Here is a 54375-nt window from a genome sequence, read left to right as displayed (position 1 = left end):
GGGCGCGCAACAACAGGCGCGCGGGTCGCGTTTGACGGCCGGGTTGGCTCAGTCCGGCTTCGGCCGCCCGGACACCTGCACCACGCACAGCGCGTCGCCGTCCAGGCGCAGTGCGGTGAGCGTGCCGCCCCACACCGCCCCGGTGTCGATGGCGTGGATGCCGTGGCCGATGAACAGTCCGAGCGAGGACCAGTGGCCGCAGGCGAGCTTCAGCCCGCGGTCGACCCGGCCCGGCACCTCGTACCACGGGTACAGGCCCGGCTGCTGGGTCCCCGGCGCGCCCTTTTCCTCGAACGCGATGCGCCCGCGCGGGCTGCAGTAGCGCATGCGGGTGAAGATGTTGATGATCGCGCGCAGGCGGTCGGTGCCGCGCAGGCCGGGCGACCACGCCGGGCGGTCGCCATACATGTTGCGCAGCAGGCCCTGGCGGTTGTTCCCCTGCAGCACGCGTTCGACCTCGCCGGACATCGCCAGCGCATCGTCCGCGGTCCACTTCGGCGCCAGGCCGGCATGCACCATCATCCAGCCCAGTTCGCGGTCGGCATGGACCAGCGGCTGGGTGCGCAGCCAGTCGAGCAGCTGGTCGCGATCGGGCGCGAACAGCACCCGCTGCAGGTCGGGATTGACCTTGCGCTGGTCGGCTTCGCGGCGCTCGGCGATCGCCAGCAGCGACAGGTCGTGGTTGCCGAGCACGGTCACCGCGCTGTCGCGCAGCGAGTGCACCAGGCGCAGGGTTTCCAGTGATTCGCCGCCGCGGTTCACCAGGTCGCCGCAGAACCACAGCCGGTCGCGCGCGGGATCGAACGCGATGCGCTCGAGCAGCCGCTCGGTAGGCCCCAGGCAGCCCTGGAGGTCGCCGATCGCCCAGACCGCCATGTCAGTGCAGGGTGCGCGGGACGGCGAGGGTGAAGGGCGGGATCGGCGCGTCGAAGCGGGTGCCGTCGTCACCCACCATGCCGTAGCTGCCTTCCATCGTTCCGACCGCGGTCTCGAGCACAGCGCCGGAGGTGTAGGTGTACTGGTCGCCCGGTTCGATGCGCGGCTGCTCGCCGACCACGCCGTCGCCGCGGATTTCCTCGACGTGGCCGTTGCCATCGGTGATCACCCAGTGGCGATCCAGGAGCTGCGCGGCGTGCCGGCCGAGGTTGCGGATGCGGATGGTGTAGGCGAAGACATAACGGTCGTCTTCCGGCGCCGACTCCTCGGCGAGGAAGCGCGTCGCGATCTGGATCTCCAGTGTGTAGTCGGCGGTGTCGTCCATGCCACGAGTGTAAGCGCTGCGCGTGAATGACGGGACTAGGCGCGCGGAAGCGAGTTCGCCAGGCGGATGAAATCCGCGACGTCCAGCTGCTCCGCGCGACGCGTCGGATCGATGCCCGCGGCGCTGATCGCGTCCGCATCGCACAGGGTCTGGAGCGCGTTGCGCAAGGTCTTGCGGCGCTGGCCGAAGGCCGCGCGCACGACGGACGCGAAGCGCGCCGGATCGTCGATGCCGACCTCGCCGGGATCGCGCGGCACCAGTCGGACCACCGCGGAGTCCACCCTCGGCGGAGGCCTGAATGCGTCGGGGCCGACGTCGAACAGGGCGGTGACCCGGCACCAGGCCTGCAGCATCACGCTGAGTCGGCCGTAGACCTTGCTGCCGGGGCCGGCGGCCATGCGGTCGACCACTTCCTTCTGCAGCATGAAGTGCATGTCGCGCACCGCCGCGGCGTGGTCGAGCGCGTGGAACAGGATCGGCGAAGACAGGTTGTAGGGCAGGTTGCCGACCAGGCGCAGCGGCGTGCCGGCGGCCAGCGCGGTGAAGTCGACGTCGAGCACGTTGGCGTGGACCAGGGTGAGCTCGCCGTGGGCGCGCGCGCGCACCGTGAGCGGTGCCAGCAGGTCGCGATCGAATTCGATCGCGGTCAGGCGCCCGTGGCGCTCGAGCAGCGGGAAGGTCATCGCGCCCTGGCCCGGGCCGATCTCCACGATGTGCTCGCCAGGCCTGGGATCCACCGCGAGGATGATCCGGTCGACCACCCCGCGATCGTGCAGGAAGTGCTGGCCGAGCGCCTTCTTGGCGGGTTCGCGGAAGCGGCCGTCGTGGCCGTCGTGCTGGTTCATGGCGTGGGGTTCCGTGCGGCGCGCGTGGCGGCCAGGCGGGTGCAGGTGTCGATGGCGGCGAACAGGCTCGAGGGATCGGCGCGGCCGCTGCCGGCCAGGTCGAAGGCGGTGCCATGGTCGACCGCGACCCGCGGCCAGGGCAGGCCGAGGCTGATGTTGACCGCCTGTTCGAAGCCCGCGTGCTTGAGCACCGGCAGGCCCTGGTCGTGGTACATCGCCAGGATCGCGTCGAAGCGCGCGAGCTTCGCCGGCAGGAAGGCGGTGTCGGCGGGCAGCGGGCCCTCGAGGCGCATGCCCTCCAGCCGCAGGCGTTCGAGTACCGGGATCACCACCTCGATCTCCTCGCGGCCCAGATGCCCATCCTCGCCGGCGTGCGGGTTCAGGCCGAGCACGGCGATGGCCGGGGCGTCGATGCCGAAATCCTCGCGCAGCGCCGCGTGCAGGATGCGCAGCGTGCGTTCGAGCAGGGCCGGCGTCAGCGCGTCGGGGACCGCGCGCAGCGGCAGGTGCACGGTCGCCAGCGCCACGCGCATGGCCGGATTGGCCAGCATCATCACGACGTCGCGTGCGACATGCGCGGCCAGCAGGCCGGTGGTCCCGGTGTAGGCGATGCCGCCGTCGTTGATCGCGCCCTTGTGCACCGGCCCGGTGACCATGCCCTGGCAGTCGCCGCGGCTGCATGCATCCGCGGCGGCCAGCAGGGCGGCCACGGTGGAGGCGGCGTTGGCAGGGGCGGGGCAGCCCGGATCGACGGCGACGGCCGCCGGCAGCGGGCACAGTCCGAAGCGGCCGCCGGGCGCCACCAGGAGGTCAGGGGCCGGCTGCTCCAGCGGCAGCCCGAGGCGGCGCGCGGCCGTCAGCAGCGCGCGCGGGTCGCCGAATACCTGGAGGTCCGCGGTCCACGACCGCTGCAGTGCGCGTACGCACAGCTCCGGACCCACGCCGGCCGGTTCACCCGGGACCAGCGCGAGCCGGGGTCGCTGCATCTCAGCTGCCGTCGGAGACGCCGGCGGCGCCCGAAGCGGGGCGGATGTCGATATAGGCCTCGCTGCGCATCTGGCGCAGGAAGCGGTTCCACTCGTCTTCCAGCTTGCGCTGGCCGATGGTCTCGCGCATCTGGTTGCGGCGGTTCTCGGCGCCGACGTCGGCCTGGCGCGTCCCCGTGCGACGCACTATGTGCCAGCCGGCCTCGGTGCGGAAGGGCTGCGAGACTTCGCCGTCCTGCAGCGCCGCGACCTGGGTGCCGAACTGCGCGCCGAAGTCGTCCTGCATGAACCAGCCGAGGTCGCCGCCCTGTCCGCGGGTCACCGCGTCGTCGGAGCCGGTGTTCGCCACGGCGGCGAAGTCCTCGCCGGCGGTGATGCGCGCGCGCAGCGCGTCGACCCTGGTCCTGGCCGCCGCGTCGTCGCCGCGGACGAGGATGTGCGCCGCCTGGTACTGCGTGACCGTCGCGCCGGACCCGGTGGCGCCGGCGTCGCGGGTCTCGCGCAGCTGCAGCAGCTGGAAGCCGCTGGGGCCGCGCACCGGACCGAACACCTGGCCCGACTGCATGCCGCCGACGACGTTCGCGAAGGCCGAGGGAATCTCGTCCGCGCTGCGCCAGCCGAGGTCGCCGCCTTCAAGCGCGTTGGGACCGTCGGAATAGCGCACGGCCGCGGCCTGGAAATCCATCTCGCCGCGGTCGAGCAGCGCCTTGACGCCGTCGATCTTCTCCTGCGCGGTGGCGATCTGCTCCGGCGTGGCGCCGTTGGGCAGGGCGACCAGGATGTTCGCCAGCTGGTACTGGGTGCCGCCGGCCTGGCTCGCCAGGGCCGAGTCGAGTTCGGCATCGGTCACCACGATCGAGGACTGCGCGAAGCGCTGGCGCAGGCGCTGGATCGCCAGCTCGTCGGACAGCGAGCCGCGGAATTCGGTGAAGGACATGCCGTCGGCGGCGAGCTGCTGGCGCAGCTGGTCGGGGGTCATGTTGTTCTGGCGCGCGATCGCGGCCAGCGCCGAGTCGATCTCGTCCTCGCCGACGCGCACGCCGGTGGACTTGGCGCGCGAGGTCTGGAGCTGCACCAGGATCAGGCGCTCGAGCACCTGGCGGCGGAGCACCGCCTCGGGCGGCAACTGGCCGGCGCGGTCGCCGTACTGGGCGGTGATGTTGCGCACCGCGCGGTCGAGTTCGCTCTGGAGGATGACGTCCTCGTCGACGATCGCGGCGATGCCGTCGATCGGCTGGACGTCCTGCGCGTAGGCATGCGGCAGGCACGCGGCGAGGACGAGGGCAACGGTCAGGAAACGGTTCTTCATGGGAGATTGTCGGCCGGTGGCGGGGCGCCGACGTCGCTGCGGACCTCGGGCGGAGGCACCAGGTACAGGTCCTCGCGGTGATAGCCGAGGATAGCACGGCGCAGTCGGTCGGTCGTTTTCGGGCCGGCGGAACCGAGGCCCTTGAACTCGATCTCGAGCTGGATGGCGTCGTTCATTTCGCCCTGGAAGTTGCGCACGTAGCGGCGCGCCACCAGGCGCGCGGCCATGCAGCAGCTGTCCCACTGCACGCCGGCGATGCCTTCCAGCAGCTGGTTGTCGAGCAGCGAGTAGTAGTAGCGCCCGACCAGGCTCCACGACGGGTTGAGCGGGTACAGGAAGGAGAAGTCGACCTGTTCCAGCAGGTCGGCGCCGCTGCCGGCGTCGCGGCGGTAGCGGTAGGCGAGGTTGACGATGCCGTCGTCGCCGAGCAGGTAGCGGGTGCGCAGGCTGGCGAGGTCTTCCTGCTGGCTGGCGGGATTCCAGTGGTAGGTGGCGCCGACGCTCCAGCGGTCGTTGACCTCGTAGTCGGCATCGGCGATCCAGGTGGACTTGCCCTCGGGGATCACCGGCGAGCCGGGCACCAGGCCCACGCGGGAGTCCTCGAAGTAGCGGATCTGGCCGATGCTGGCGGACAGCTTCTCGCGACCGGTCTCGGCGCTGACCAGGCGCGTGGTCAGCGCCAGCGTCAGCTGGTTCGCGTCGGCCTGGCGGTCGGCGCCGGTGAAGCGGTTGTCGCGGAACAGCTGGCCCCAGCTGTAGGACATCGCCTGGGTGTCGAACAGCGGCAGCCCGGACTGGTCGCGGTAGGGCGTGTTGACGTAGAACAGGCGCGGCTCGAGGGTCTGCACGTGTTCTTCGCCGCGGAACATCGTGGTGCGGTCGAAGTACACGCCGGCATCGACCGTGGCGATCGGCAGGCTGCGCGAGGGCGAGGTGTCGGGCGCGGCACCGGTATACGCGGTCAGCCCCTGCGCCAGCTCGTCCTCGAGCTGGTAGCCGGTGTAGCGCCAGGCCAGGGTGGGCGTGACGAACCAGGCCGCGCCTTCCAGCGGCATCGACACCCACGGCCGGACGTCCACGCGGCTGCCCCCGGGGCGGCTGCGGCTGTCGATGTGCTCGAAGCGCGTGGCGTCCACCGAGGCGCCGGCGACGAACCGGCCGAACCGGTCCTCCCAGTTCGCGTACAGCCGCGGCAGGCGGTTGTAGGGCAGGATCAGTTCCGGCTGGGTGTAGTCGCCGAGCTGCCAGTAGTCGGCCATCAGGCCGGCGTCCCAGGTGCGCCCGCGGCCGTACACGCCGATGTCGCTCTTGATCGAGAAGTCGGTGGCGCCGTTGAGGTTGCTGGTGGAGTCCTCGACGTAGCGCGGATCGCTGATCCAGGCCAGGAAGGTGCGCGCCTGCCAGTTGGCGTCGAGCCCCTCGACGGCCTGGAAGCGCAGCATGCCGCGGTTCTCCTTGCGGCGGTTCTCCGGCCGGATGCCGAGGTCGATCTCTTCCTGGCGCCCGTCTTCGGCGAGGCGGTCGGACGGCAGGTACTCGACTTCCAGGTTGCCGCCGCCATCCTTGGTGAGATAGCGGAACTCGGTGCCGAGCAGCAGCCCGCGCCGGGTCATCAGCCGGGGCTCGAGCGTCATGTCGTAGTTCGGCGCGAGGTTGAGGTAGATCGGCTGGCGCCAGTCGAAGCCGTTGCGGCTGGAGTACCCGATGGCGGGGTACAGCAGGCCGGTCTTGCGGCGGCTGTCGGTCGGGAAGGCGAAGATCGGCACGTATAGCACCGGCACCTTGCCCACCCGCAGCGTCGCGTTGCGGGCAACGCCCTGGCCCTTGTCGTTGTCGATCTCGATGCGCTCGGCGCGCAGCTCCCACCAGCGGTCGTCCGGCGGGCAGGTTGAATAGGTGGAGCCGTACAGCGCGCCCTGCGAGCCCTTCATCTCGATGCGCTCGGCGCCGCCGTTGCCGCGGCGCTCGGTGAGCTGGTAGGTGACGTTGTCGACGCGGTGGGTATCGGCCTCCTGGTCGCCTTCCAGGTGCTCGGCGACCAGGCGCATGCCCGAGTCCTGGTAGCGCACGCGGCCGCTGGCGACATAGGTGGAATCGCCGGCGCGGTATTCCAGGTTGTCGGCGCCGAGGAACTGGTCGCCGCGGCGCAGGGTGACGTTGCCGGAGTACTCGACGCTTTCGCCGTCGACGCCGGCAAGGGTGTCGCCGGCGATGTCGGTGGGCTGAGCGGCGCGGTCGGCCGGCGCTCCGGTGGCCGGCTGGGCGTCCGGGAACGCAGGCACCGACTCCACCAGCGGACACAGGCCCCAGTCGGGCTCGATGTCGTCGCGCGCCATCGCGCCGGGGTGGTGCATGGCCAGGACCGAGGCGATGCACAGCGGCAGCGGGAGCAGGCGGGAGGCTTGGCGCACGCAGGATTTCCGGGGGGAAGAAGCGGCGGCTAGCTTGCCGCATCCCCCGTGCAGCGGCAATGCATGGCCCGTGAACGCTGGCGCCTCACCCGGGCGCTCCGGCGGCGAGGGCGCGGACGTGGGCGATGCTGCATTCGGCCAGCGCACCGAGGTCGTAGCCGCCTTCAAGCACCGAGACGATCCGGCCGCCCGCATGGCGTTCGGCGATCGCGGCGAGCTCGGCGGTCAGCCAGGCGAAGTCGTCGGCTTCGAGCTCGATGTGCGCCACCGGATCGGCGCGATGGCCGTCGAAGCCGGCGGACAGCATCACCAGCTGCGGCTCGAATGCGTCGATCGCCGGCAGCAGGCGCTCGCGCCAGGCTTCGCGGAAGCGGTGGCTGCCGGTTCCGGCGCGCAGCGCGGCGTTGTGCACGTGCAGGCCGGCGCTGCGCTCGCGCGGGTCGCCGCTTTCGGGAAACAGCGGCATCTCGTGCGCGCTGGCGTAGAGCACCCGGTCCTCGGCCGCGAAGATCGCCTGGGTGCCGTTGCCGTGGTGCACGTCGAAGTCGACCACGGCCACCCGGGCCAGGCCATGGCGCTCCAGCGCGTGCGCGGCGCCCACGGCGATGTTGTTGAAGAGGCAGAACCCCATCGCATGGGCCGCGGTCGCATGGTGGCCCGGCGGGCGCACGGCACAGAAGGCCGCCTCGGCGACACCGCCCATGACCAGGTCGACTGCGGCGACCACGGCGCCGGCCGCGCGCAGGGCGGCCTCGGGCGAGCCCGGCGAGAGCACGGTGTCCGGATCGAGCCGGACCGTGGCGTCCGGCGCGGACTCGAGGATCGCGTGCAGCAGCAGGGGGTCGTGCACGCGCAGCAGCTGGCCGCGCGTGGCGCGCGGGGCTTCCAGCCATTCGATGTCGGGGAGGTGGTCGCGCAGCGCGGTCACCACTGCGCCCAGGCGGGCCGGGACCTCGACGTGTCCGGGGCCGGTGTCATGCCCGAAGCACGCTGCGTGGGTGAACACCGGCAGCGGCTTCGCGCCCACGCTCAGCCCCGGCGTCGCTCGTGCTGCCAGGTGACCTCGCCGTGGCCGCCCTCGCGTGCCAGCACGCGACCGAGCACGAAGAGCAGGTCGGACAGGCGGTTGAGGTAGCGCACCGCCTGCGGGCGGACGTCTTCGACCCGCGCCAGCGCCACCGTGCAGCGCTCGGCGCGACGGACGACGGTGCGCGCCACGTGGCAGCGCGCCGACGCTTCGCCGCCGCCGGGCAGGATGAACTCCTTCAGCGGCGGGAGGTCGGCGTTGAAGCGGTCGAGGTGCTGTTCCAGGCGGGCCACGTCGTCATCGTCGATCGCGGCATGGCCCGGGATGCAGAGCTCGCCGCCGAGGTCGAACAGCTGGTGCTGCACCGCGGTCAGCAGCTCCTGCACCGCGGCCGGGACCCCGGCGGCCAGCATCACGCCGATGCAGGCGTTCGCCTCGTCGACGGTGCCATAGGCCTCGACGCGCAGCGAATCCTTGCCGGTGCGGCTGCCGTCGCCCAGGCCGGTGCTGCCGTCATCGCCGGTGCGCGTGTAGATCTTCGAAAGGCGGTTGCCCATCGTGCTCAGCGACGCGTCTGCTGCCGGGTGGCCGCCGAATGGCGGGCCACGACCTCCGACACCGCCTGCGCCGCCGCGGCAACGGCCACGAACATGGCGGTGGAGCCGAGGTAGGGTCCGATCCAGTGGCCGTAGTTGGCGGCCCAGCCGGCCAGCGTCGGCTCGGCGACCGCCGCCGACAGCCAGTAGAAGCCGCCCTGCGCGAACAGGTGGCAGGTCGCGGTGGCCACGACCACCACCGCCGCCAGGCGCACCAGGGCGCCCCGGCTGGCGCCGCTGTAATGGCGGCGCAGCCAGTGGCCGCCGGCCCACATCGCCGCGTGCGCGGGCACCAGCATCCAGTAGCCCGGCGACACGCAGTAGTGGGCGAAGAAGTCCATGCCCTGGCCGCGGATCACCATCCAGTCGATCGCCACCGCCAGCGCCATCAGCGCCGGGAAGGCCCAGCGGGCCCAGTCGCGCAGGTAGAAGCCGCCGATCAGGAACACCGCCCACGACGCATCCGGCACCGGGGTGAAGTGGGTGAAGACATGGCTGCGCGTGGCGGCCATGAGGAGCGCGAGCAGCGACAGGACGATGGCGCGGTGCAGGGTGGTGTTCATGGGCGCTGGCGGCTCCGGGAATTGCAGGTCGGCGGCCATTCTAGCGAACCGCGGCGCCGGGCGGCCGTATCATGCGTGGATGACGGCGACTCACGACGTGGTGATCATCGGTGGCGGGCTGGTGGGTGCGAGCCTGGCCATCGCGCTGGAGGGCAGCGGCCTGGACGTCGCGATGGTCGAAGCCGCTCCGGCGGCGGCGATGCCGGCGGTCTTCGACGAGCGCAACCTCAGCTTCGCCGAGGCCACGGTCAACGCGCTGACCCGGCTCGGGGTGATGCAGCGCCTGCGCGCGCCCACCGGTGCGATCGCGCGCATCCACGTCAGCCGCCGCGGCGACTTCGGCCGGGTGCTGATGCAGGCCGCGGACCACGGCCGCACGGCGTTTGGCCAGGTGGTCGTGGCGCGCGACTTCGGCGAGGCGCTCGAGGCGCGGCTGGCCGAAGTGGCGGGACTGGTGCGGCACCGCGGGACCCGCTTCACCGGCTTCGCCGCCGATGCCGGGGGTTGCCGCGTACTCGAACTGGCCGGGGCCGGGCCTTCGCAGCTGCGCGCGCGCCTGGTGGTCGCCGCCGATGGCGCGGCCAGCGGGGTCCGCGATGCGCTGGGCATCGAGGCCAGCCGCCACGATTACCGCCAGGTGCTGCTGGTCGCGCGCCTGCGCGCCGCCCGAGCGCCGGACGGCACCGCCTATGAGCGCCTTGGCGACGACGGCCCCACCGCGCTGCTGCCGCGGGGCGACCGTGCCTGGGGCCTGGTCCACGGCGTGTCGGCCGAACATGCGCCGGGCGTCCAGGCGCTGGACGACGCCGGCTTCCTGGCCCGCGTGCAGGACGCCTTCGGCTGGCGCGTCGGCCGGCTGCTGTCGGTGGGTCCGCGCAGCGCCTACCCGGCCGTGGCGGTGCGGGCCGCGACCACGACCGCCTCGCGCGCCGTGCTGGTCGGCAACGCCGCACAGAGCATCCACCCGGTCGGCGCACAGGGCTTCAACCTCGGCCTGCGCGATGCGCTGGTGCTGGCGGAACTGCTGGTCGCCGCGGCGCGCCAGGGTGCGGATCCGGGCGCTGCCGACCTGCTGTCGGCCTATGCCGGGCGCCGCCGCGAGGACCGCGTCCGCACCCTCGACTTCTCCCACGGCCTGGCGCGGCTCAGCTCGAATCCGGAGCACGGCGCCTCGCTGCTGCGCAGCGCCGGGCTGGTGGCGCTGGCGGCGCTGCCCGGGCTGCAGGCCGGCGTGGCCGGTGGCGCGATGGGCTATCGCGGCGACGTGCCGGATGCCTGCCGGGCCGGAGCCGTTCGGTGAGCCGCGGCATGGTCGACGTGGCCGTCGTCGGCGGCGGGGTGGTCGGGGCCACGGCGGCGCTGGCCCTCGGCGGACTCGGCCTGTCGGTGGTGCTGGTCGAAGGCCGGGCACCGGCGCCCTGGTCCGAGGCACGCCCCGATCTGCGCGTCTTCGCCTTCGCCCACGACAATGCCGCCCTGTTCGAGGCGATCGGCGTCTGGGCCGGCATCGACGGCCGCGACGGCCGCGCCACGCGCCTGCAGCCGTATCGGCGCATGCGCGTCTGGGACGCGGCCGGTGGTGGCGAGCTGGCCTTCGACGCCGACCGCCTGGGCCGCCGGGAGCTGGGCTGGATCGTCGAGAACGGCCTGCTGGTCGACCGCCTGTGGGCGCGCCTTCCCGGCGCCGGCGTCGATGTGCGCTGCCCCGCGCGGGTCGAGGCGCTCGAACAGGACGCGCAGAGCGTGCGCCTGCGCCTGGACGACGGCAGCCGGGTGGCCGCGCGCATCGTGCTGGCCGCCGACGGGGCCGGATCGACCCTGCGCCAGCTGGCCGGAATCGACGTCACCGGCCATGGCTATGGCCAGTCCGGCGTGGTCGGCTTCGTGCGCACCGGGCACCCGCACGAGGCCACCGCCTGGCAGCGCTTCCTGCCCGGCGGTCCGCTCGCCTTCCTGCCCTTCGCCGACGGCAGCTGCTCGATCGTCTGGTCGATGCCCACGGCCCAGGCCGAAGCCGCGCTGGCGATGGATGACCCCGCCTTCGCCGCGATCCTTGAACGGGCCTTCGATCGCCGGCTTGGCCGGATCGAGCCCTGTTCGCCGCGGGCGGCGTTTCCCCTGCGGCTCCAGCTGGCCGAGCGCTATGCGCAGGGGCGCGTGCTGCTGGTCGGCGACGCGGCCCACGTGATGCATCCCCTGGCGGGCCAGGGGGTCAATGTCGGGCTGCGCGATGTCGCCCTGCTGCGCGAGTCGGTCAGCGCAGCGCTCGCGCGGCGGCAGCCCTGGGATACCCCGCAGCGGATCGCGCGCTGGGCGCGCACCCGGCGCAGCGAAGCGACGCTGGCGGCGCGGGCCTTCGACGGCATCAACCGCCTCTACACCAGTGACTCCGCGCCCGCCGTGCTGCTGCGCGGCCCGGCCCTGGGTGCCGCCGGGCGGGTGCCGCCGGTGGCGGCGGCCCTGTGGCGGCGCGCGGCGGGGATCTGAGGCCGCCGGCGCGCCGCAGGACGGTCAGCGCATCCAGCCCCTGAGTTCGGTGGCGTCGAGCGCGCCATCGCCGTTGCTGTCGACCGCGCGGAATTCCGCGGTCAAGGTGGCATTGGGTCGCGCCTCGGCGCGGCTGAGCCGGCCATCGCCGTTGGTGTCCAGCGCGGCCATGTCGATGCGGTATTCGCCCACGACTGAATCCGGCGCGCTGGAGGTGATCGTCACCTGCGGTTCGCTCGGATAGGTCTCGGCCGGACGCGTGCGCGGGGGCGGGGCAGGCGGCTCGCTCGCGGCGGCGCGCGCGCGCTCCGCGGCGGCCCGGGCCTCCATCGCGGCATCACGCGCCGCGCTGCTCGCGGCACTGGCATCGGCGGCGGCGCCGTGGGACTGCGCGGCCACCTGGCTCGGCTGGGCGGCGCCGCCATACGCCGCGGCGCTGGCGCCCCCGGCACGGTTGCCGGCGTGGCCGGCGGCGTGCGCGGCGCGTTCGGCCCGGCGCGAGGCCTGGTCGGCCTGCCATGCGCTGTAGTCCGCCTGCGCCTGGCCTTCGGCGGTCACGGCGCCGGCGCGGCGCTGGGCTTCGGCCTGCTCGGCAGCCTCGCGCGCCATCCGGGCATCCTGTTCCGCGGTCCGCGCGTCCTGCTGCGCGGCACGGGTCTTCTGGTCGGTCACGGTCTGCAGGCCGACGCTTTCGGCCGACTGTGCGAACAGCGGCCCGCTGGCACCGATGGCGGCCGCGAGCAGGGCGAGGCCGAGCGGGTGCTTGAGCATGCGAGTGTCCATGGTGGTTCCCGTCGTGTTGGGTCGGGGCGCCACGCTAGTCCGGGGCCCATGAAGCCCCGGTCAGGATCCGCCTGCCGGACGCTGAACGGCGGTCGGGCGCGTCAGCCGCGGGCCGGCAGCACCAGCACCGTGATCTCTTCGCGGTCGTGGTAGAGCTGGCGCGCGCGCAGCTCCAGCGGACGCCCGGCCTCGCGGGCGAACAGGTCCAGGCACAGCGCCGTCTCCAGCCAGCGCTTCTTCATCGGCAGCTTCAGGTTGAACACCGCCTGCCGGCACCAGCCTTCGCGGAACCAGGTCGCCATGCGCGAGGCGACGCGGCGCGGCTGCTCGACCATGTCGCAGACCATCCAGTCGAGGGCGCGCGGCGGCTGCCAGCGGAAACCGTCCTCGCGCAGGTGGTCGACGCCCCCGGCGTCGAGCACGTGCTGGCGCAGCGGCCCGTTGTCGACCGAGGTCACGTGCAGGCCCGAGCGCTGCAGCACCCAGGTCCAGCCGCCGGGCGCGGCGCCGAGGTCGGCGGCGGTCATCCCGGCCCTGAGCAGGCGCGCGCGTTCGCCTTCGTCGAGCAGGACGAGGAAGGCCTCCTCCAGCTTGAGCGCCGAGCGCGACGGTGCGTCGCGGTGCAGGCGCAGGCGCGGCACGCCCATCGGCCACGGCGATGCGTCGCCCGGATCGGCGACCGCCAGCAGCAGGTGGTCGCCGTCCAGCAGGCAGACATGCAGGGCGGGCTTCCGCGGATCGTCCTTCGCGGCCAGCAGGCCGGCCTTGCGCAGCACCGGGCGGATCGCGTTGCCGAGCGCGCGGGCCAGCCCGGCGAGCGGCCGCGCGGCGTCGCTGTCGGGGTGCTCGACGACCAGGGCGCCGAACGCGGCGCTGCCGGCGTGGGCCTGCAGCGCGGCCACGATCGGGGTGACGCGGTCGCTGGTGTCGATGCCGTCGAGCTCCGCCAGCAGCCTCAGCTTCTGCCGCGCGAAGACCAGCGAGCGCCAGGGCAGGGCGCGCGACAGCGCGTGCGCGTCGGCGCCGGGCGCGAGGAAGCGCACGAAGCCGCTGCCGCGCTCGGTGGCGGCGTAGCCGTGGTGGCCGGCCGCGGCGGCGCGCTCGCCGAGCTCGGCCGCGAGCTCGGGCTCGAAGCCGCCGCGGCAGTAGCAGAGCAGTCCGGTCGCGCCCGCCGCGGGCGCATCTCCGGCGTGCATCAGTAGCGCTGTCCGCCGGCGCGGCCGTAGGCGGCCAGCACCTCGCGGGCCTGCCCACGGGCGATGTCGCGCACCACCTCGATGCCGCGGCGGGCCAGTTCGCCCGGCCAGTCGGCCGGCAGCGGGCCTTCGTCGAACTCGGTCAGCGCGTGCACGTCCTCGGCGCGGGCGCCGATCAGCAGGCGGTCGATGCCGGCCCAGACGGTCGCGCCATAGCACTGGCAGCAGGGCTGGGCCGAGGTCGCCAGCGTGTACGGGCCACACGGGCGGCCGGCGTCGTCGAGATTGATGCGCGCGCGGCCCAGCGCCTGCTGGGCCAGCATGTAGGTCAGGTTCTCGGCGTGGGCCAGCGAGGTCGACTGCGGCAGCACCACGTTGACGCCGGCGGCGACGACGCGGTCGTCGGGGCCGAACAGCACCGCCCCGAACGGGCCTCCAGTCGCCTCGTCGACGTTGCGTGACGCCAGCGCGATGGCCAGCGCGACCTTGTCGTCATCGCCGGCATAGGCGCGTTCGCGGTCGACCAGTCCGTCGACCCAGGCCGGGAGCTCGAGGCCCACGCGCGCGGGAAGGTGCATGGCGGTCACCGGGCCACCGCGCCGCCGGACTGGGCCGGCTCGCAGGTGTTGGACACGCAGGCGCAGGCCTCGATCTCGCGGAAGCCGCAGACGCCGGCCATGCCCGAGTCGGCGCAGGCGGCCTGCACGGCCTTGGGGTCGGGCCGGGCGGCCGTGTTCACGCAGGCCGGGAAGTAGCCGCAGCAGTTGCCGACGTCCTTCACCGCGCAGTCGCTGTCGACGCGGCAGCTGCGGTCGAGGTCGGGTACGCCGGGCATCGCGCCGCGGACGGGCGCGGCGACACCGGCGGGCGGAGCGACATCGGCGGGCGGAGCGACATCGGGCGAAGCGACTCCGGGCGCGACCGGGGCGGTCGGGGCCGCGGGACGCGTTTCGGCGGTTGGCGGCATCACCGCACCGCCATTCGGCTGCGGGGCGGTGCAGGCCGCGAGCAGCAGCGCGGCCAGGGCGATGGATGCGGGCTGGAAGATCCGGCGCATGGAGGTCTCCGGTCGTGGACGTCGCCGGGCATGGTAGCCCCGGACGGCGTGGACCCCGGCGAAGGCCGGGGCCGCGGGTCGGTCAGGCCTTGGCGGCCCAGGTGTCGCGCAGGGTCACGCTGCGGTTGAACACCGGCGCCCCGGCGCGGTGGTCGCGCCGGTCGGCGACGAAATAGCCCAGGCGTTCGAACTGGAAGGCGGTCTCGGGCGCCGCATCCGCGGCCGAGGGCTCGATCCAGCCGCGCACCGACACGCGCGAGTCCGGATTGAGGTGGTCACGGTAGGTCTGGCCGCCGCTCTCGTCGTCCGGGTCGGCGACTGAGAACAGGCGGTCGTAGAGCCGGACCTCGGCCTCCACCGCGCACGTCGCGTCGACCCAGTGGATGGTGCCCTTGACCTTGCGGTTCGCGCCTTCCATCCCCGGCCGCGATTCGGGATCGAGCGTGCCGCGCAGCTCCACGATCGCGCCATCGGCGTCCTTGACGACCTCGTCGCAGCGCACGATGCCGGCGCCGCGCAGGCGGACTTCGCCGCCCGGCACCAGCCGCTTCCAGCCCTTGGGCGGCACTTCGGCGAAATCGTCCTGCTCGATCCACAGCGCGCGCGAGAACGGCACCGCGCGCTCACCGAAGGCGTCGTCCTTCGGATGGTTGGCGAAGCGCAGGGTCTCCGCGTGGCCCTCCGGGAGGTTGGTGAGCACCAGCTTCAGCGGTGCGACCACGGCCATGCGGCGCGGGGCGCGCGCGTCGAGGTCCTCGCGCAGCGCACCCTCCAGCACCGAGAAGTCGATCATCGAGTTCTGCTTGCTGATGCCGATGCGGTCGACGAACAGGCGCAGCGCACCCGGGGTGTAGCCGCGCCGGCGCAGGCCCTGCAGGGTGTACATGCGCGGGTCGTCCCAGCCGTCCACCAGGCCTTCGGCCACGAGCTGGGTGAGCTTGCGCTTGCTCATCACCGTGTAGTTGATGTTGAGCCGCGAGAACTCGATCTGGCGCGGCTTGGCGGCCTCGATCGGCAGGTCCTTCCCGACCAGCGGCGCCAGCAGCTCCGGGTTGCCGGCGAGATCGACCCGGTCCACGCACCAGTCGTACAGCGGACGGTGGTCCTCGAACTCCAGCGTGCACAGCGAGTGGGTGATGCCCTCGACGGCATCGCCCAGGGCGTGCGCGAAGTCGTACATCGGATAGATCGGCCAGGCGTCGCCGGTGTTCTGGTGCGGCACCTTCTTGATGCGGTAGATCGCCGGGTCGCGCAGGTTGATGTTGCCGCTGGACATGTCGATCTTCGCGCGCAGCGTGCGCGCGCCGTCGTCGAACTCGCCCGCGCGCATGCGCCGGAACAGGCCGAGGTTCTCCTCCACGCCACGGTCGCGATACGGCGACGCGCGGCCGGGCTCGGTCAGGCTGCCGCGGTACGCGCGCACCTCGTCGGCGGACAGGTCGCAGACGAAGGCATCGCCCTGGCGGATCAGCTTCTCGGCGGCCAGGTAGAACACCTCGAAGTAGTCGGAGGCGTGGCGCAGGCTGTTCCACTCGAAGCCCAGCCAGCGCACGTCGTCCTGGATCGCCTGCACGAACTCGGGGTCCTCCTTCGCCGGATTGGTGTCGTCGAAGCGCAGGTTGCAGCGGCCGCCGAACTCCTCGGCGATGCCGAAGTCCAGGCAGATCGCCTTGGCATGGCCGATGTGCAGGTAGCCGTTGGGCTCGGGCGGGAAGCGCGTGCGGATGGCGGTGTGCTTGCCGCTGGCCAGGTCGTCGCGGACGATCTGGCGGATGAAGTCCTGCTTCACGGGCGCCGTATCGGAGCCGGCCGTGGTGTCGTGGGGTGCGGTCATGCGTGTCGTCGGGGAGTCCGGCGCGGCTGCGCCGTGGACCGGGCAGTGTAGCGGAGCGGCGCGCGGGCGGTGGCCGGGCTGAACGCCGCGCCCGGGCGTGGCTTGGACCGTGCCGGGGCAGGCCACATCATGGAAGGCCGGTCCGCGCGAGGCGTCAACGATGAACACCGTCCACCATGTCCATGGCCGCCCCCTGCGCGGCGTGTTTTCCGGCGCGGAGCGCGTGCAGTTCGGGATGGGCTGCTTCTGGGGTGCGGAGCGGCTGTTCTGGACCCTGCCGGGCGTGGAGACCACGGCCGTCGGCTATGCCGGCGGTGACGCCGACGCGCCCACCTACCGCGAGGTGTGCAGCGGACGTACCGGCCACGCCGAAGTGGTGCTGGTGGTCTACGACCCGGAGCGGGTCGACTTCGCGACCCTGCTGTCACGCTTCTGGGAGGGCCACGACCCGACCCAGGGCATGCGCCAGGGCAACGACGTCGGCAGCCAGTACCGTTCGGTGATCCACTGCGACACCGGGGCGCAGCACCGCGCCGCCGTGGCCAGTCGCGACGCCTACCAGCAGCGCCTCGCCGACGCAGGCCACGGGCCGATCACCACCCAGATCGTGTATCCGGCACCTGCCTTCCACTACGCGGAGGACGAGCACCAGCAGTACCTGTCGAAGAATCCCCGCGGCTACTGCGGCCTGGGCGGCACCGGGGTGAGTTGCCAGGTGGGCGTCGCCAGCTGAGGCCGCGCGCGGGAACGGTCGCCGTTGCGGCTACAGCCCGGCGGCGCCCGGGACGTGGGCCGTCGCGGTGGATTCGGACACGTGCGGCTCCAGCAGCCCGGCCGGCAGCCCGCGGAACACGTCGGCGAGTTCGTGCAGGAACCCGGCCATGGCCGTGCTGCGGCGCCAGACCATGGCGATGCGCCGGCTGGGCGCCGGCGCGTGGAAGTCGACCAGCCGGATGTTGTCCGAGCGCGCCACCGGCGGCTTCACCGCCAGCGAAGGCAGCAGGGTCACGCCGACGTTGGCGGCGACCATCTGGCGCAGGGTCTCCAGGCTGGTGGCCTGGAACTCGCCCTTCTCGCCGGCGCCGGCGAGATGGCAGACGTCCAGCGCCTGGTCGCGCAGGCAGTGGCCGTCGGCGAGCAGGAGCAGGCGCTCGTCGACCAGGTCGCCCAGCGAGATGCGGCCGCGGCCGGCGAGCGGGTGCGCCTCGGGCACCGCGAGCACGAAGGGCTCCTCGAACAGGAACTCGACCTCGAGCTGGTCGTCGCCCACCGGTAGCGCGAGGAGGGCGGCATCGAGCCGGCCCTGCTGCAGGCGATCGAGCAGGACATCGCTCTTCTCCTCCACCAGCAGCAGCTCGAGCTCCGGGAACCGCTTCCGGATCGCCGGCACCACGTGCGGCAGCAGGTAGGGGCCGAGGGTCGGGAACAGGCCCAGGCGGACGGTACCGGCCTCGGGGTCCTGGCTGCGCCGGGCGGCCTCGCGCATCTGCTCGATGTCGGCCATGACCCGCCGCGCGCGCGTCGCGACTTCGCGCCCGGCGGGCGTGAGCATCACGTTGCGCGGCGCCCGTTCCACCAGCGCCACGCCCAGCTCCTCCTCCAGCTTGCGGATCTGGGTCGACAGCGTGGGCTGGCTGACGAAGCTCGCCGCCGCCGCCCTGCCGAAGTGCAGGTGGTCGGCGAGGGCGACGAAGTAGCCCAGGTCGCGCAGGTTCATGGCGGAGCCTCGCTGTGGAGGAGGTGGCCGCGGCTTACGCCGTGGCCGCCTCGGCATCGGCCGTGGCGGCCGGGCTGCTGCTGCGGATCAGGTGGTCGAACGCGCTGAGCGATGCCTTGGCGCCTTCCCCCATCGCGATCACGATCTGCTTGTACGGCACCGTGGTGGCATCGCCGGCCGCGAACACGCCCGGCAGCGACGTGCGGCCGGCGTCGTCGACCACGATCTCGCCGCGGGGGCTGAGCGCGATGGCGCCCTTCAGCCACTCGGTATTGGGCAGCAGGCCGATCTGCACGAACACGCCTTCCAGCTCCACGCGGTGCGCGTCGCCACCGACGCGGTCGCGGTAGACCAGCCCGTTGACCCGCTTGCCATCGCCGAGCACCTCGGTGGTCTGCGCGGAGGTGATGATGCGCACGTTGGCCAGGCTGCGCAGCTTGCGCTGCAGCACCTCGTCGGCGCGCAGCTTCGAATCGAACTCGACCAGGGTGACGTGGCTGACGAGGCCGGCCAGGTCGATCGCGGCCTCGACGCCGGAGTTGCCGCCGCCGATCACCGCCACGCGCTTGCCCTTGAACAGCGGGCCGTCGCAGTGCGGGCAGTAGGCCACGCCCTTGTTGCGGTACTGGTCCTCGCCGGGCACGCCCATCTGCCGCCAGCGCGCGCCGGTGGCGAGCACCACGGTGCGGCCGCGCACGCTGGCGCCGCTCTCGAGCTCGACGGTGGTCACGCCGTCGCCGTCCTGGCTCAGCGCCTTCGCGCGCTGCAGGTTCATGATGTCGACGTCGTACTGGCGCACGTGCGCCTCGAGCTGCGCGGCGAAGCGCGGGCCTTCGGTCTCGGGCACGGAGATGAAGTTCTCGATCGACATGGTGTCCAGCACCTGGCCGCCGAAGCGCTCCGAGACGACGCCGGTGCGGATGCCCTTGCGCGCCGCATAGATCGCCGCCGCCGCGCCGGCGGGGCCGCCGCCGACTACCAGCACGTCGAACACGTCCTTCTTCGCGATCGCCGCGGCGTCGCGCTTGGCGGCGCCGGTATCGAGCTTGGCGACGATCTGCTCGAGGCTCATGCGGCCCTGGTCGAAGACCTCGCCGTTGAGGAACACGGTCGGCACCGACATCACTTCGCGCGTCTCGACCTCGTCCTGGAACAGGGCGCCGTCGATCGCGACGTGGTGGATGCCGGGGTTGAGCACCGCGGCCAGGTTCAGCGCCTGGACCACGTCCGGGCAGTTCTGGCACGACAGCGAGAAATAGGTCTCGAAGCGGTACTCGCCCTCGAGGTTGCGGACCTGCTCCAGCAGCTCCGGCGCCGCCTTGGACGGATGGCCACCGACCTGGAGCAGCGCCAGCACCAGCGAGGTGAACTCGTGGCCCATGGGCAGGCCGGCGAAGCGCAGGTCGATGTCATGGCCGGGGGAGGTCACGGCGAAGGACGGCTTGCGCTGCGCGTCGTCGCGCGAGACCTCGACGCTCACCTTGTCCGACAGCGCGCGGATGTCTTCCAGCAGCTCGAGCATCTCGGCCGACTTGCTGCCGTCGTCCACGCTGGCGACCAGCACCACGGGGCGCTGCAGCCGCTCGAGATAGGCCTTGAGCTGGGTCTTGAGATCGTCTTCGAGCATGGTGGACTCCTGGATAACGGCAAGGCGGGGGCCTGCAGCCCGTCCCGGGACGGGCCGCCACCGGCGTGGGGATGGACCGCAGGCCGCGCGCGCTGCACGGACTCCGGTCCAGCCCCACCCCCGCCGAAGCGGGGATGGGCTGGGTCTTGCACCTGTAGGAGCGGCCATGGCCGCGATCGCTTCCTGAGGCCGGAGGGATCGCCGCTATAGCGGCTCCTACAGAAAAACCGGCGTTCTTAGATCTTGCCGACCAGGTCGAGCGACGGCTTCAGGGTCTTCTCGCCTTCCTTCCACTTGGCCGGGCAGACCTCGCCCGGATGGGCGGCGACGTACTGGGCGGCCTTGACCTTGCGCAGCAGCTCCAGGGCGTCACGGCCGATGCCCTCGGCGGTGATCTCGATCGACTGGATCACGCCCTCGGGGTCGACGATGAAGGTGCCGCGGTCGGCCAGGCCGGACGGACGCAGGATCTCGAAGTTCTTAGAGATCTCGTGGGTCGGGTCGCCGATCATCGGATACTGGATCTTGCCGATCGCGTCGGAGCTGTCGTGCCAGGCCTTGTGCGAGAAGTGGGTGTCGGTCGACACGCTGTAGATCTCGACGCCGAGCTTCTTGAACTCGTCGTAGTTGATGGCCAGGTCCTCGAGCTCGGTCGGGCAGACGAAGGTGAAGTCGGCCGGGTAGAACACGAACACGGACCACTCGCCCTTCAGGTTGGCGCTGTCGACTTCGACGAACTCGCCGTTGTGGAAGGCGGTAGCCTTGAACGGCTTGATTTCGGTGTTGATGACGGACATGGGAATCCTCGCGAGGTGGGAGAAAACCGGCGGCTGCCGGACGAAGGGAATGTTAGGCCAGGCCTATCAATCGGTAAAGTTAATTATAGTTATTCAATCGATAGGCTAAAACTATCATGAGCCAGCACATTGTTTCCCAATGCCTGTCGGAGGCCGCAGAGCGGATCGAAGCCTCCGAGGCCGGTCTCCTCCTCCAGCACGTCCTGCGGCGGTCACAGGCCTGGCTTTTCGCGCACGCGGACGCCGAGGTTCCGGCGGCCGAGGCCCGCCGCTTCGATGCCCTGGTGGCACGTCGCGCCGAGGGGATGCCGGTGGCCTACCTGGTCGGACGCCGCGGCTTCTGGACCCTCGACCTTGCGGTGACCCCGGACACGCTGATTCCGCGCCCCGAAACCGAGCTTCTGGTGGAGCAGGCGCTCCAGCGGCTGCCGACCGGGCGGCCGCTGCGCGTCGCCGACCTGGGGACCGGCAGCGGCGCCATCGCCCTGGCGATCGCCAGCGAGCGTCCGCTCGCGCAGCTGGTCGCGACCGACCGCAGCGAGGCCGCGCTGGCGGTGGCGCGCGGAAACGCGCGGTCGCACGGACTGGATGGCCGCGTCGACTTCCGCCAGGGCGACTGGTTCGCGCCGCTGGCCGGCGATCGCTTCGACCTGCTCGCCAGCAATCCGCCCTATATCGCCGCGGCCGACCCACACCTGGGACGCGGCGACCTCCGCCATGAGCCGGCCGATGCGCTGGCGTCCGGCGCCGACGGCCTAGACGCGATCCGCATCCTCGCCGCGCACGCGCCGGCCCTCCTCGTGCCCGGCGGCTGGCTCCTGCTCGAGCACGGCTGGGACCAGGGTCCGGCCGTGCGCGCGCTGCTGGCCGCCGCGGGCTTCGAAGAGGTCGCCACCGTGCCCGACCTCGAACACCGCGACCGGGTCAGCCTGGGGCGCCTGGGGTCGGCCCGGGGAGCCCGCTGGTAGACTGGCCACGTTCATCCCGCACGAGGTTCCGCCCGCATGCGCACGCTGTATCCCGAGATCCAGCCCTTCGACGCCGGCACGCTCCGCGTCGACGATCGCCACGTCCTCTACTACGAGCAGTGCGGCAATCCAGAGGGCAAGCCGGTGGTCATGCTGCATGGTGGCCCGGGCGGGGGATGCACCGACAAGATGCGCCGCTTCCACGACCCGGCGAAGTACCGCATCGTGCTGTTCGACCAGCGCGGCTCGGGCCGCTCGACCCCGCACGCCGACCTGGTCGACAACACCACCTGGCACCTGGTCGACGACATCGAGCGCCTGCGCGAACACCTGGGCATCGAGCGCTGGCAGGTCTTCGGTGGTTCCTGGGGTTCGACGCTGGCGCTGGCCTACGCGCAGAGCCATCCGAAGAAGGTCACCGAGCTGGTGCTGCGCGGCATCTTCATGCTGCGCCGCTGGGAGCTGGAGTGGTTCTACCAGGAAGGCGCCTCGCGCCTGTTCCCCGAGGCCTGGCAGCACTACATCGCGGCCATCCCGGAGAGCGAGCGCGGCGACCTGATCGCGGCCTTCCACCGCCGCCTGACGTCCGACGACGAGGCCACGCGCCTCGCCGCGGCGCGGGCGTGGAGCGTCTGGGAAGCGGCCACGAGCTTCCTGCGCATCGACCCCGGCTTCATGTCCGACCACGAGGACCCGCAGTTCGCGCTGGCCTTCGCGCGCATCGAGAACCATTACTTCACCAACGCCGGCTTCTTCGAGTGCGACGACCAGCTGATGCGCGATGCCTACCGCATGGTCGACATTCCCGGCGTCATCGTGCACGGCCGCTACGACGTGGTCTGCCCGATCCAGAACGCCTGGGACCTGCACCAGGTCTGGCCGAAGGCCGAGCTGGTGGTGACGCCGACGTCCGGTCATTCCGCGTTCGAGGACGAGACCGTCGACGCGCTGGTGCAGGCGACCGACCGCTTCGCCTGAGCGGCTGCGCGGTCCCGGCCCGGCGGGCTAGGCCACGCTCGCCGCGCGCGGGCGCGGCGGGCGGTTGAAGAGCAAGAGCATGCGCTGGATCAGCGGGCCGATCGTCAGCGCGTAGGCGAGGGTGCCGAGCCCGAGGCTGCCACCCAGCAGGAAGCCGGCCAGCAGCACGCCGCCTTCGATCAGCGTGCGCACCAGGCGCACGGACCATCCGGTGCGCCGCGCCAGCCCGGTCATCAGGCCGTCGCGCGGCCCCGGGCCGAAGCGCGCGCCGATATACGCCGCGGTGGCCGCGCCGTTGAGCACGATGCCGCCGGCCAGCAGCCCGACGCGCGCCGGCAGCGTGAGGTCGGCGAGCGCGCCGCCGATCCAGGCCATCGCCGCATCGAACACCAGGCCGATCACGACCACGTTGCAGACGGTCCCGAAGCCGGGGCGCTGGCGGATCGGGATCCACGCCAGCAGCACCGCGAAGCCGACCACGATCGCCACCCGGCCCATCGGCCAGTCGCCCTGCAGCGCGATGCCCTGGTGCAGCACGTCCCAGGGCATCAGCCCGAGCCCGGCCTGCACCAGCAGCACCATCGACAGGCCGTAGGCGACCAGGCCCAGGAACAGCTGGATGAGCCGGCGGGGCATGCGTGGGGCCGCCGCGCCGCGGCTCAGGCCTTCGTGCCGTCCGGGTTGTATTCGATCATCCACAGCCCGGCCCAGAGCTTGAGGTCGAGCTCGTAGCCTTCGGCGTATTTCCGCATCAGCCAGGCCGGTGCGCTGGCGCGCGGCACCGCGTGCACGGTGATGGCCTCGTCGGCCACGCCGCCGCCGTCGCCGACCTTGCGCAGGTCCAGCGCGCGGGCGAACGCGATCCGCTCGTTGCTCATGCCCGACGAGGTGGGGCCGACCAGCAGCACGTCGATGCGGCCCGCGTCCCAGCCGGTCTCCTCGATCAGCTCGCGCCGCGCGGCGGATTCGAGGGTGTCGTCGTCGACATCGTCGCCGACGAGGCCGGCCGGCATCTCGATCGTGCGCGCGCCCAGCGGCACCCGGTACTGCTCGACGAAGAGCACGTGGTCATCGGGGGTCACCGCGATCACCAGCACCGCCAGGCCGTCCTTGCCGTGGGTGCGTTCGCAGGATTCCCAGTGGCCGCGCCGGACCATGCGCAGCCATTCGCCCTGGTAGAGGATTTCCGGTTGTTCGCCGCCGGCGCGGGTGCGGGTGTCGTCCATGCCCTCGATCCTAGCCTTCCGACATGGTCGAAGCACCGTTTGCCGTCGCCGCGATGCCGCTGGCGGCGTCGAGCCTGCGGCGCGTCATCGGTCCGAACCCCAGCGCGTCGGCGAACGCGGCCAGCGTCGCGGCGTCGGCGGCGGCGCGTTCGAACGGCACCGTCGCATCCGTGAGCGGGGCGTCGCAGGCGATGGTCGACAGTCGCCGGCAGAGCAGGGCCTGTTCGCGGTGCTCGCGCAGGCGCGCGGCCACGGTCGCGGCGCCACGCATGCGCAGGAAGGCCACCTCGTCGATGCGCCCGAGCAGCGCGTCGAGGCTGCCGAAATGCCCGAGCAGCACGGCCGCCGTCTTGCAGCCGATGCCGGGAACGCCCGGGATGTTGTCGACCGCGTCGCCGCACAGGGCCAGGTAGTCGGCCACCTGGTGGGCATGCACGCCCTGGCGCGCCTTGACCCCGTCCGCGCCCCAGCGCTGGCCGCGTGCGTAGTCCCACTGCTCGTCGTGCGCCTGCAGCAGCTGGGACAGGTCCTTGTCGGCCGAGACGATCACCCCGCGGAAGCCGGCATCGCGCGCCAGCACCAGCGCGGTGCCGATCAGGTCGTCGGCCTCGTACTCGCGGTGCGCCAGCACCGGCAGCCCGAGCGCCGCGCACAGCGATTTGCAGTAGGCGAACTGGCGCTTGAGCTCCGCCGGCGCCGGGTCGCGGTTGGCCTTGTAGGCCGGGTACAGCGCGTTGCGGAAGCAGGAGTCCAGGGCCTCGTCGAAGGCGATGGCGATGTGCCGCGGGCGCTCGCGCTCCAGCAGGTCGAGCAGGAAGCGGGCGAAGCCGTGCACCGCGTTGGTCGGCCAGCCGTCGGCGTCGCGGAAGCCCTCCGCCGGCATCGAGTGCCAGGCGCGGAAGACGTACAGGCTGGCGTCGACCAGGTAGAGCGGCGGGGCCGGCGCGGGCAGGGTCACGCCGGCGGCGTCCAGGCGCGCAGCAGCGCGTCGGGATCGGGTCGCTCGCGCTCGGGCGGCACCAGCTTGGGCGTGCCGATATGGATGAAGCCGGCGATCCGCTCGTCGGGGCCCAGTCCGAGCAGCGCCGCCACGCCGGGATCGACGGCCGGCCAGCCGGTGAGCCAGCACGCGCCGAAGCCCATGCCCTGCGCTGCCTGCAGCAGGGCGAAGCAGGCGCAGCCGGCGGTCAGCAGGCGTTCCTGCGCGGGGATGGCCTCGTCCGCCGGATCGAACACCGCGACCACCACGACCACCAGCGGGGCATGCGAGAAGCGCGCGCGGTCCTTGGCAATCGCCGCCTCGCCGGCATCGGGATGGAGGACCTGGCCACGCGCGGCGACCGCCTCGCCCAGCGCGTGGCGCGCGTCGCCGGCGATCGACAGGAAGCGGAACGGCACGCGCTTGCCGTGGTCCGGCACGCGGACCGCCGAACGCAGCATGCGCCGCAGCTCGGTTTGCGTCGGCGCGGGCGCCTCCAGCTGGCGCGCGGGCACCGACCGGCGGGCGTCGAGGGCCTCGAGCGCGGCGGAGTGTTGGCTAAGTGGGATTGCAGTCACAGACCTCGATGGCTCCATTCAGGGATGGTATGCGTGGGTGCATCCCCCGGCACCGATCGCATCCCGAATGATCGCAGAAGACGCCCCCGGCTACTCCCCCTCCCCGTCACGCTCCGGCGCGATGCGCGATCCCGTGCGCCTGTTCGACGCCCTGCGGCGCGAATCGGTGACCGCCCTCGGCGGCGTGCTCTCGGGGTTCTGGGGCACGATCGAAGAGCAGGTGCGCCTGGAGGCGCTGGCCGGCCACGACTACAGCGGTGCCCAGGACGACCGCATGGCGGTGATGGCGCTCGGCCATCGCGCGCTGGACCTGGCCACGCGCTACCGCGAATCGCTCGAGCGCGGCTTCGATGCCTGGCGCAAGCCCGCGTCGCCACCGCTCAGCGACAAGTCGCTCAGCCTGATGTCGGAGGGCGAGCTCGAGATCCACCTCGCGGGACAGCACACGACCGAGCTGCTCGACCACCAGTTCCTGCATCCGCTGGAGCAGCTGGAGGAACGGCTGCAGGCCCTGGCCTCCGCGCTGGGCGTCGAAGGTCCGCGGGCCAATCCCGTGCGCCCCGAGGCCGCGGTGGCCGCCTTCGTCGAGCTCTTCGGTGCCGAAGACCTGACCCGCGGGCTGCGTCCGCTGGTCTTCAACCAGTTCGACAAGCGCCTGCCGGAGGTGCTGGGCGACCTGTACGAGAAACTCAATTCGATGCTCGAAGGAGCCGGCTTCGGCTCCCAGGCGGGCGGCGGCACCCGCGCGGTGCGCGGGCGCCCCGGCACGGGCGGAGGGCAGGGCCACGGGGCAGCTGGCGCCGACCTCGGCGGACAGGCCGAGGTCGGCGGTGGCTGGGTGCCCGAGGGCGGGGTCGTCGAGCACGGCGGGGTTGGCGGTGGTGGCGGTGGCGGTGGCGGTGTCTCCGGAGCGGCGGGCGGATCGGGCGGGCCGGGCGGTGGCTTCGGCGCGGTGCCGATGGGCTACGGCATCGGCGCGCCGATCGCCGGCGGCGCGATGCACGCCGCGGCGTCCGAAGGCCGCCCGCCGCGCTATCGCGACGTCGTGCGCGAGCAGCTCGCGCACTGGCGCGCCTCGGGCGGCGGCACGGCCACGGGTACGGCGCGCGCGGGTGACCCGTTCGAGCAGGATGCATCGCCTGGCGACGCGCACGTGCTGCGCACCGAGGACCTGCTCAACGTCGCGCAGATCCTGCAGGGCGACGACAGCGCCCCCTACACCCGCGCACTCGCGGCGTCGGACGCGCGCGAGCTCAGCCGGGTGATGCGCGAGGCCATCCGCGGCGGTGTGCGCCAGCTCGGCCTCGACGCCGACGTGACCCATTTCAGCGTCGACGAGGAGGATGCGATCGACCTCGTCGGCATGCTCTTCAGCTCGATCAGCGACGCCAACGACCTGGAGGGCCGCGCACGCGACTTCTTCGGCCGGCTGGTCGTGCCCTACCTGAAGGTCGCGCTGACCGACGATTCGATGTTCAACCGCCGCAGCCATCCCGCGCGGCGCCTGCTCGACGTGCTGGCCGAGGCCTGTGACGGCAACGCCGGGGAAACGCCGCAGGACCGCGAGACCCTGGACCGCGCCGAGCGTGCCGTCGACCGCGTGGTCGAGGAATACGACGACGACCAGGCGATTTTCGAACTCGCCGCCAGCGAACTGCGCGACCAGCTGGAGCAGCAGCGCCGCCGGTCCGAGCTGGCCGAGAAGCGTGCCGCCGAAGCGATCCACGGTCGCGAGCGGCTGCAGCAGGCGCGCGCCCATGCCGCCGACCTGGTCGGCTCGCGTCTGTCGGAGCGGCGGCTGACCGTGCCGGTGGCGCAGTTCCTCGACCGCCACTGGCGCCACCACCTCACCCAGGCCTGGCTGCGCGACGGCCCGGGCAGCAGTCGCCACCACGAGGCCATCGCGCTCGGTGACGCGATGGTCCAGGTCGACGTCGACGCCGCGCACGCGCGCGGCCGGGTGGTCGCCGAGCAACTCCTGGCGCTGCAGGTGCCGCTGGGCGAGTGCTATTCCAGCTGCGGCATGGACGCGACCGCGGCGCGCGACGGGATGGCCCGCATCATCTCCGCGCTCGGCCTGCCCGACGCCCCCCGGCGCGTGCATGCGCCGGAGGCCGGCCTGGAGGACGTGGACACCGGCGCCGCCGAAGGCCCGCTGGCGGGGCTGCAGCTTGCAGGCGGCACCGACACCCTGGACTTCGACCCGGAGGTCGCCGCGCGGATGCGCCGGCTGAGGGTCGGGCAGGGCCTGCGACTGATCGACGAGGACGGACACGAGACCGCGGCGCGGATCGCCTGGGTGAGCCCGCTGACCGGCCGCTTCCTGGTGGTGAACCGCCGCGGCATGCGCCGGATGGTGGTGTCGCCCGAGGAGCTGACCGCCCTGGTCGCGGCCGGCCGGGTGGCGGTGCGTTCGACCGATGCGCCGTTCGACGAGGCCATGCGACAGGTGTGGCAGCAGCTCAATCCCAAGGCCGCGCCGAACGCGCGCGACGAGAGGGCGGTCAACGGCTGACGCCTGCTGGCGGATGGCCGTGGCGCCCGCCGGCGCATGACCGCCGCGGTTGCCGTCATGCGCCAGGTGCTGGTGTTGGGATATCGTGGCGCGCCCGCCCAGTCTCAGGCATCTCCTAGAAATGCGACCGCGATCAAGTCCCGGCGATGCAGGTCCTGCCCGGACAGCGTCGGCCAACACGCCGGCCCGCCAGCTCGAAGCGCTGCACCAGGGCTTCCGCGCCCGCCTGCTGCCGCTGCTGGCCGAGTCCCGCGAAGCCACAGAGGCCGAGTTGAGGCGCCTCGCGGCCGAGTCGCCCGACGACGAACTCGCCGAAGCGCTCGCCAACGCCGTCGTCCTGCAGCACGACGCCAGCCGCCACCAGCGCGGCTGGGAGGGCCATCTCGCCCAGGGCTTCGCCGGCTGGCCCACGCCGCCGGATGCGGCCAGGCTTGCGCGCGGCTTCGCCCTGGTCTCGGACGGGGAGCTGCATGCGCAGCTGATCGGGCAGCCCGCGGTCGAGGCGCTGGAGCGGCGCTTCGCCGACGTGCTCGGCATCATCGATGGCCGCCTCTGGTCGATGGCGGCGGCGCTCGGCGGCCATGCGCGGCCGGTCAATCCGTTCGCGCCGCGCGCGGTGATCGACGCGTTCCTCGAGACCTTCAGCGCCACCGAATGCGATCCGATCCTGCGCTCGGCGCTGCTGCGCCAGTACGAGCGGCTGTGCGGACCGCGCCTGCTCGAGGCCTATGCCTGGCTCAACACCACGCTGGCCGAGGGTGGACACGCGCTGGATGGCGCCAGCGGCGGTGCCGCACTGGTCTCGCAACCGGTGGCGGGCAAGGGCGGGCAACCGGCCTGGGCCGGACACGACGCGCTCAAACCCCAGGCGTCGTCCTGGCGCGAGTCCGCGCCCGGAGCCGTGGAGCACGGCACCGGGCGGCGCAGGATCCTGTGCGACCGCCTGCGCGCGGCGCGCGGCCCGGAGGCCAGTGCCCGGGCGGCGTCGGCCCGCGACTTCAGCGAGCAGGAATTTTTTTCGGTGCTGTCCCTGCTGCAGGGCAACGAGACGCCGAAGCAGCCGGTCCAGGTGCCGGGTTCGATCGGCGTGCACCTCAGGGATGCGCTGCGGAACGGAGCCGAAGGCCTGGGCCTGCCTGCGGACCTGGCGGCGCCATCGCCGGCCCAGGACGATGCGATCGACGCGGTCGGTGCGCTGTTCGACGGCCTGCGCGCCGACGCCGCACTGTCACCCGATGCCCGCGGCCGGCTGGCAAGGCTCGCCTGGCCATGGCTGCGGCTGGCGCTGGCCGATCCCGCGCTGTTCGAAGACCCCGCGCATCCGGCCATGCGCCTGCTCTCGGGCCTGGTGGCGTGCTGGGACGCCAACCTGGCGCGCAGCGACGACGAGGCCGCGCTGCACGTCCTGGCGGACGGGCTGGCCGACCGCGTGGCCAACGACTACCACGACGACGCGGGCGTGTTCGCCGCGGCGCTGGAGGAACTCGATGCCACGCGCGCGCCGCTGGAGCGGCGTGCGGCGATCAGCGAACGCCGGGCCTGGCAGTCGATCCTCGGCGGCGAGCGCCTGCAGGAGGCGCGCCGCGACGCCGATGCGCACCTCGCCGCGCGGCTTGGGCGCGCGCCACTGCTGGTCGAGGTGGCCGGCTTCCTCTCCGGCGCCTGGCGCCAGTCGCTGGCCATGGCCTGGCTGCGCGACGGCCCCGGGTCGGCTCGCCACGGCGAGGCGCTGGCCGTCGGTGACGAACTGCTGGAGATCGACGCCGCGGCGGCCGCGGCCGAGGGACGCGACGTTGCCGATCGCCTGATCGCCCTCGGCCCGCAGCTTCGCGCCTGCCTGCTGGCCGGCGGTATCGCCGATGCCGGCGCCGACGAGCAGTTGGCCCGGCTGGTGGCCGCCCTGGCACGGCCCGATGCGCCGCGCATGCCGGCGGCCTTCGTGCCGCTGGCCGAGCCGGAAGAATTCGATACGTCCGCCGGGTCTGTCGGCGACGACGCGGCGGCAGCCGTCGGACAGGTGCTGGTCAGGGATGCCGCTGGGGGCGAGCCGCCGACCTGGCTGCGCCTGGCCTGGACCAGCCCGGTCACCGGACGCCACCTGCTGGTGAACCGCCAGGGTGCGCGCACGGCGCTGATTGGACCGGGGGAGCTGGCCGCGGCGCTGGCAGGCGCGCAACTGGTGGCGCGCTCGGCGGAAGGCGCGGCGGAAGCCGTGCTGCAGCGACTCGCCGGTCCGCCAGCCGGCTGAGCGCTGCCGTCGCGCATCGCCGCCGACACCGCTAGGATGGTGCGAAGGCATCGCGGGGAGTCGGGAATGGCAGTGAGGATCGGCATCGCGCGGGAAACCGCGCCGGGCGAGCGGCGCGTCGCGCTGACCCCCGAAACCTGCAGGAAGCTGGTCGCCCTCGGTGCGACGGTCACCATCGAACGCGGCCTGGGCCACCACGCCCACTTCGCCGACGCCGCCTATTCCGCCGCGGGTGCCGTGCTTGCCGACGATGCACCGGGCGCGCTGGCCGGAGCCGACCTGGTGCTGTGCGTGCAGGCGCCGCCGCCGGCGCTGCTGGCGACGCTGCGCGAAGGCGCCGCGCTCATCGGCCAGCTGCAGCCCGAGGCCGACCCGGCGCGTGGCGAAGCGATCCGCGCGCACGGCCTGGTCGCGTTCCCGCTGGAGCGTTTGCCGCGCACCACGCGCGCGCAGGCGATGGACGTGTTGAGTTCGCAGGCCGGCATGGCCGGCTACAAGGCGGTGCTGATCGCCGCGCAGCTGGCGCCGCGCTTCTTCCCGATGCTGACCACCGCGGCCGGCACCATCCGGCCGTCGAAGGTGCTGGTGATCGGCGCCGGCGTCGCCGGCCTGCAGGCGGTGGCCACCGCGCGCCGGCTGGGCGCCCAGGTGGAGTGCTTCGACGTGCGTCCGGAAACCCGCGAGCAGATCGAATCGCTGGGCGGCCGGTTCCTCGACCTCGGCGTGAGCGCGGCGGGCGAGGGCGGTTATGCGCGCGCGCTCACCGACGAGGAGCGCGCCGAGCAGCAGAAGCGCCTGGGTGAGCACCTGCGCAACATCGACGCCATCGTCTGCACCGCCGCCGTCCCCGGGCGGCCGGCACCGAAGATCATCACCGCCGGCATGGTCGGCGGCATGGCGCCCGGCAGCGTGATCGTCGACCTCGCCGCCGAGACGGGCGGCAACTGCGAGCTGACGCGGCCGGGCGAGACGATCGACGCCGGCGGGGTCACCGTGGCCGGGCCGCTCGACCTTGCGAGCAGCGGCGCGGTGCACGCCAGCGAGATGTTCGCGCGCAACGTCTTCAACTTCGCCAGCCTGCTGGTCGCCGACGGCGCGCTCGCCTTCGACTGGAACGACGAGCTGCTGGCCAGGACCGTCTGGCCGCAGCCGCAGCCGGCGGCCTGACTCGCGCTCAGCGGTCGCGCGGCGGCTCGGGGGACCTGGGCGCCCGCGGTGGCGCCGGATGCGCCTGGACCCACGCGCGCCGCTGCGCCGGGGTCATCGCGCCCCACTGCTTGCGCAGGGCCTCGCGCTCGGCCTCGGGCAGGGTCCGCATGTGCGCATAGAGGGCGCGCAGGGCGCCGCGCTTTTCCGGATCCATCTGTCGCCAGCGCTCGGCGCCCCGGCGGGCACGCTCACGCTGTTCGGGCGGCATCTGCTGCCAGCGCTCGGCATGTTCGAGCATGCGCGCGCGGCGCTCGGGATGGTCGTCCCAGCGCTGGCGCAGCGGCGCGACCAGGGCCTCGCGCTGCGCGTCGCTCAGCTGGTCCCAGGCTGGGAGTGCCGGTCCGGCGGGCGTCTGTGCGGCGGCCGGCAGGGTGAACGTGGCCAGCGCCAGAAGCAGCGCGGTGGTGGTCGAGCGGATCGTGGGATTCGGCATGGTCCTCACTCCATCGCCAGGATCAGGCTGTCCTGCGAGGCGACCCACAGGTACAGATCAGGGTCTTCCTCGAGCGTGGCCAGGCCCTCGTCCCAGGCCGCCGCCTCGATGGCCGTCCCGGCCGCGGCCAGCGACGGTGGCGCAGCATCCGTTGGCCCACCGTCCAGCGCCGGCTGGCGCAGCCCGATGGCCAGCGCGAAGACGGCTGCCAGGCCGGCCGCCGCCCACCAGCCGCCCGACCGCAGCTCCGGCCGTGCCGGCGTGGCGGCGGAGGCGGCATGGCCACGCCGCACCCGCAGGGCATAGAGGGTGCGCGGCGGCACCTGTGCCACCGCCTGCACATGCACGGCGCGCAGCCGGCGGTCGAATGCGTCGTGTGTGTCGCTCATCGGAAATCCTCCAGTCGCTTCTGCAGCGCGTCGCGTGCGCGCGACAGGTGTGTCTTGACCGATCCCTCGCTGCAGCCCATCACCCGCGCGGTGGTCGCCACGTCGAGCTCTTCCAGGATCCGCAGGGTGAAGGCCTCGCGCTGGCGCCTCGGCAGGGCGCGCAGCGCCTGCACCAGCTCGCTCCAGGCCTCGCGGCCGTCGTGCGCGCGGGACGGGTCCGGCTCGTCGCCGGCCCATTCCACGCCCGCCTCCTGGCGTTCGTCGGCCGAGGTCATCCAGCCCAGGCGCAGGGTGCGCCGGCGCTGCACGTCGACGATGCGGCTGCGCAGGACGGTCCAGAACAGCGGCGTCCACTCGTCGGCGGGCCGATCGCGGTAGCGCAGCATCCGCACCATCGCGTCCTGCACCGCGTCCAGGGCGTCCTCGCGGTGGCGCAGCCCGGCTTCGGCGAAGCGCACCGCACGCGCGGCGATGCCGTCGAGGAAGGTCTCGAGCGTCATCGCGTCGGCCGTCGCCCCGGTCTGCGCCGCGGCGGCGTACACGCTGTTGGCGTCAGCTGGCATGGGATCCAGCATAGCCAGCGCGGTGCCGTGGTGTTGTGGGTTGCTGCTGCCGTCCATCCAGGCATTCCAGTCGGGTCGTGGATGGGAACGCAGGCCGGCGCGCGCGGTTGACAGGTGCCCGTGGCGCCGCGGTCAGGGCCGGTTATGATCGGAGCGGGCAGCCCGGGGAGAACGCGTGTGGCCGATGGATTCGTTGCGCTGTACATCTTCATGCTGGCGGCGATCGCCGGCCACGTGATCATCTCGCGGGTGCCGGTGATCCTGCACACGCCGCTGATGTCGGGGTCGAACTTCATCCACGGCATCGTGCTGATCGGCGCGATGGTGGTGCTGGGGCACGCCGACACCACGCTGGAGAAGGCGATCGGCTTCGTGGCGGTGCTGATGGGCGCGGGCAATGCCGCCGGCGGCTACGTGGTCACCGAGCGCATGCTCGAGATGTTCAAGCCCAGCGACCGCGCCAAAGGCGGCAAGTCCGGCAGCCCGGAGGGTGGCGCATGAGCGGCGCGTCCGTGCTGATGCTGGTCATCCAGGCGAGCTACCTGGTCGCGGCCACGCTGTTCCTGCTCGGCCTGCAGCGCATGGCCTCGCCGCGCACCGCGCGCAGCGGCATCCAGTGGGCGGGCGTCGGCATGGTCCTGGCCACGGTGGTCACCTTCTTCATCCCGGGGCTGCAGAACATCGCGCTGATGGCGGTGGCGGTGGCCCTGGGCACGGTGATGGCCTGGATCTCGGGCAAGCGCGTGGCCATCACCGACATGCCGCAGATGGTCGCGCTGTACAACGGCCTGGGCGGTGGATCGGCGGCGGCGATCGGCGCCGTCGAGCTGCTGCGCTGGACCTCGGCCGGCCAGGCGCCTGGCGTGGTCGTGCCGGTGCTCGCGCTGCTGGGCGCGCTGATCGGCTCGGTGGCGCTGTCGGGCTCGATCATCGCCTGGGCCAAGCTCGACGGGCGCATGGACAAGCGCTACAGCTTCCCGGGCATGCAGCTCTTCAACGCCGCGGTGCTCCTGGCGGCGCTGGTGCTGGGCGGGCTGCTGCTGCGCTCGCTGGGCGTGCCGCTGGTGGTGGCGTTCTTCGTCGCCGCGCTGGCCCTCGGCGTGCTGATGACCCTGCCCATCGGCGGCGCCGACATGCCGGTGGTGATCTCGCTGTACAACGCGCTGACCGGCCTGGCGGTGGCCTTCGAGGGCTATGTGCTGGGCAACGAGGCGCTGATCATCGCCGGCATGATGGTCGGCGCGGCCGGCATCCTGCTGACCCGGCTGATGGCCAAGGCGATGAACCGCTCGATTTCCAGCGTGCTGTTCTCGAACTTCGGTGCTACCGGCGAGGCCGCCGAGATCACCGGCAGCCAGAAGCCGATCGAGGCCGCCGACGTCGCCGCGATGATGGCCTACGCCGAGCGCGTGGTGATCGTGCCCGGCTACGGCATGGCCGTGGCCCAGGCGCAGCACAAGATCTGGGAGCTGAGCCAGCGGCTGATCGAGCGCGGGGTGAAGGTGAAGTTCGCCATCCACCCGGTGGCCGGGCGCATGCCCGGGCACATGAACGTGCTGCTGGCCGAGGCCGGCGTGCCTTACGACCTGATCGTCGACATGGACGACGTCAACCCCGAGTTCAAGAACACCGACGTCAGCCTGGTGATCGGCGCCAACGACGTGGTCAACCCGGTGGCCAAGACCGATCCCGCCAGCCCGATCTACGGCATGCCGATCCTCGACGTGGTCGAGTCGAAGAACACGATCGTGATCAAGCGCGGCAAAGGCCGCGGATTCGCCGGCATCGAGAATGCGCTGTTCTACGCCGACAACACCCGGATGCTCTATGGCGACGGATCGGAGATGGCGAGCGCGCTGGTGAGCGAGCTCAAGGCGCTCGACGGCGGGCACTAGCCGGTCGGGCCTGTGGGAGCGGCTACAGCCGCGAAAACGGAGTTCGCGCAGGGCGATCGCGGCTGTAGCCGCTCCTGCAGACGGCGGGCGTAGGTGCTCAGCGGCCCCAGGCGGCGGCGACCACGAGGCCGGCCGCCAGCCAGGCCAGGTCGACGGCGTCGTTGGCCATGCGCAGCAGCAGCCAGCCGTGCTCCGGGCCCATGCGGATGATCGAGCTCCAAGGGGTGAGGCCCAGCATCCGCCCGACCTGGTCCGCGGCGATGCCCCAGTTGGCCAGCGCGATCGCCACCAGCGTCGCCAGCACCGCCCAGGCCGCGCGCGCGGCGCCGGGCCGGTGTCCGCCCATGCGCAGCAGCAAGAGCGCATCGACCGCGGCCACCACGGCCATCCAGCTCGACTGGCGGCCGGTCACCTGCGCGACCAGGATCCAGGCCGCGGCGATGCCGATGCTGCCGGCCAGCGCCAATGCCAGCGCCGTCGTCGGCCGGGAGCGGAAAGGGGGCATGGAACGCAGCACCGTTCGGGGTGGTACAGGATAGCGTCCGCCACGGGCGGTAGAATGAGCGTCCAGTCGCCACAGCCGAATCCCGCATGTATTCCCGCAACAGCGAACCCGTCCGCCTCGAGCGCGACTGCGCCGCCGTGCTCGTGCCGCAGGGCGACGAGGTCACCCTGCCCGCGGGCAGCGTGGGCTACATCACCCAGGCGCTGGGCGGCAGCTTCACGGTGTTCGTCGAGGGCAACCTGTTCCGCATCGCCGGCAACGACGCCGACGCGATCGGCAAGGAGCCGCCGGAACCGCTGCAGCTGGAGGAGGGCGCGGACGACGCCGCGGTGGAGCGCCTGGTCTGGAGCCAGCTGCGCACCTGCTTCGACCCGGAGATCCCGATCAACATCGTCGACCTCGGCCTGGTCTACGAGGCGAACGTGCTGCACCGCGACGATGGCCAGCGGCTGGTCGAGGTGCGCATGACCCTCACCGCGCCCGGCTGCGGGATGGGCGACATCCTGGTCGACGACGTCCGCATCAAGCTGGAAATGATCCCGACCGTGGTCGAGGCCGACGTCGAACTGGTGTTCGACCCGCCGTGGACCCGGCACATGATGTCCGAGGCCGCGCGGCTGGAAACCGGGATGTTCTGAACGGCGGGCGCAAGGCCCGTCTTGCCTGTTTTCCAGAGCCAATGTCAGGATCTGTGACTGGCCGCACATTCCGTGCTGCCAAGTGCAACCTGTTTCCGCTTGCGGGCCCCGAAGGTGTCGCTTAGCGTCACTTTGCGGACGGAAAGTGTCAGTCCGCATCCGGCGGCTGCCACGGACGGGGAGGGGTTCCCGGAGCGGCGGCGCCGTCCCGCCGCGCGCGCGGCACCTCGTTCACTCCGGGAAAAACCACTCATGTCCGACGCCAAGCTTCGCCGCGTGCGCCTGCACGCCCTCGCGGTCGCCACCACCGCGGTCCTGTCGTCCCTTGCGGTCGCGTTGCCGGCCCTCGCCGCCGAGCGCGTCGAGCTCAGCGGCCTCCAGGCCTCGCAGCAGCACGATCGCTTCATCGTGAAGTACGTCGATGGCAGCCCGGAACAGGCCAGTCCCAAGGAGCGCGACGCCGCGCTGCGCGCCGCGGCCGGCGTGGTCCCGGCCTCGCGCCGCGCCGCGCCGCTGGTGCTGCGCCACGAGCGCCGTATGGCCGTGGGCGCCGAGGTGATCACCACCAGCCGCAAGCTCGACCGCGTCGAGGCCGAAACCCTGATGCGGCAAATCGCGGCCAATCCGAACGTCGAGTACGTCGAGGTCGACAAGCTCAACACGCTGGTCATGACGCCGAACGATCCCCAGTTCTCGCAGCAGTGGGGCTTTGGCACCGGAGCCGGCGGCATCCGCGCCACCCAGGCCTGGGACACCACCAGCGGCGCCGGGACCGTGGTCGCGGTGCTCGATACCGGCATCGCCAGCCACAGCGACCTCAATGCCAACGTGCTGCCCGGCTATGACTTCATCGCCGACACCGCGGTCGCCGGCGACGGCAACGGCCGCGACGGCGACGCCAGCGATCCGGGCGACTACTACGGCGGCAACGCATCGAGCTGGCACGGCACCCACGTCGCCGGCACGGTGGCCGCGCTGACCAACAACGGCAAGGGCGTGGCCGGCACGGCGTATGGCGCCAGGATCGTGCCCGTGCGCGTGCTTGGCCGTGGCGGTGGCTACGACTCCGACATCGCCGACGCGGTGATCTGGGCCTCGGGCGGTTCGGTCAGCGGCGTGCCGGCCAACGCCAACCCGGCGGAAGCCATTAACCTCAGCCTCGGTGGCTCCGGCAGCTGCGGCAGCGCGATGCAGAGCGCGATCAACGGCGCGGTCGGCCGCGGCTCCACGATCGTGATCGCCGCGGGCAACAGCAACGCGAACACCTCGGGCTTCTCGCCGGCGAACTGCGGCAACGTGATCGCCGTCGGCTCGATCACCAGCACCGGCGCGCGCTCCAGCTTCTCCAACTACGGCGCGATCGTCGACATCGCCGCGCCGGGTTCGAGCATCCAGTCCACGCTCAACAGCGGCAGCCAGGGCCCGGGCGCCGAAAGCTATGCCAGCTACAGCGGCACCTCGATGGCCGCGCCGCACGTGGCCGGCGTGGTCGCCCTGATCCAGTCGGTGGCCAACCCGGCCAAGACCCCGGCGCAGGTCGAGGCGCTGATCAAGAGCACCGCCCGCGCCTTCCCGTCCACGCCGTCGCAGCCGATCGGCGCCGGCATCCTCGATGCCAAGGCGGCGGTCGATGCGGCCGCGGGTGGCGGCGGCAATCCCAACCCGAACCCGGGCGGCGTCCTGCAGAACGGCGCGCCCGTCAGCGTGGCCGGCGCCTCGGGCAGCACCCAGTACTGGACCGTCACCGTGCCGGCCGGGGCGACCAACCTCAACATCGCCACCGCGGGCGGCACCGGCGACCTCGACATGTACGTGCGCTTCGGGTCGCAGCCGACCACGTCGACCTACGACTGCCGCCCCTACCGGTCGGGCAATGCCGAAACCTGCAGCTTCGCCACGCCGCAGGCAGGTACGTGGCACGTGATGCTGAGTGGCTACTCGGCGTTCTCGGGCGCCACCCTCACCGCCAGCTATGCCACCGGCGGTGGCGGCGGTGGCAGCGTGCTGCAGAACGGCGTGCCGGTGACCGGCCTGTCCGGTGCGGCGTCGAGCGAGCGCCGCTATACCATCCAGGTGCCGGCGGGCCGCACCCAGCTCCGGGTGCAGACGTCCGGCGGCACGGGTGATGCCGACCTCTACGTGCGCCAGGGTTCGGCGCCGACCACCACCACCTACACCTGCCGTCCGTACCAGGGTGGCAACAACGAGACCTGCACCATCAGCAATCCGGCGGCCGGCACCTGGCACGTCATGGTGCGCGGCTACAGCGCGTACTCGGGCCTGAGCCTGGTCGGCAGCTACTGACCACGGCGGTGCTGACGGCGGCGGACGGGGCGACCCGTCCGCCGTTTTCTTTTTTTGCCGACGGGGTTCGCGCCGCCCGTCCCGCGCACAGGGGGTGTGCTTTCGCGCCGCCCGCCCCGCGCACCGGGGGTGTGCTGCCCGGTCCTGCCCGCATCCTGCTCCCAAGGCCGGCCGCCGGCCATCCCTGGCCGGCTGTACGCACACCCCCTGTGCGCGGGACGAGCACCGGCCATCGCCGGCTTCGGAACGAAGGTCAAATGCCGCCGCTGCCGCCGCTGCCGCCGCTGCCACGCTCACCGCGTCGACCAGTCGTTGGCGCAGGAATCGTGGCCGCAGTTGGTGCCGCATCTGTGGGGGCAGCGAGGGGCGCGCACTCGGCTTTCCCAGACAGCGAAAACGGTCGGGCTCGCCGCGGAGGCAGGGGGCATGACCAGAGCCGGCCATGGATGGCCGGCGGCCGGATGATGGGAGCAGGACGCGGAGACATCCGGCTGGGCATGCCCCCTGCCTCCGTGGCGGGCGGCGCACCCTGTCCGGAGCAACCATCTCGGGTTCCGTGTCCCCCGGCGTGCCGTCCCGGGCCGCGCGGTCAGGCCGGCTCGAAGCGGTTCGCGGCCACGTTCTTGCGGACCGTGAGCGGGTCCCAGATGCGTCCGTTCATGGCGATGTAGACGCCGGCGGACAGCGACTGCACCGCACCGACCGCGGTGCCGATGTTGAACTCGGCGTCCGAGCCGCGGAAGCGCGCCGGGTTGAGCGCCCCGGTCAGCACGATGGTGCGGTCGGCCAGCGGCGCCAGCGCCCTGGCGGTCTCGACCATGGTGTCGGTGCCGTGGGTGACCAGCACGTGGCGCGTGGCCTGCGCCGCGATGGTGGCGCGCAGCAGCTCGCGATCGCCGTCGTCGATGTGCAGCGAATCCTTGCGCAGGATCGGGATCACGCGGAAGCGGAAGGCCACGCCGAGTTCCTCGAGGATCCGGCCGATCTGCGGCTCGCCCACCTGGAAGTCCGACTTGTCGTCGAAATAGACCTTGTCGATCGTGCCCCCGGTGGTGACGATCAGCAGTTCTTCCATCGTGCGTGTCCTCGATTGCGGCAGCCGTGACCCGCATCGCGCGGGCCGGGTGCGCATTCTAGTCGTTCGCGGCGCGCCGCTTGCCGCGGCCGGCGAAGCGCGCCTGCAGTCCCGGCCAGCTCGAGGCCACGATGATGCCCAGCGCCAGCAGCACCTCGCCCAGTGCGTAGCCGCGCCCGTCCGCGCGCTCCCACGCCAGCATGACGCCGTGGCAGAACCACCCCAATCCCAGCACGCCGGACCAGAAGGCCGCGGTGCGCCGCCCGGCCAGCACGCCGATGGCCAGCAGCAGCGGCGGCAGCGCGAACACCGCCAGCGCCTGCAGGTAGCGCGCGTCGCCCGCGAACCAGGCCGCGAACAGCGCCGCCAGCGCCAGCAGCAGGGCGGCAAGCACGCGCCCGGACGTCGTCGCCGGCATCAGCCCAGCCTCGCCGCCAGGGCGGCGATGCGCCGGCCGAGCGCGCGCGCAAGCCTGGCCTCGTCCTCGCTGGGCGTCGGATCGTTGTCGCCGCCGGCGACGTGGCTGGCGCCGTAGGGCGTGCCCCCGGTGCGCGTGGACGACAGCCCCGGCTCGGTGAAGGGAATGCCGGCGATGACGCAGCCGTGGTGCAGCAGCGGCAGCATCATCGTGAGCAGGGTCGACTCCTGGCCGCCGTGCTGGGTGGCGGTCGAGGTGAACACGGCCGCCGGCTTGCCGACCAGGGTGCCGCTGGCCCATTCGCTGCCGAGGCCGTCGAGGAAGTGCTTCATCGGTGCCGCCATGTTGCCGAAGCGGGTCGGGCTGCCGACCAGCAGACCGGCGCATTCGGCCAGGTCGCGCAGCTCGACGTAGGGCGCGCCGTCTTCGGGCACCGGTGGCTGCGTGGCCACGGTCACCGACGCCACCGGTGGCACCGTGCGCAGGCGCGCGGACATGCCCTCGACCTCGCCGATGCCGCGCGCGATCTGCCGCGCGAGCGCGGCGACCGAGCCGCCGCGGCTGTAGTACAGGACCAGGATCTCGGGCATGGCGACTCCTCGCGGGGCCGGGAAGCATAGCCGCAGCGGCCCTGCGCGCGCTGCGATGGGGCCGGTGCGATCGGTTAACCTCGCCACGATGGAGCCACTGGATTCGCTCAACCGCTGGGCCGACCGCCTGCGCGACCGCGCGCGCGCGCTGACCTTCGCGCGCTTCCTTTGGCGGCGCTTCCTCGACGACCGCCTGTTCGAGGCCGCCGGCGCGCTGTCGTTCACCACGACCTTCGCCCTGGTGCCGCTGTCGATGGTGGTGTTCGGGGTGCTGTCGGCGTTCCCGGTGTTCGAGGAGTGGCGCGACCTGCTCAGCGAGTTCGTGTTCGCGAACTTCGTTCCCAGCTCGGCCCAGGGCATCCGCGACTGGCTGATGTCGTTCTCCGAGAACACCGGCAAGCTCACGGCGGTCGGCGTGATCGCGCTGGTGGTGTCGGTGCTGGTGACCCTGGTCGGCATCGAGGCGGCGTTCAACCGCATCTGGCGCGTGCATACTGCCCGCCCGCAGCTGTCGCGCTTCCTCGTCTACTGGACCGTGCTGACGCTCGGCGCGCTGGTGGCGGCGGCCAGCCTGTCGGTGCTCGGGCGGCTGTTCGCCCTGGACGTCTTCCGCAGCGGCGCCGGGCAGTGGCTGCAGGGGGCGATGCTGGACGCGGCGCCGGTGGTGATCGAGCTGCTGGCGTTCGCGACCATCTACCGCGTGGTGCCGCATCGCACGGTGCAGTGGCGCCACGCGTTCGCCGGCGCCCTGGTGGCGGTGGTGCTGCTGGAGATCGGCCGGCGCCTGATCAGCCTCTACCTCGGCAGCTTCAACGCCTACCAGAACATCTATGGCGCGGTGGCCTTCGTGCCGATCTTCCTGCTCTGGCTGTACCTCGGCTGGGTCAGCATCCTGCTGGGAGCTTCGTTCGCGGCCTCGGTCTCGGCCTTCCGCTACCAGCCGGCCCACCTGCGCCTTCCGCAGGGCTACGAGATCTACGCGATGCTGCGCCTGCTGGACCGCTTCCGCGAAGCGCGCGCCACTGGCGGCGGCCTGCACAGCGACGAGATCCTGGAGTGCGAGCCGGTCCTGACCGACGCCCTGGTGCAGGAGACCCTGGGCCAGCTGGCCTCGATCAACGTCGTCCGCAGGGCCGAGTCGGGCGAGTGGCTGCTCGCCCGCGACCTCGACGCGCTGACCCTGGCCGAACTCTACGAAGCCGGCCAGCTGCGCATCCCGATCGCCGAGGCCCACCTGCCGGGCGCCGACGACGCCCGCGGCGCCGCGGTGATCGCCACCATCGACGCGCTGCGCCTGCCGCTGCGCGACCTCCTGCGTCGCCGCGTCGGCGACTGCCTCGACCAGAACCGGACCTGACGCCATGCCGCTGCGCCACGCCCTCGCAACCTGCCTTGCCCTGCTGCTCCTCGCGGCCTGCCAGCCTGATCGCGAGGGAGTGGCCCAGGCGCCGGCAAGCGCTCCGTCCGCCGCGCAGGAACCGTCCGTTGATAACCCGGCGGGCGAGGCGACCGGGACGACCTCCAGCGAGGAGTTCCCGTCGCTGGTCGTGACCACGCTCGACGGCGAACGCTTCGACCTGGCCGAGCGTCGCGGCCGCTGGGTGGTCGTCAACTTCTGGGCGACCTGGTGCGCGCCCTGCCTCAAGGAGATGCCCGAGCTGTCGGCGCTCGATGCCATGCGCGAGCACGTGGAGGTGATCGGGCTGGCCTACGAGGAGACCGACGCCGAGACCCTGCGCGCCTTTCTCGCCGAGCGCCCGGTGGTCTACCCGGTCGCCATCGTCAGCACCTACGAGCCGCCGGCGGACTTCCCGACGCCCCGCGGCCTGCCGCTGACCGTGCTGGTCGCGCCGGACGGCCGGCGGGTCAAGGCCTTCCTCGGCCCGGTGACCGCCCTGGAGCTCGAGCAGGCCATCGAGGCTGCCGGCGGTCCCGCGCCCGGCGAGGGCGCGTAGCCGCGCAAGCGGGGATCGACCGACCGCGCAGCCGCGGCGCTCAGTCGCCGTCGCTGCCGTAGGGAGGGATCGGCTGCAGCACGCCGTAGCGCTCCGTGGACGGCGGCCCGGGCAGGGGCGCGAAGTCCGGCCTGTGTGCGGGGACGGTCACGTCCGGCAGGCGGTCGAGCAGGTGGCGGATCAGCGCCAGCCGTCCGGACTTCTGGTGGTTGAAGTCGACCAGGGTCCAGGGTGCGTGCGTGGTATGCGTCGCCGCCAGCATCGCCTCGCGGGCGCGGGTGTAGTCGTCGTAGCGCAGGCGCGCCTCGACGTCGATCGGCGACAGCTTCCAGGCCTTGAGCGGATCGTCCAGCCGCTCGGCGAAGCGCTTCTCCTGCTGCGCCTGGTCGCAGCACAGCCAGTACTTGAACAGACGGATGCCGTCGCCGACCAGCAGCTGCTCGAACGCCGGGACCTGGCCGAGGAAGGCCTCGACCTGGGCGTCGCTGGCGAAGCCCATCACCTTCTCGACGCCGGCGCGGTTGTACCAGCTGCGGTCGAACAGCACGATCTCGCCCGCGGCCGGCAGGTGCTGCACATGGCGCTGGAAGTACCACTCGCCCTGTTCGCGTTCGCTCGGCCTGGGCAGGGCCACCACGCGGTACTGGCGCGTGTCCAGGTGCTCGGTGATGGCCTTGATCGCGCCGCCCTTGCCGGCGGTGTCGCGGCCTTCCATGACGATCGCGATGCGCTCGCCGCAGTGGCGGGCCCAGCGCGCCATCGCCACCAGCTCGTGCTGCATGGCCTTCAGCTCGGCCGCGTACGCCTTGCCCTTGAACGTCTTCACCTGTGCGCTCCTTCCCGTCGGTCCCCGGATGGGGCGGCATCCGCGCGCCGCGGTCAAGCGCCGTCGAGCCGGAGGCCGGCGGGCGGAAGCCCGTTCCGATGGCGCGCGGCCATCGCCCGGGCCATGGCCGCGAAGTCGCGCGCGAAGCCGGCCATGTCGAACAGGCCCGAGCTCCCGCGCAGGCCGGCCAGCCGCGCACGCAGCCCGGCCAGCCGCGCCGGGTCCCGGCCCAGCGCGGTGGCGAGCTCCACGTACGCCGCAGCGTCGGCCACGTTGAGCGCGCCCAGGCCCAGATGGTGGTTCAGGCTGCCCGCGACCCGCGCGGCGAAGGTGCGTCCGGGACAAGTCAGCACCGGGCAGCCGGCCCAGAGCGCGTCGGATGCCGTGGTGTGGGCGTTGTAGGGATTGCTGTCCAGGAACAGGTCGGCGAGCTGCAGCCGCGCGAGGTAGGCGGCGTGCGGCTGCTTGGCCATGAACACCAGCCGCGCGGGATCGATGCCCGCGGCCGTCGCCGCCGCGCGCAGACGGTCGTCGCCCCGGCCGGGGCCGGAGAGCAGCCAGAGCACGCTGCCGGGCACGCCGCGCAGCACCGCCATCGCGCGCATGAAGCTGGCCGGATTCATCTTGTAGCTGTTGTTGAAGCAGCAGAAGACCACGCCGGCGTCGGGCAATCCGCACTCGCCGCGCGAAGGCGGCGGTCCCGGCGCACGCCGCGTGTCGGAGGGCTGGAAGCAGCGCGGCAGGCGCGCAACGGCTTCCGAAAACCCCGTTTCCAGCGCCGTCGGCAGCACGACGTCATCGGCCAGCACGTAGTCGATCCACGGCGCGCCCGAGGTGCCCGGATAGGCCAGCCAGTTGACCTGCACCGGCGCCGGGCGCATGGCCAGCACGCCCGGCGCGCCGCCGCCGCCCCAGCCGCGCAGGTCGTGGAGGATGTCGATGCCCGCGTCGCGGATGCGCTGCGCCACTGCGGCATGGGGCAGGGCGGCGACGTCGTGCAGCGTGGTCGCGGCCTCCAGGCGCTGGCGGATCGCGCTGCCGTCGTCGGGGTTGAGCGCGAACAGGTGGGCCTCGAGCCCGGCTTCGGCACGCAGGGCTTCCAGCAAGGCCACGGTGAGCAGGCCGGTCGGATGCGCGCCGAAGCCGTTGGACAGGAAGCCGACGCGCAGGGTTCCGGCTGCGGCCATCGCGCGCGGCGGCAGCGGCCGCGCCTGGTGCGCGACCTGTGCCGCGCTCAGGCGCGCGCAGCGCAATTGCTCGACGGCGTCGCCGTCCTCGCTGAGGAACGCGAAGGGTTCGACCGCCGCCTCGCCGCGCGCGACGGCGCCGCGCACCTGTGCCGACAGCGCGTCCAGGCCGCGCCAGTCGCACAGCTTGCGGCGCCAGGCGAGGAGATGGGCGGCGATCTGCGCCGCGTCCGGCGCCAGCGCGTGGGCCCGTGCATAGGCTTCGGCGGCGGCTTCGGCCTGGCCGGCGTCTTCCAGCACGTGCCCGAGCCACAGCGCGATCCCGGGGTGGCGCGGGGCTCCCCGGGCCGCCCGGGCGAGGCTGTCGACGGCCTCGCGGTGGCGGCCGCGCATCCAGTGCAGGCGGCCCAGCCGGGCCAGCGCTTCGGGATGGCCGGGCGCCAGGGCCAGCGCGCGCTGGACCGCGACCTCACCGGCCGCGGCGTCGCCGGCATCGAGTTCGGCGTCGGCCAGCACGATCCAGGCGACGGCATTGCCGGGGGCCGCCGCCGTGGCGCGGCGCGCGGCGTCGCGGGGATCGCGCGCGCCGGTCACGCGTCCCGCGGCCCCGGCCTCACGCCGCCTGCTCCGCCAGCCGCGCCAGTTCGTCGGCCTGGTGCTCGCGGGCCAGGCGGTCGACCAGCAGGTCGAGCGCGCCGTCCATCACGTTGGGCAGGTCGTACAGGGTCAGGCCTTCGATACGGTGGTCGGTGATCCGGCCCTGGGGATAGTTGTAGGTGCGGATGCGCTGGCTGCGGTCGCCGCTGCCGACCTGCAGCTTGCGGCTGGCGGCGGTGGCCGCGGCACGGCGGTCGGCCTCGGCCTGGGCCAGGGTCGCGCGCAGCCGCTTCATCGCCTTGTCGCGGTTGGCGTGCTGCGAGCGCTCGGTCTGCGATTCCACCACCACGCCGCTGGGGAGGTGGGTGATGCGGATCGCCGAGTCGGTCTTGTTGACGTGCTGGCCGCCGGCGCCGGAGGAGCGGAAGGTGTCGACGCGCAGGTCGGCCGGGTTGATCTCGACCGGCTCGCCTTCTTCTTCCACCGGGATGATCGCGACCGTGGCTGCCGAGGTGTGGATGCGACCCTGCGACTCGGTCTCGGGCACGCGCTGCACGCGGTGGGTGCCGGACTCGAACTTCAGCCGCGCGTACGCGCCCGCGCCCTCGATCCGGGCCACGGCCTCGCGCACGCCACCGTGTTCGCCGGGGTTGGCGGATTCGATCTCGACCTTCCAACCCTGGCGCTCGGCGTAGCGGGTGTACATCCGCAGCAGGTCGCCGGCGAAGATCGCGGCCTCGTCGCCGCCGGTGCCAGCGCGCACCTCGAGCCAGATGCCGCCGTCGTCGCGCGCGTCGCGCGGGACCAGCAGCGCCATCAGCGCGTCATCGAGCTCGGCCAGCCGCGCGGTGGCGGCGTCGACCTCCTCGTCGGCCAGCTCGCGCAGCTCCGGATCGGTGCGCATCGCCTCGGCGGCCTCGAGGTCGGCGCGCGCGCGGGTCTCGTCGGCGAGCGCGGCGGCGAGCGGTTCCAGCCCGGAGAACTCGCGCGACAGCGCGCGGAACCGGGCCTGGTCGGCGGCGATCGCGGGCTCGGCGAGCAGGCGCTCGAGCTCGTCGCGGCGCTCGGCCAGGGCCTCCAGCTTACGGCGCAGCGTCGGGAGCATCGGGGTTGCGGGGGTCGCGGGGGGCGTGGTCGGCAGGGGTGCCGGCGTCGGGCGGCAGCATGCGCGAGATCGCGTCCAGCATCGCGCCGTCCCCGCTGGCCGCGGCGTCGCGCAGGGCGGCGGTGGGCGGGTGCAGCAGGCGGTTGGTGAGGGTGTGCGCCAGGTACTCCAGCGTGGCTTCTGGCGACTGGCCCGCGGCCAGCTGCTGGCGTGCGCGTTCCAGAACGTCGGCGCGCACGGCGTCGCCGTGGGCGCGAAGCCGCCGGATCGGACCGCTGCGTGCGCCGGTGGCCTGCACGCGCGCATAGCGCGCCACCTGCAGGTCGATGATCGATTCCGCGGCGTCGGCGGCCTCGCGGCGGTTGCGGCGGTTGTCCTCGACCGCGCGCTCGAGGTCGTCGACCGAGTAGAGGTAGGCATCGCGCAGCTGGCCGACTTCGGGCTCGATGTCGCGGGGCACGGCCAGGTCCAGCAGCAGCATCGGCCGCTGCCGGCGTGCGGCCAGCGCCGCCTTGACGTCGGCGTGGCGGATCACCGGCTCGCGGCTGGCGGTCGCCGACAGCACGATGTCGGCCAGGTGAAGGTGGTGCTGCAGCTCTTCCAGCGGCAGCGCGGTGCCGCCGTGGCGGTGCGCGAGTTCCTCGGCGTGGCGGTACGTGCGGTTGGCGATGACCAGCCGCTTCACCCTGGCGGCCGCGAGGTGGCGCGCCGCGAGCTCGATGGTCTCGCCGGCGCCGACCAGGAGCGCCACCGAATCCTCGGGTCGCGCGAAGCTGTCCTGGGCCAGGCGCACCGCCATCGAGGCCATCGACACCGGGCTGTTGCCGATCCGGGTCTCGGTGCGCGCGCGCTTGGCGGTGACGAAGGCGTGCTGGAACAGGCGGTCGAGATGGCCGCCGAGCGTGCCGGCGCCGCGCGCGGCCGCCCAGGCCTGCTTCACCTGGCCGAGGATCTGCGGCTCGCCCAGCACCATCGAGTCCAGGCCGGTGGCGACGCGGAACAGGTGGCGGGCGGCGTCGTCGCCGGCGTGCCGGTACAGGTAGGCCTGCAGCGAGCCGGCATCGCCCATCGGATCGTCCGGGTGTGTGGCCAGCCAGTTCACCAGCGCGCGCCCCTCGTCGTCCGCCACCGCGTAGAGCTCGGTGCGGTTGCAGGTCGACAGCAGGGCCACCTCGTGCACGCCGGGCAGGCCGCGCAGGTCGGCCAGCGCGCGCTCCAGCCGGTCGCTGGCAAACGCCACCCGTTCGCGCAGTTCAACCGGCGCGGTCTGGTGGTTGAGGCCGATGGCGAGGAGGCTCATGTGCTCGGGGTGCTTGCGATAAAGTGCTGGCATGACACGGCCTTATTTTACGGTGCCTGCGCCTCCCGCGTCCGGGACCCCGGTTGGCGGGCATTCCGCCCGGCTTCGGACCGCGGTCGGGACCCTCGTCGTGGCCCTCTGCCTGGCGCTCCCGGTGGCGCCCGCGGCCGCGCGCGGGGCGCCGGCCACGCCGCCGCTGCGCGAGGTGCTGGCGGCGGAGTTCGCGGTCTCGTCGGGGCGACCGGAAGAGGCCGTCACCTGGTACCTGCAGGCGGCCCGCGCTGCGTCCGGCGACGCGGCGCTGGCGTCGCGCGCCACCCAGTACGCGCTGATGGGCCGCGACGACGGTGCGCTGAAGGAGGCGCTGGCACTGTGGAGCGCCCGCGCGCCGGAGTCGCTCGGCATGCAGGGTGCCCGCGCCACGCTCGCCCTGCGCACCGGCCGCGCGCGCGTCGCGCGCCGCGAGCTGGAGTCGATGCTGCGCGACGGCGGGGCCCGCGGCTGGCTTGCCGCCTACAGCGTGCTCGGCACCGGCAGCCGCGACCCCGAGCTGTCGGCCCGGGTGCTGGGACAGCTGTTCGAGCGCGACGTCCTGCCGACCAGCCCCATCGCCCTGGCCGCGGCCGGGCAGCTGGCGCTTGGCCTCGGCGACGACGCGCTGTTCGGGCGCATCGACGCGGTCGCCCGCGAGCTCCATCCCGGCGATCCGGCGATGGGCCTGCTGCGCGTCAGCCACCTGCATCGCGCCGGCCGCAGCGCCGAGGCCCGCGCGGTGCTCGACGCACTGGCCGCCGGCGGTGCCGCGGGCCCGCGGATCCGCGAGCGCATCGCGCTGGGCTATGCCGAGCTGGGCGACCCGGCCGCCGGCGCCGCCCTGCTGGCGGCCAATCCCGGGCCCGACACCGATCTCGGCCAGCTCGCGCTCCGTGCCTCGCTGCTGGCCGATGCCGACGACAAGCAGGCCCTGGCCGCGCTGTACCAGGGCCTGTCCGCCGGCGCCGAAGTCCCCAACCCGGCGCGCCGGCTGCTGCTGGGACAGGTGGCCGAATTCCTGGAGCGTCCGGGCGAGGCGCTGGACTGGTACCGCAGCGTGCCGGGCGGCACCGAGCGCGACACCGCGCGCCTGCGCGAAACCAAGGTGCTGCACGACCTCGGCCGGAAGGACGAGGCCTGGGCCGCCCTGGGCGCGCTGCAGCAGGACGCCGCGGCCAACGAGCGCCTGCGCCGGGACGCCTACCTGATGGAGTCCGAGCTGCGGCGCGCCGACACCGACGACGCCGCCGAACTCGACGCCCTGGCACGCGGCCTGGCGGCATTTCCGGACGAATCCGCCCTGCTGTACTCGCGCGCCCTGATGTGGGAGCGCCGCGACGACATCCCGCGCGCCGAGGCCGACCTGCGCCGCATCCTGGTCGCCGAGCCGGACAGCACCGCCGCACTCAACGCGCTGGGCTACACGCTCGCCGACCGCACCGACCGCTACGCGGAGGCACTGGAGCTGATCGAGCGCGCGCGCATCGCCGAGCCCGCCAACGCCGCGATTATCGACAGCTACGGCTGGGTGCTGCATCGCCTGGGCCGCAACGAGGAGGCCCTGGTGGAGCTGCGCCGGGCCTTCGTGCTGGAGAAGGACGCCGAGATCGCCTCCCACGTCGGCACCGTGCTGTGGCAGCTGGGACGGCGCGACGAGGCGCGGGAGTGGTTCGAGCAGGCCCGCGCGATCGACCCCGACAACCGGTCGCTGCGCCGCGCGCTGGAGGATATCGGCGCATGAGGACGCTCCGGATCGTGATGGTGCTGGCCTGCACGGGCCTGCTCGCGGCCTGCGCGACGCGCCCGCCGGCGCCGGCGCCGCTGCCGACCCTCGATGCCGCCGCGCAGGCGGGGGCCGAAGCCCTGCAGGCCGATCGCGCCCGGGCGCTGTCGGCGATGCCGGCCTGGAGCCTGTCCGGACGGGCCGCGATCACCCGCGCCGGAAAGGGCGGCAGCGGGCGCATCGAATGGCAGCAGGACGGCGCGGCGTTCGCGGTGGCGCTGGCCGCGCCGGTGACCCGGCAGAGCTGGCGGCTCGCGGTCGACGACGATGGGGCCCGGCTGGAAGGACTCGACGGCGGTCCGCTCAGCGGCCCGGATGGCCAGTCCCTGCTGTTCGACGCCACCGGCCTCGAAGTGCCCGTGGACGCGCTGGGCGCCTGGCTGCGCGGGCTGCCGGCCGACGAGGCCGTGCACGGCCCGGCGCGCATGGCGTTCGGTGCCGACCTGCTGCCGGCGCGGCTGGAGCAGGGCGGCTGGAGCATCGACTATCGCGCCTGGCGCCCGCAGGACGGCGCGGCGCCCGCGCTGCCGCTGCGCATCGACGCCCGCCGCGGCGACGCCGGCGTCCGCCTGGTAGTCGATACCTGGAGCGGGGCCGGCCCGTGACGGCGGCCGGGTGGTCGGCCTGGCCCGCGCCGGCCAAGCTGAACCTGTTTCTGCGCATCACCGGGCGACGTCCGGACGGCTACCACGAGCTGCAGACCGTGTTCCGCCTGCTCGACTGGGGTGACAGGGTGCATCTGCGTCTGCGCGGGGACGGCAGGATCGTGCGCCACGGCGGTGACCTGTCGGACGTGCCCGAGGCCGCGGACCTCAGCCTGCGTGCAGCGCGATTGCTGCAGGATGCGTTCAACGTCGCCCAAGGTGTCGACATCCGCGTCGAAAAGCGCATTCCTGCAGGCGGTGGGTTTGGCGGGGGCTCCTCGGACGCGGCCACCGTGCTGCGCGCGCTGGACGCCCTCTGGGGCCTTGGCGCGGACGTCGATGCACTGGCGGCGCTGGGTGCGCGCCTCGGCGCCGATGTCCCGGTCTTCGTCCACGGCCACAGCGCCTGGGCCGAGGGCGTGGGGGAGCGGCTGCGGCCGCTGGACCTTGCGCCGGCCTGGTACCTGGTCGCCGACCCCGGCGTCCACGTGGCCACCGCGGCCCTGTTCCAAGCCCCTGAATTGACGAGGGATGCCGCGCCCGCGACAATGGCGGACTTCGCTTCGGGTGCTCCGCTCGGCAATGCGTTCGAGCCGGTGCTGCGTCGCCTGGAACCTGCCGTGGAGGCCGTGTTCCAGGCGCTCGCGCGCGCCGGCACGCCACGCCTCACCGGGACGGGCAGCGGTTGCTTCGTCGAGTTCGCCGCGCGCGGACCCGCCGAGGCCGCGCTCGCCACGCTGCCGCCAGGGTTTCGCGCCCGCGTGGTCGCGGGCGTGTCGCGATCGCCGCTGCTGGATGCACTTGCGGCCGGTTCACCGCAGGGGCGTCGCCAAGTGGCCCAAGGCACCGGGTTTTGATCCCGGCATCCGCAGGTTCGAATCCTGCCGCCCCTGCCAATCCTTCGTCATCGCAGCGTCCAGCGGAGTAGTCCCGTGAAAAAGGAAGATGGCAACCTGCTGATCTTCTCCGGCAATGCCAACCGTCCGCTCGCCCAGGCCGTCTGCCGCGAACTCGGGGTGCGGCCGGGCAAGGCGCTGGTATCGACCTTCTCGGATGGCGAGGTGCAGGTCGAGATCGAGGAGAACGTGCGCCGCCAGGACGTGTTCGTGGTGCAGTCCACCTGCGCGCCGACCGCCGAGCACTTCATGGAGCTGATGGCGCTGATCGACGCGCTCAAGCGCGCATCCACCTCGAGCATCACCGCGGTGGTGCCGTACTTCGGCTACGCGCGCCAGGACCGGCGCATGCGCTCCTCGCGCGTGCCGATCACCGCCAAGCTGGCGGCCAAGATGTTCACCGTCGCCGGCGCCGACGGCCTGCTCACCATCGACCTGCACGCCGACCAGATCCAGGGCTTCTTCGACATCCCGGTCGACAACGTCTACGCCTCGCCGCTGCTGCTGGCCGACATCTGGCGCGCGCACGGCACCGACAACATGGTCGTGGTCAGTCCCGACGTCGGCGGCGTGGTGCGCGCGCGGGCGATCGCCAAGCGCCTGGACGACGCCGACCTCGCGATCATCGACAAGCGCCGCCCGAAGGCCAACGTCGCCACGGTGATGAACATCATCGGCGACGTGGCCGGCAAGACCTGCGTGCTCGTCGACGACATCGTCGACACCGCCGGGACCCTGTGCGCGGCCGCCGCGGCGCTCAAGGCGCAGGGCGCGACCAAGGTCGTGGCCTACTGCACCCACCCGGTGCTGTCGGGCGCGGCGATCGACAACCTGACCCGCTCACAGCTCGACGAGCTGGTGGTCACTGATACCATTCCGCTTTCCGACGCGGCCCGCGCCTGCGGCCGCATCCGCCAGCTGAGCGTTGCGGAGCTGCTGGCCGAGACCATCCGCCGCATCGCCGGCGGCGAGTCGGTGAGCTCGCTCTACGTGGACTGACGGCCTCCGGGCCGCGCGCGTCCGCATCCGTGTGTTCCGGCTCCCCTGGTCGCGGGGGAGCCGTCTTTCCGCCGCGAGGCGGGCCAATCCAGCAAGTGAGTAACCAACAATGAGCAACCAGAAGATCACGGCCACCAGCCGCAAGGACGAGGGGAAGGGTGCGAGCCGCCGCCTGCGTCTCACCGGCAAGGTCCCGGCCATCATCTACGGCGGCGACAGCGCCCCGCAGAGCATCCAGCTCGACCAGGAAAAGACCTGGGTCGCCAGCCAGCACGAGTGGTTCTACGCCTCGATCATCGACCTCGAGGTCGACGGCAAGGTGGAGCCGGTGTTGCTGCGTGACATGCAGCGCCATCCCTACCGCCAGCTGATCATGCACCTGGACTTCCAGCGCGTGAACGCCAAGGAAGCGATCCGCGTCAGCGTGCCGCTGCACCTGGTGAACGCCGAGACCTCGCCGGCCGGCAAGACCGCGGGCGTGGTGCTGACCCAGGAGCTGAACGAGGTCGAGGTGGTCTGCCTGCCGGGCGACCTGCCCGAGTCGATCGAAGTCGACCTGGCGAAGATGGAGATCGGTGGCACCGTCCACCTGTCCGAGGTCGTGCTGCCCAAGGGCGTCGAACTGGCGACCAAGCTCGACGGCGACCACAACCCCGCCGTCGCCGTGGCCCGCCACGCGCGCGTCGAGGCCGAGCCGGAAGGCGAGGGCGAGGGCGACGGCGAGGTGCCCACCAGCAAGCAGGACGCTGGCGAGGACAAGTAAGGCGCTGCGCGCTGGCGCTTCCTCCGGGGAGCGCCGGCCCGCGCCGATGCGATGGACGGCATCCGCCTCATCGTCGGGCTGGGCAACCCCGGCCCGGAACATGCACGGACCCGGCACAACGCCGGGTTCCGTCTTGTCGACACCCTGGCCGAGCGCGGGGGCGAGCGCTTCAGGGTCGACGGCAAGCTGTTCGGCGAGACCGCGAAGCTGCGGATCGCCGGCCACGAGGCCTGGCTGCTGAAGCCGGCCACGTTCATGAACCTCAGCGGCAAGTCGGTACTGGCCGCGCTGAATTTCTGGAAGATCCAGCCGGAGCAGGCGCTGCTGGTCCACGACGAGCTGGATCTCCCGCCGGGCACCGTCCGGCTCAAGTTCGACGGTGGCCACGGCGGCCAGAACGGGCTGCGCGACACCATGCGCCTGCTCGGCCACGGCCGCTTCCACCGCCTGCGCGTCGGCATCGGCCATCCCGGGCACAAGGACCGGGTGACCGGCTGGGTGCTGGGGCGGGCGTCGCCGGACGACGACATCCTCATCGGGCGCGCGATCGACGACGCGCTCGACGTGCTGCCGCTGGCCATGGCCGGCGATTTCAACGAAGCCATGAAGCGGCTGCATACCAACAGGACCTGACACAGCTATGGGCATTACCTGCGGCATCGTCGGCCTGCCGAACGTCGGCAAGTCGACCCTCTTCAACGCCTTGACCAAGGCGGGCATCGCCGCCGCCAACTTCCCGTTCTGCACCATCGAGCCCAACGTGGGCGTGGTGCCGGTGCCGGACCCGCGGCTGAATGCCCTGGCGGAGATCATCAATCCGCAGAAGGTGATCCCGACCGCGGTCGAGTTCGTCGACATCGCTGGCCTGGTGGCCGGTGCCGCCAGCGGCGAGGGCCTGGGCAACAAGTTCCTGGCCCACATCCGCGAGGTCGACGCGATCACCCACGTGGTGCGCTGCTTCGAGAATCCCGACGTCATCCACGTCAACAACCGCGTCGACCCCCTCGCCGACATCGACACCATCGACACCGAGCTGGCGCTGGCCGACCTGGAATCGGTGGACAAGGCCCTGCAGCGCGCCGAGCGCTCGGCCAAGACCGGCGACAAGGACGCCAAGGCGCGGGTCGAGGTGCTGGCGCGGGTGCGCGCCGGGCTCGACGCCGGCACGCCGGCGCGCGCGCTGGGGCTTTCCGAGGACGACCGGGCCGCGGTGCGCGACCTGTTCCTGCTGACGCTGAAGCCGGTGATGTACGTGGCCAACGTGCTCGAGGACGGTTTCGAGGGCAATCCGCATCTGGATGCGGTGCGCGCGCGCGCGGTGGGCGAGGGTGCCGAGGTGGTGCCGGTCTCGGCCGCGATCGAGGAGGAGCTGAGCCAGCTCGAGGACGCGGACCGCGACGAGTTCCTGCGCGACCTCGGCCTGGACGAGCCCGGCCTGAACCGCGTCATCCGCGCCGCCTACAACCTGCTCGGGCTGCAGACCTACTTCACCGCCGGGGTGAAGGAAGTCCGCGCCTGGACGGTCAGGGCCGGATCGACCGCGCCGCAGGCGGCGGCGGTGATCCATACCGACTTCGAGAAGGGCTTCATCCGCGCCGAGACCATCGGCTACGACGACTTCATCCGCTACCGCGGCGAAGCCGGCGCACGCGAGGCCGGACGGCTGCGCCTGGAGGGCAAGGAGTACCGCGTGCAGGAAGGCGACGTCCTGCATTTCCGCTTCAACGTCTGAAAGCGATCACAGGCGTTGACAGCCGCCTCGCGCGCCGTCAAAATCGTGGGCTGTTTCACCGGCTTGTCTTTTGCTGGAGGGATACCCAAGCGGCCAACGGGGGCAGACTGTAAATCTGCTGGCTTACGCCTTCGGTGGTTCGAATCCACCTCCCTCCACCAGTTCATCCCCGGCGCGGGAGTAGTTCAACGGTAGAACCTCAGCCTTCCAAGCTGATGGTGCGGGTTCGATTCCCGTCTCCCGCTCCACCGCGGGGTATCATTGGAAACCCGGCGCCAGGGTACAACTCACGCTCACGTAGCTCAGTCGGTAGAGCACCTCCTTGGTAAGGAGGAGGTCACTGGTTCGATTCCAGTCGTGAGCACCATCTTCGGGCCGCAGCCGAACGCGCGGCCTTCCACCCAACAGTTCAACGAGATACGCAATCATGGCCAAGGGTAAGTTCGAGCGCACCAAGCCCCACGTGAACGTGGGCACGATCGGTCACGTGGACCACGGCAAGACGACGCTGACGGCGGCGCTGACGAAGATCGGTGCGGAGCGTTTCG

At 72.5% G+C, this 54375-nt stretch carries 54 protein-coding genes and 4 tRNA genes; 26 read left to right on the top strand and 32 right to left on the bottom strand.

The window, feature by feature from the left end; all coding sequences use genetic code 11:
- Nucleotides 1–48 precede the first annotated feature (48 nt).
- From JG616_RS12435 to JG616_RS12395, 9 genes are all read right to left on the bottom strand, one after another.
- Nucleotides 49–876 carry a symmetrical bis(5'-nucleosyl)-tetraphosphatase gene (locus JG616_RS12435; RefSeq protein ID WP_199392785.1) on the bottom strand — a complete coding sequence of 276 codons (828 nt, stop codon included), beginning with the start codon at nucleotides 874–876 and terminating at the stop codon, nucleotides 49–51.
- Nucleotide 877: 1 nt separating this feature from the next.
- Entirely contained in the window at nucleotides 878–1261 is a 384-nt protein-coding gene (apaG, locus tag JG616_RS12430) for a Co2+/Mg2+ efflux protein ApaG (protein ID WP_199362857.1), read from the bottom strand.
- A gap of 35 nt (nucleotides 1262–1296) precedes the next feature.
- Complete coding sequence (gene rsmA / locus JG616_RS12425) at nucleotides 1297–2106, bottom strand: 16S rRNA (adenine(1518)-N(6)/adenine(1519)-N(6))-dimethyltransferase RsmA (protein ID WP_199392784.1); 810 nt, start codon at nucleotides 2104–2106, stop codon at nucleotides 1297–1299.
- Nucleotides 2103–3092, bottom strand: coding sequence for a 4-hydroxythreonine-4-phosphate dehydrogenase PdxA (gene pdxA, locus JG616_RS12420; protein ID WP_199392783.1), 990 nt, complete (start codon nucleotides 3090–3092; stop codon nucleotides 2103–2105). Before pdxA ends, rsmA begins: the two co-directional genes overlap by 4 nt.
- A 1-nt stretch (nucleotide 3093) precedes the next feature.
- The gene (locus JG616_RS12415; RefSeq protein ID WP_199392782.1) at nucleotides 3094–4401 is read right to left on the bottom strand and encodes a peptidylprolyl isomerase; all 1308 of its coding nucleotides are present in this window, start codon (nucleotides 4399–4401) and stop codon (nucleotides 3094–3096) included.
- Nucleotides 4398–6812: an LPS assembly protein LptD gene (lptD, locus tag JG616_RS12410; protein ID WP_199362876.1), complete on the bottom strand. Its 2415-nt coding sequence runs from the start codon at nucleotides 6810–6812 to the stop codon at nucleotides 4398–4400. Before lptD ends, JG616_RS12415 begins: the two co-directional genes overlap by 4 nt.
- An 85-nt stretch (nucleotides 6813–6897) precedes the next feature.
- Nucleotides 6898–7824, bottom strand: coding sequence for a histone deacetylase family protein (locus JG616_RS12405; RefSeq protein ID WP_199392901.1), 927 nt, complete (start codon nucleotides 7822–7824; stop codon nucleotides 6898–6900).
- A 17-nt stretch (nucleotides 7825–7841) separates the two neighbouring features.
- Nucleotides 7842–8396, bottom strand: a complete 555-nt coding sequence (locus JG616_RS12400) for a cob(I)yrinic acid a,c-diamide adenosyltransferase (protein WP_199362886.1) — start codon at nucleotides 8394–8396, stop codon at nucleotides 7842–7844.
- 5 nt (nucleotides 8397–8401) lie between these two features.
- Nucleotides 8402–8998 (bottom strand): hypothetical protein, encoded by a 597-nt coding sequence (locus JG616_RS12395; protein ID WP_199392780.1) that lies wholly within the window; start codon nucleotides 8996–8998, stop codon nucleotides 8402–8404.
- Between the two features lie 79 nt (nucleotides 8999–9077).
- Between JG616_RS12395 and ubiH the strand changes: the two genes are divergently transcribed.
- Nucleotides 9078–10298 carry a 2-octaprenyl-6-methoxyphenyl hydroxylase gene (gene ubiH / locus JG616_RS12390; protein ID WP_199392779.1) on the top strand — a complete coding sequence of 407 codons (1221 nt, stop codon included), beginning with the start codon at nucleotides 9078–9080 and terminating at the stop codon, nucleotides 10296–10298.
- An 8-nt stretch (nucleotides 10299–10306) separates the two neighbouring features.
- On the top strand, nucleotides 10307–11485 hold the full coding sequence (locus tag JG616_RS12385) for an FAD-dependent monooxygenase (protein ID WP_199392900.1): 1179 nt from the start codon (nucleotides 10307–10309) through the stop codon (nucleotides 11483–11485).
- 24 nt (nucleotides 11486–11509) lie between these two features.
- On the opposite strand, the gene JG616_RS13685 is transcribed toward JG616_RS12385, so the two are convergent.
- From JG616_RS13685 to JG616_RS12360, 5 genes are all read right to left on the bottom strand, one after another.
- On the bottom strand, nucleotides 11510–12256 hold the full coding sequence (locus tag JG616_RS13685) for a hypothetical protein (RefSeq protein WP_235973134.1): 747 nt from the start codon (nucleotides 12254–12256) through the stop codon (nucleotides 11510–11512).
- Nucleotides 12257–12369: 113 nt separating this feature from the next.
- Nucleotides 12370–13464 carry a 23S rRNA (cytidine(2498)-2'-O)-methyltransferase RlmM gene (rlmM, locus tag JG616_RS12375; protein WP_199392778.1) on the bottom strand — a complete coding sequence of 365 codons (1095 nt, stop codon included), beginning with the start codon at nucleotides 13462–13464 and terminating at the stop codon, nucleotides 12370–12372.
- Nucleotides 13464–14042 (bottom strand): nucleoside deaminase, encoded by a 579-nt coding sequence (locus JG616_RS12370; RefSeq protein WP_199362896.1) that lies wholly within the window; start codon nucleotides 14040–14042, stop codon nucleotides 13464–13466. Before JG616_RS12370 ends, rlmM begins: the two co-directional genes overlap by 1 nt.
- A gap of 5 nt (nucleotides 14043–14047) precedes the next feature.
- Entirely contained in the window at nucleotides 14048–14521 is a 474-nt protein-coding gene (locus tag JG616_RS12365; RefSeq protein WP_199362899.1) for a hypothetical protein, read from the bottom strand.
- Nucleotides 14522–14603: 82 nt separating this feature from the next.
- Entirely contained in the window at nucleotides 14604–16355 is a 1752-nt protein-coding gene (locus tag JG616_RS12360; protein ID WP_199362901.1) for a glutamine--tRNA ligase/YqeY domain fusion protein, read from the bottom strand.
- 109 nt (nucleotides 16356–16464) lie between these two features.
- Between JG616_RS12360 and msrA the strand changes: the two genes are divergently transcribed.
- Nucleotides 16465–17088, top strand: coding sequence for a peptide-methionine (S)-S-oxide reductase MsrA (msrA, locus tag JG616_RS12355; RefSeq protein ID WP_234446500.1), 624 nt, complete (start codon nucleotides 16465–16467; stop codon nucleotides 17086–17088).
- Between the two features lie 30 nt (nucleotides 17089–17118).
- Here msrA and JG616_RS12350 read toward each other — a convergent pair whose 3' ends face one another.
- The 3 genes from JG616_RS12350 to ahpC all read right to left on the bottom strand — a co-directional run bounded on the left by JG616_RS12350 (nucleotide 17119) and on the right by ahpC (nucleotide 20496).
- Nucleotides 17119–18072 (bottom strand): LysR substrate-binding domain-containing protein, encoded by a 954-nt coding sequence (locus tag JG616_RS12350; protein ID WP_199392777.1) that lies wholly within the window; start codon nucleotides 18070–18072, stop codon nucleotides 17119–17121.
- A 34-nt stretch (nucleotides 18073–18106) separates the two neighbouring features.
- Complete coding sequence (gene ahpF / locus JG616_RS12345) at nucleotides 18107–19699, bottom strand: alkyl hydroperoxide reductase subunit F (RefSeq protein ID WP_199392776.1); 1593 nt, start codon at nucleotides 19697–19699, stop codon at nucleotides 18107–18109.
- A 236-nt stretch (nucleotides 19700–19935) separates the two neighbouring features.
- Entirely contained in the window at nucleotides 19936–20496 is a 561-nt protein-coding gene (ahpC, locus tag JG616_RS12340; protein WP_199392775.1) for an alkyl hydroperoxide reductase subunit C, read from the bottom strand.
- A 116-nt stretch (nucleotides 20497–20612) separates the two neighbouring features.
- Here ahpC and prmC point away from each other — a divergent pair, with 116 nt between their 5' ends.
- Together prmC and pip are read left to right on the top strand one after the other, a co-directional pair.
- Entirely contained in the window at nucleotides 20613–21464 is an 852-nt protein-coding gene (prmC, locus tag JG616_RS12335) for a peptide chain release factor N(5)-glutamine methyltransferase (protein WP_199362912.1), read from the top strand.
- A 36-nt stretch (nucleotides 21465–21500) separates the two neighbouring features.
- A complete protein-coding gene (gene pip / locus JG616_RS12330) occupies nucleotides 21501–22442 on the top strand; it encodes a prolyl aminopeptidase (protein ID WP_199362913.1) in 942 nt (313 codons plus the stop codon).
- Between the two features lie 27 nt (nucleotides 22443–22469).
- On the opposite strand, the gene JG616_RS12325 is transcribed toward pip, so the two are convergent.
- The 4 genes from JG616_RS12325 to JG616_RS13680 are packed head-to-tail and all read right to left on the bottom strand — an operon-like array spanning nucleotide 22470 to nucleotide 25243.
- Nucleotides 22470–23078 (bottom strand): hypothetical protein, encoded by a 609-nt coding sequence (locus tag JG616_RS12325; protein ID WP_199392774.1) that lies wholly within the window; start codon nucleotides 23076–23078, stop codon nucleotides 22470–22472.
- A 23-nt stretch (nucleotides 23079–23101) separates the two neighbouring features.
- The gene (locus JG616_RS12320) at nucleotides 23102–23668 is read right to left on the bottom strand and encodes an NUDIX hydrolase (protein WP_199362915.1); all 567 of its coding nucleotides are present in this window, start codon (nucleotides 23666–23668) and stop codon (nucleotides 23102–23104) included.
- Nucleotides 23669–23678: 10 nt separating this feature from the next.
- Nucleotides 23679–24641: a 5'-3' exonuclease H3TH domain-containing protein gene (locus tag JG616_RS12315; protein ID WP_234446645.1), complete on the bottom strand. Its 963-nt coding sequence runs from the start codon at nucleotides 24639–24641 to the stop codon at nucleotides 23679–23681.
- Entirely contained in the window at nucleotides 24623–25243 is a 621-nt protein-coding gene (locus JG616_RS13680; RefSeq protein WP_234446499.1) for a nitroreductase, read from the bottom strand. The genes JG616_RS12315 and JG616_RS13680 overlap by 19 nt, the downstream gene beginning before the upstream one ends.
- Before the next feature lie 49 nt (nucleotides 25244–25292).
- Between JG616_RS13680 and JG616_RS12310 the strand changes: the two genes are divergently transcribed.
- The 3 genes from JG616_RS12310 to JG616_RS12300 all read left to right on the top strand — a co-directional run bounded on the left by JG616_RS12310 (nucleotide 25293) and on the right by JG616_RS12300 (nucleotide 31155).
- Entirely contained in the window at nucleotides 25293–27740 is a 2448-nt protein-coding gene (locus tag JG616_RS12310; protein ID WP_199392773.1) for a DUF1631 family protein, read from the top strand.
- A gap of 121 nt (nucleotides 27741–27861) precedes the next feature.
- Entirely contained in the window at nucleotides 27862–29988 is a 2127-nt protein-coding gene (locus JG616_RS12305) for a DUF1631 family protein (RefSeq protein ID WP_199392772.1), read from the top strand.
- Nucleotides 29989–30054: 66 nt separating this feature from the next.
- Entirely contained in the window at nucleotides 30055–31155 is a 1101-nt protein-coding gene (locus JG616_RS12300) for an NAD(P) transhydrogenase subunit alpha (RefSeq protein ID WP_199392771.1), read from the top strand.
- A gap of 7 nt (nucleotides 31156–31162) precedes the next feature.
- On the opposite strand, the gene JG616_RS12295 is transcribed toward JG616_RS12300, so the two are convergent.
- From JG616_RS12295 to JG616_RS12285, 3 genes are read right to left on the bottom strand one after another with little or no spacing between them, the layout of a single operon-like run.
- On the bottom strand, nucleotides 31163–31630 hold the full coding sequence (locus JG616_RS12295) for a DUF3106 domain-containing protein (RefSeq protein WP_199392770.1): 468 nt from the start codon (nucleotides 31628–31630) through the stop codon (nucleotides 31163–31165).
- 5 nt (nucleotides 31631–31635) lie between these two features.
- Entirely contained in the window at nucleotides 31636–32019 is a 384-nt protein-coding gene (locus JG616_RS12290) for a hypothetical protein (protein ID WP_199362920.1), read from the bottom strand.
- Nucleotides 32016–32582 carry an RNA polymerase sigma factor gene (locus JG616_RS12285; protein ID WP_199362921.1) on the bottom strand — a complete coding sequence of 189 codons (567 nt, stop codon included), beginning with the start codon at nucleotides 32580–32582 and terminating at the stop codon, nucleotides 32016–32018. Before JG616_RS12285 ends, JG616_RS12290 begins: the two co-directional genes overlap by 4 nt.
- 177 nt (nucleotides 32583–32759) lie before the next feature.
- Between JG616_RS12285 and JG616_RS12280 the strand changes: the two genes are divergently transcribed.
- Both JG616_RS12280 and JG616_RS12275 read left to right on the top strand, forming a co-directional pair.
- Entirely contained in the window at nucleotides 32760–33083 is a 324-nt protein-coding gene (locus JG616_RS12280) for an NAD(P) transhydrogenase subunit alpha (protein ID WP_199362922.1), read from the top strand.
- On the top strand, nucleotides 33080–34477 hold the full coding sequence (locus JG616_RS12275) for an NAD(P)(+) transhydrogenase (Re/Si-specific) subunit beta (RefSeq protein ID WP_199392769.1): 1398 nt from the start codon (nucleotides 33080–33082) through the stop codon (nucleotides 34475–34477). Before JG616_RS12280 ends, JG616_RS12275 begins: the two co-directional genes overlap by 4 nt.
- Nucleotides 34478–34574: 97 nt before the next feature.
- Here JG616_RS12275 and JG616_RS12270 read toward each other — a convergent pair whose 3' ends face one another.
- A complete protein-coding gene (locus JG616_RS12270) occupies nucleotides 34575–34982 on the bottom strand; it encodes a hypothetical protein (RefSeq protein WP_199362924.1) in 408 nt (135 codons plus the stop codon).
- 86 nt (nucleotides 34983–35068) lie between these two features.
- On the opposite strand from JG616_RS12270, the gene sufT reads away from it, so the two are divergent.
- Both sufT and JG616_RS12260 read left to right on the top strand, forming a co-directional pair.
- Entirely contained in the window at nucleotides 35069–35620 is a 552-nt protein-coding gene (gene sufT / locus JG616_RS12265; protein ID WP_199362925.1) for a putative Fe-S cluster assembly protein SufT, read from the top strand.
- Between the two features lie 252 nt (nucleotides 35621–35872).
- Nucleotides 35873–37924, top strand: coding sequence for a S8 family peptidase (locus tag JG616_RS12260; protein WP_343225024.1), 2052 nt, complete (start codon nucleotides 35873–35875; stop codon nucleotides 37922–37924).
- 589 nt (nucleotides 37925–38513) lie between these two features.
- Here JG616_RS12260 and JG616_RS12255 read toward each other — a convergent pair.
- The 3 genes from JG616_RS12255 to wrbA are packed head-to-tail and all read right to left on the bottom strand — an operon-like array spanning nucleotide 38514 to nucleotide 40007.
- Nucleotides 38514–38999: an asparaginase domain-containing protein gene (locus tag JG616_RS12255; protein WP_199392768.1), complete on the bottom strand. Its 486-nt coding sequence runs from the start codon at nucleotides 38997–38999 to the stop codon at nucleotides 38514–38516.
- A gap of 58 nt (nucleotides 39000–39057) precedes the next feature.
- Nucleotides 39058–39417 (bottom strand): DUF2069 domain-containing protein, encoded by a 360-nt coding sequence (locus JG616_RS12250; RefSeq protein WP_199392767.1) that lies wholly within the window; start codon nucleotides 39415–39417, stop codon nucleotides 39058–39060.
- Nucleotides 39417–40007, bottom strand: a complete 591-nt coding sequence (wrbA, locus tag JG616_RS12245) for an NAD(P)H:quinone oxidoreductase (RefSeq protein WP_199392766.1) — start codon at nucleotides 40005–40007, stop codon at nucleotides 39417–39419. Before wrbA ends, JG616_RS12250 begins: the two co-directional genes overlap by 1 nt.
- 88 nt (nucleotides 40008–40095) lie before the next feature.
- Here wrbA and JG616_RS12240 point away from each other — a divergent pair, with 88 nt between their 5' ends.
- Nucleotides 40096–41364 (top strand): YihY family inner membrane protein, encoded by a 1269-nt coding sequence (locus tag JG616_RS12240; RefSeq protein ID WP_199362929.1) that lies wholly within the window; start codon nucleotides 40096–40098, stop codon nucleotides 41362–41364.
- 4 nt (nucleotides 41365–41368) lie between these two features.
- Complete coding sequence (locus JG616_RS12235; RefSeq protein WP_199392765.1) at nucleotides 41369–41962, top strand: TlpA disulfide reductase family protein; 594 nt, start codon at nucleotides 41369–41371, stop codon at nucleotides 41960–41962.
- 40 nt (nucleotides 41963–42002) lie between these two features.
- Here the strand turns inward: JG616_RS12235 and ppk2 are convergent, their stop codons facing one another.
- From ppk2 to hemA, 4 genes are read right to left on the bottom strand one after another with little or no spacing between them, the layout of a single operon-like run.
- Nucleotides 42003–42788 carry a polyphosphate kinase 2 gene (ppk2, locus tag JG616_RS12230; RefSeq protein ID WP_199392764.1) on the bottom strand — a complete coding sequence of 262 codons (786 nt, stop codon included), beginning with the start codon at nucleotides 42786–42788 and terminating at the stop codon, nucleotides 42003–42005.
- A gap of 53 nt (nucleotides 42789–42841) precedes the next feature.
- Nucleotides 42842–44569: a tetratricopeptide repeat protein gene (locus tag JG616_RS12225; protein WP_199392763.1), complete on the bottom strand. Its 1728-nt coding sequence runs from the start codon at nucleotides 44567–44569 to the stop codon at nucleotides 42842–42844.
- Between the two features lie 19 nt (nucleotides 44570–44588).
- Nucleotides 44589–45677: a peptide chain release factor 1 gene (prfA, locus tag JG616_RS12220; RefSeq protein ID WP_199362933.1), complete on the bottom strand. Its 1089-nt coding sequence runs from the start codon at nucleotides 45675–45677 to the stop codon at nucleotides 44589–44591.
- A complete protein-coding gene (gene hemA, locus JG616_RS12215) occupies nucleotides 45655–46977 on the bottom strand; it encodes a glutamyl-tRNA reductase (RefSeq protein ID WP_199362953.1) in 1323 nt (440 codons plus the stop codon). The genes prfA and hemA overlap by 23 nt, the downstream gene beginning before the upstream one ends.
- Nucleotides 46978–47107: 130 nt before the next feature.
- On the opposite strand from hemA, the gene JG616_RS12210 reads away from it, so the two are divergent.
- The 12 genes from JG616_RS12210 to JG616_RS12160 all read left to right on the top strand — a co-directional run.
- Nucleotides 47108–48751: a tetratricopeptide repeat protein gene (locus tag JG616_RS12210; RefSeq protein ID WP_343225023.1), complete on the top strand. Its 1644-nt coding sequence runs from the start codon at nucleotides 47108–47110 to the stop codon at nucleotides 48749–48751.
- Entirely contained in the window at nucleotides 48748–49398 is a 651-nt protein-coding gene (gene lolB, locus JG616_RS13670) for a lipoprotein insertase outer membrane protein LolB (protein WP_235973133.1), read from the top strand. Before JG616_RS12210 ends, lolB begins: the two co-directional genes overlap by 4 nt.
- Entirely contained in the window at nucleotides 49395–50294 is a 900-nt protein-coding gene (gene ispE / locus JG616_RS12205; RefSeq protein WP_343225022.1) for a 4-(cytidine 5'-diphospho)-2-C-methyl-D-erythritol kinase, read from the top strand. The genes lolB and ispE overlap by 4 nt, the downstream gene beginning before the upstream one ends.
- A tRNA-Gln gene (locus tag JG616_RS12200) sits at nucleotides 50257–50333 on the top strand. The genes ispE and JG616_RS12200 overlap by 38 nt, the downstream gene beginning before the upstream one ends.
- Before the next feature lie 36 nt (nucleotides 50334–50369).
- Nucleotides 50370–51332 (top strand): ribose-phosphate diphosphokinase, encoded by a 963-nt coding sequence (locus JG616_RS12195; protein WP_199392760.1) that lies wholly within the window; start codon nucleotides 50370–50372, stop codon nucleotides 51330–51332.
- A gap of 109 nt (nucleotides 51333–51441) precedes the next feature.
- Entirely contained in the window at nucleotides 51442–52095 is a 654-nt protein-coding gene (locus JG616_RS12190) for a 50S ribosomal protein L25/general stress protein Ctc (protein ID WP_199362938.1), read from the top strand.
- 51 nt (nucleotides 52096–52146) lie between these two features.
- A complete protein-coding gene (gene pth, locus JG616_RS12185; protein WP_199362939.1) occupies nucleotides 52147–52728 on the top strand; it encodes an aminoacyl-tRNA hydrolase in 582 nt (193 codons plus the stop codon).
- Nucleotides 52729–52735: 7 nt separating this feature from the next.
- A complete protein-coding gene (gene ychF / locus JG616_RS12180) occupies nucleotides 52736–53827 on the top strand; it encodes a redox-regulated ATPase YchF (RefSeq protein WP_199392759.1) in 1092 nt (363 codons plus the stop codon).
- A gap of 75 nt (nucleotides 53828–53902) precedes the next feature.
- Nucleotides 53903–53988 (top strand) — tRNA-Tyr (locus JG616_RS12175).
- Between the two features lie 13 nt (nucleotides 53989–54001).
- Nucleotides 54002–54075, top strand: a tRNA-Gly gene (locus JG616_RS12170).
- 43 nt (nucleotides 54076–54118) lie between these two features.
- Nucleotides 54119–54194, top strand: a tRNA-Thr gene (locus JG616_RS12165).
- A 60-nt stretch (nucleotides 54195–54254) separates the two neighbouring features.
- Nucleotides 54255–54375: GTP-binding protein (locus tag JG616_RS12160; RefSeq protein ID WP_049419246.1), on the top strand; the 121-nt coding region annotated here is incomplete at its 3' end.

It is taken from the genome of Luteimonas sp. MC1895 (assembly GCF_016457215.1).
Lineage (GTDB): Bacteria > Pseudomonadota > Gammaproteobacteria > Xanthomonadales > Xanthomonadaceae > Luteimonas.
The sequence above is the reverse complement of the archived record's forward strand: the minus strand, read 5'-3'. Positions and strand labels throughout refer to the sequence as shown.

Excerpts from the sequence above, each read along its gene's own strand:
- sufT (WP_199362925.1), top strand. The coding sequence starts at position 35,069 with ATGTATTCCCGCAACAGCGAACCCGTCCGCCTCGAGCGCGACTGCGCC.
- rsmA (WP_199392784.1), bottom strand. The coding sequence starts at position 2,106 with ATGAACCAGCACGACGGCCACGACGGCCGCTTCCGCGAACCCGCCAAG.
- JG616_RS12415 (WP_199392782.1), bottom strand. The coding sequence starts at position 4,401 with ATGAAGAACCGTTTCCTGACCGTTGCCCTCGTCCTCGCCGCGTGCCTG.
- JG616_RS12295 (WP_199392770.1), bottom strand. The coding sequence starts at position 31,630 with ATGCCGAATCCCACGATCCGCTCGACCACCACCGCGCTGCTTCTGGCG.
- pth (WP_199362939.1), top strand. The coding sequence starts at position 52,147 with ATGGACGGCATCCGCCTCATCGTCGGGCTGGGCAACCCCGGCCCGGAA.
- JG616_RS13680 (WP_234446499.1), bottom strand. The coding sequence starts at position 25,243 with ATGGAGCCATCGAGGTCTGTGACTGCAATCCCACTTAGCCAACACTCC.
- ahpC (WP_199392775.1), bottom strand. The coding sequence starts at position 20,496 with ATGTCCGTCATCAACACCGAAATCAAGCCGTTCAAGGCTACCGCCTTC.
- JG616_RS12360 (WP_199362901.1), bottom strand. The coding sequence starts at position 16,355 with ATGACCGCACCCCACGACACCACGGCCGGCTCCGATACGGCGCCCGTG.
- JG616_RS12285 (WP_199362921.1), bottom strand. The coding sequence starts at position 32,582 with ATGCCAGCTGACGCCAACAGCGTGTACGCCGCCGCGGCGCAGACCGGG.
- prfA (WP_199362933.1), bottom strand. The coding sequence starts at position 45,677 with ATGCTCCCGACGCTGCGCCGTAAGCTGGAGGCCCTGGCCGAGCGCCGC.
- JG616_RS12305 (WP_199392772.1), top strand. The coding sequence starts at position 27,862 with ATGCGACCGCGATCAAGTCCCGGCGATGCAGGTCCTGCCCGGACAGCG.
- pip (WP_199362913.1), top strand. The coding sequence starts at position 21,501 with ATGCGCACGCTGTATCCCGAGATCCAGCCCTTCGACGCCGGCACGCTC.
- JG616_RS12320 (WP_199362915.1), bottom strand. The coding sequence starts at position 23,668 with ATGGACGACACCCGCACCCGCGCCGGCGGCGAACAACCGGAAATCCTC.
- JG616_RS12395 (WP_199392780.1), bottom strand. The coding sequence starts at position 8,998 with ATGAACACCACCCTGCACCGCGCCATCGTCCTGTCGCTGCTCGCGCTC.
- JG616_RS12385 (WP_199392900.1), top strand. The coding sequence starts at position 10,307 with ATGGTCGACGTGGCCGTCGTCGGCGGCGGGGTGGTCGGGGCCACGGCG.
- JG616_RS12260 (WP_343225024.1), top strand. The coding sequence starts at position 35,873 with ATGTCCGACGCCAAGCTTCGCCGCGTGCGCCTGCACGCCCTCGCGGTC.
- ubiH (WP_199392779.1), top strand. The coding sequence starts at position 9,078 with ATGACGGCGACTCACGACGTGGTGATCATCGGTGGCGGGCTGGTGGGT.
- JG616_RS12190 (WP_199362938.1), top strand. The coding sequence starts at position 51,442 with ATGAGCAACCAGAAGATCACGGCCACCAGCCGCAAGGACGAGGGGAAG.
- JG616_RS12270 (WP_199362924.1), bottom strand. The coding sequence starts at position 34,982 with ATGCCCCCTTTCCGCTCCCGGCCGACGACGGCGCTGGCATTGGCGCTG.
- JG616_RS12310 (WP_199392773.1), top strand. The coding sequence starts at position 25,293 with ATGATCGCAGAAGACGCCCCCGGCTACTCCCCCTCCCCGTCACGCTCC.
- ahpF (WP_199392776.1), bottom strand. The coding sequence starts at position 19,699 with ATGCTCGAAGACGATCTCAAGACCCAGCTCAAGGCCTATCTCGAGCGG.
- JG616_RS12235 (WP_199392765.1), top strand. The coding sequence starts at position 41,369 with ATGCCGCTGCGCCACGCCCTCGCAACCTGCCTTGCCCTGCTGCTCCTC.
- apaG (WP_199362857.1), bottom strand. The coding sequence starts at position 1,261 with ATGGACGACACCGCCGACTACACACTGGAGATCCAGATCGCGACGCGC.
- JG616_RS12325 (WP_199392774.1), bottom strand. The coding sequence starts at position 23,078 with ATGCCCCGCCGGCTCATCCAGCTGTTCCTGGGCCTGGTCGCCTACGGC.
- ychF (WP_199392759.1), top strand. The coding sequence starts at position 52,736 with ATGGGCATTACCTGCGGCATCGTCGGCCTGCCGAACGTCGGCAAGTCG.
- wrbA (WP_199392766.1), bottom strand. The coding sequence starts at position 40,007 with ATGCCCGAGATCCTGGTCCTGTACTACAGCCGCGGCGGCTCGGTCGCC.
- JG616_RS12300 (WP_199392771.1), top strand. The coding sequence starts at position 30,055 with ATGGCAGTGAGGATCGGCATCGCGCGGGAAACCGCGCCGGGCGAGCGG.
- JG616_RS13685 (WP_235973134.1), bottom strand. The coding sequence starts at position 12,256 with ATGCTCAAGCACCCGCTCGGCCTCGCCCTGCTCGCGGCCGCCATCGGT.
- JG616_RS12435 (WP_199392785.1), bottom strand. The coding sequence starts at position 876 with ATGGCGGTCTGGGCGATCGGCGACCTCCAGGGCTGCCTGGGGCCTACC.
- pdxA (WP_199392783.1), bottom strand. The coding sequence starts at position 3,092 with ATGCAGCGACCCCGGCTCGCGCTGGTCCCGGGTGAACCGGCCGGCGTG.
- JG616_RS12350 (WP_199392777.1), bottom strand. The coding sequence starts at position 18,072 with ATGAACCTGCGCGACCTGGGCTACTTCGTCGCCCTCGCCGACCACCTG.
- JG616_RS12250 (WP_199392767.1), bottom strand. The coding sequence starts at position 39,417 with ATGCCGGCGACGACGTCCGGGCGCGTGCTTGCCGCCCTGCTGCTGGCG.
- JG616_RS12275 (WP_199392769.1), top strand. The coding sequence starts at position 33,080 with ATGAGCGGCGCGTCCGTGCTGATGCTGGTCATCCAGGCGAGCTACCTG.
- prmC (WP_199362912.1), top strand. The coding sequence starts at position 20,613 with ATGAGCCAGCACATTGTTTCCCAATGCCTGTCGGAGGCCGCAGAGCGG.
- hemA (WP_199362953.1), bottom strand. The coding sequence starts at position 46,977 with ATGAGCCTCCTCGCCATCGGCCTCAACCACCAGACCGCGCCGGTTGAA.
- JG616_RS12365 (WP_199362899.1), bottom strand. The coding sequence starts at position 14,521 with ATGCGCCGGATCTTCCAGCCCGCATCCATCGCCCTGGCCGCGCTGCTG.
- JG616_RS12255 (WP_199392768.1), bottom strand. The coding sequence starts at position 38,999 with ATGGAAGAACTGCTGATCGTCACCACCGGGGGCACGATCGACAAGGTC.
- JG616_RS12240 (WP_199362929.1), top strand. The coding sequence starts at position 40,096 with ATGGAGCCACTGGATTCGCTCAACCGCTGGGCCGACCGCCTGCGCGAC.
- JG616_RS12290 (WP_199362920.1), bottom strand. The coding sequence starts at position 32,019 with ATGAGCGACACACACGACGCATTCGACCGCCGGCTGCGCGCCGTGCAT.
- rlmM (WP_199392778.1), bottom strand. The coding sequence starts at position 13,464 with ATGCACGCCGGAGATGCGCCCGCGGCGGGCGCGACCGGACTGCTCTGC.
- lolB (WP_235973133.1), top strand. The coding sequence starts at position 48,748 with ATGAGGACGCTCCGGATCGTGATGGTGCTGGCCTGCACGGGCCTGCTC.
- JG616_RS12370 (WP_199362896.1), bottom strand. The coding sequence starts at position 14,042 with ATGCACCTTCCCGCGCGCGTGGGCCTCGAGCTCCCGGCCTGGGTCGAC.
- JG616_RS12400 (WP_199362886.1), bottom strand. The coding sequence starts at position 8,396 with ATGGGCAACCGCCTTTCGAAGATCTACACGCGCACCGGCGATGACGGC.